The sequence below is a fragment of the Curtobacterium sp. MCPF17_011 genome, from assembly GCF_003234145.1.
In the GTDB taxonomy this organism is placed as follows: Bacteria; Actinomycetota; Actinomycetes; order Actinomycetales; family Microbacteriaceae; genus Curtobacterium.
Window position 1 is genome coordinate 1 of sequence record NZ_QKSK01000004.1, and the last position, 55,797, is coordinate 55,797.

At 71.1% G+C, this 55,797-nt stretch carries 58 protein-coding genes, 1 tRNA gene and 1 pseudogene (1 of these 60 only partly in view); 35 read left to right on the plus strand and 25 right to left on the minus strand.

Annotated features, from left to right (window positions below; all coding sequences use genetic code 11):
- The 10 genes and pseudogenes from DEJ25_RS16845 to treS form a co-directional block, all read right to left on the minus strand.
- A pseudogene (locus tag DEJ25_RS16845) lies at positions 1–319 on the minus strand (hypothetical protein); the annotation flags it as partial.
- A complete protein-coding gene (locus tag DEJ25_RS06000; protein WP_111044113.1) occupies positions 316–876 on the minus strand; it encodes a TerD family protein in 561 nt (186 codons plus the stop codon). The gene DEJ25_RS06000 and the pseudogene DEJ25_RS16845, both read right to left, overlap by 4 nt.
- Positions 873–1,445 carry a hypothetical protein gene (locus DEJ25_RS06005; protein ID WP_111044114.1) on the minus strand — a complete coding sequence of 191 codons (573 nt, stop codon included), beginning with the start codon at positions 1,443–1,445 and terminating at the stop codon, positions 873–875. The genes DEJ25_RS06000 and DEJ25_RS06005 overlap by 4 nt, the downstream gene beginning before the upstream one ends.
- Positions 1,446–1,463: 18 nt before the next feature.
- A complete protein-coding gene (locus DEJ25_RS06010) occupies positions 1,464–2,684 on the minus strand; it encodes a toxic anion resistance protein (protein ID WP_111044115.1) in 1,221 nt (406 codons plus the stop codon).
- A 65-nt stretch (positions 2,685–2,749) separates the two neighbouring features.
- A complete protein-coding gene (locus DEJ25_RS06015) occupies positions 2,750–3,328 on the minus strand; it encodes a TerD family protein (protein ID WP_111044116.1) in 579 nt (192 codons plus the stop codon).
- A gap of 43 nt (positions 3,329–3,371) precedes the next feature.
- Entirely contained in the window at positions 3,372–3,953 is a 582-nt protein-coding gene (locus DEJ25_RS06020; RefSeq protein WP_111044117.1) for a TerD family protein, read from the minus strand.
- Between the two features lie 29 nt (positions 3,954–3,982).
- Positions 3,983–4,570 (minus strand): TerD family protein, encoded by a 588-nt coding sequence (locus DEJ25_RS06025; RefSeq protein WP_110902255.1) that lies wholly within the window; start codon positions 4,568–4,570, stop codon positions 3,983–3,985.
- 40 nt (positions 4,571–4,610) lie between these two features.
- Complete coding sequence (locus DEJ25_RS06030) at positions 4,611–5,741, minus strand: DUF475 domain-containing protein (protein ID WP_110902256.1); 1,131 nt, start codon at positions 5,739–5,741, stop codon at positions 4,611–4,613.
- Positions 5,742–5,832: 91 nt separating this feature from the next.
- Positions 5,833–6,591, minus strand: a complete 759-nt coding sequence (locus DEJ25_RS06035; protein ID WP_375334541.1) for a 3'-5' exonuclease — start codon at positions 6,589–6,591, stop codon at positions 5,833–5,835.
- Between the two features lie 9 nt (positions 6,592–6,600).
- Positions 6,601–8,355: a maltose alpha-D-glucosyltransferase gene (treS, locus tag DEJ25_RS06040; protein WP_111044118.1), complete on the minus strand. Its 1,755-nt coding sequence runs from the start codon at positions 8,353–8,355 to the stop codon at positions 6,601–6,603.
- Between the two features lie 117 nt (positions 8,356–8,472).
- On the opposite strand from treS, the gene DEJ25_RS06045 reads away from it, so the two are divergent.
- Both DEJ25_RS06045 and DEJ25_RS06050 read left to right on the plus strand, forming a co-directional pair.
- Positions 8,473–9,387 (plus strand): alpha/beta fold hydrolase, encoded by a 915-nt coding sequence (locus DEJ25_RS06045; protein ID WP_111044119.1) that lies wholly within the window; start codon positions 8,473–8,475, stop codon positions 9,385–9,387.
- A complete protein-coding gene (locus DEJ25_RS06050) occupies positions 9,384–10,472 on the plus strand; it encodes a glycosyltransferase family 1 protein (protein ID WP_111044120.1) in 1,089 nt (362 codons plus the stop codon). The genes DEJ25_RS06045 and DEJ25_RS06050 overlap by 4 nt, the downstream gene beginning before the upstream one ends.
- Before the next feature lie 20 nt (positions 10,473–10,492).
- Here DEJ25_RS06050 and DEJ25_RS06055 read toward each other — a convergent pair whose 3' ends face one another.
- Positions 10,493–11,239 (minus strand): hypothetical protein, encoded by a 747-nt coding sequence (locus DEJ25_RS06055; protein ID WP_146240624.1) that lies wholly within the window; start codon positions 11,237–11,239, stop codon positions 10,493–10,495.
- 139 nt (positions 11,240–11,378) lie between these two features.
- Between DEJ25_RS06055 and DEJ25_RS06060 the strand changes: the two genes are divergently transcribed.
- The gene (locus tag DEJ25_RS06060; protein WP_146240625.1) at positions 11,379–11,594 is read left to right on the plus strand and encodes a hypothetical protein; all 216 of its coding nucleotides are present in this window, start codon (positions 11,379–11,381) and stop codon (positions 11,592–11,594) included.
- Positions 11,595–11,600: 6 nt separating this feature from the next.
- Here DEJ25_RS06060 and DEJ25_RS06065 read toward each other — a convergent pair whose 3' ends face one another.
- Complete coding sequence (locus DEJ25_RS06065; protein WP_111044123.1) at positions 11,601–12,239, minus strand: histidine phosphatase family protein; 639 nt, start codon at positions 12,237–12,239, stop codon at positions 11,601–11,603.
- Positions 12,236–13,132, minus strand: a complete 897-nt coding sequence (locus DEJ25_RS06070; RefSeq protein WP_111044274.1) for an NAD-dependent protein deacetylase — start codon at positions 13,130–13,132, stop codon at positions 12,236–12,238. Before DEJ25_RS06070 ends, DEJ25_RS06065 begins: the two co-directional genes overlap by 4 nt.
- A gap of 96 nt (positions 13,133–13,228) precedes the next feature.
- On the opposite strand from DEJ25_RS06070, the gene DEJ25_RS06075 reads away from it, so the two are divergent.
- Both DEJ25_RS06075 and DEJ25_RS06080 read left to right on the plus strand, forming a co-directional pair.
- The gene (locus tag DEJ25_RS06075) at positions 13,229–14,044 is read left to right on the plus strand and encodes an RNA methyltransferase (RefSeq protein WP_111044124.1); all 816 of its coding nucleotides are present in this window, start codon (positions 13,229–13,231) and stop codon (positions 14,042–14,044) included.
- 22 nt (positions 14,045–14,066) lie between these two features.
- Positions 14,067–14,429 (plus strand): hypothetical protein, encoded by a 363-nt coding sequence (locus DEJ25_RS06080; RefSeq protein ID WP_111044125.1) that lies wholly within the window; start codon positions 14,067–14,069, stop codon positions 14,427–14,429.
- 43 nt (positions 14,430–14,472) lie between these two features.
- Here DEJ25_RS06080 and DEJ25_RS16605 read toward each other — a convergent pair whose 3' ends face one another.
- Positions 14,473–14,985, minus strand: a complete 513-nt coding sequence (locus DEJ25_RS16605; protein WP_181427360.1) for a LysM peptidoglycan-binding domain-containing protein — start codon at positions 14,983–14,985, stop codon at positions 14,473–14,475.
- Between the two features lie 172 nt (positions 14,986–15,157).
- Here DEJ25_RS16605 and DEJ25_RS06090 point away from each other — a divergent pair, with 172 nt between their 5' ends.
- A complete protein-coding gene (locus DEJ25_RS06090) occupies positions 15,158–16,414 on the plus strand; it encodes a D-alanyl-D-alanine carboxypeptidase family protein (RefSeq protein WP_181427361.1) in 1,257 nt (418 codons plus the stop codon).
- A 43-nt stretch (positions 16,415–16,457) separates the two neighbouring features.
- On the opposite strand, the gene DEJ25_RS06095 is transcribed toward DEJ25_RS06090, so the two are convergent.
- Entirely contained in the window at positions 16,458–17,243 is a 786-nt protein-coding gene (locus tag DEJ25_RS06095) for an SGNH/GDSL hydrolase family protein (protein ID WP_111044128.1), read from the minus strand.
- 24 nt (positions 17,244–17,267) lie between these two features.
- Here DEJ25_RS06095 and DEJ25_RS06100 point away from each other — a divergent pair, with 24 nt between their 5' ends.
- From DEJ25_RS06100 to DEJ25_RS06130, 7 genes are all read left to right on the plus strand, one after another.
- On the plus strand, positions 17,268–18,434 hold the full coding sequence (locus tag DEJ25_RS06100) for an acyl-CoA dehydrogenase family protein (RefSeq protein ID WP_111044129.1): 1,167 nt from the start codon (positions 17,268–17,270) through the stop codon (positions 18,432–18,434).
- 78 nt (positions 18,435–18,512) lie between these two features.
- The gene (gene dinB, locus DEJ25_RS06105) at positions 18,513–19,757 is read left to right on the plus strand and encodes a DNA polymerase IV (RefSeq protein WP_111044130.1); all 1,245 of its coding nucleotides are present in this window, start codon (positions 18,513–18,515) and stop codon (positions 19,755–19,757) included.
- Between the two features lie 134 nt (positions 19,758–19,891).
- Positions 19,892–21,685: a DEAD/DEAH box helicase gene (locus DEJ25_RS06110; RefSeq protein ID WP_111044275.1), complete on the plus strand. Its 1,794-nt coding sequence runs from the start codon at positions 19,892–19,894 to the stop codon at positions 21,683–21,685.
- A 13-nt stretch (positions 21,686–21,698) separates the two neighbouring features.
- Positions 21,699–21,905: a hypothetical protein gene (locus tag DEJ25_RS06115; protein ID WP_110902270.1), complete on the plus strand. Its 207-nt coding sequence runs from the start codon at positions 21,699–21,701 to the stop codon at positions 21,903–21,905.
- A gap of 76 nt (positions 21,906–21,981) precedes the next feature.
- A complete protein-coding gene (locus DEJ25_RS06120; protein ID WP_111044131.1) occupies positions 21,982–23,310 on the plus strand; it encodes an NAD(P)/FAD-dependent oxidoreductase in 1,329 nt (442 codons plus the stop codon).
- Positions 23,311–23,491: 181 nt separating this feature from the next.
- Positions 23,492–24,631, plus strand: coding sequence for a zinc-dependent alcohol dehydrogenase (locus DEJ25_RS06125; protein ID WP_111044132.1), 1,140 nt, complete (start codon positions 23,492–23,494; stop codon positions 24,629–24,631).
- Between the two features lie 26 nt (positions 24,632–24,657).
- The gene (locus DEJ25_RS06130; protein WP_220033180.1) at positions 24,658–25,245 is read left to right on the plus strand and encodes a hypothetical protein; all 588 of its coding nucleotides are present in this window, start codon (positions 24,658–24,660) and stop codon (positions 25,243–25,245) included.
- Between the two features lie 204 nt (positions 25,246–25,449).
- On the opposite strand, the gene DEJ25_RS06135 is transcribed toward DEJ25_RS06130, so the two are convergent.
- A tRNA-Leu gene (locus DEJ25_RS06135) sits at positions 25,450–25,535 on the minus strand.
- A 165-nt stretch (positions 25,536–25,700) separates the two neighbouring features.
- Here DEJ25_RS06135 and DEJ25_RS06140 point away from each other — a divergent pair.
- From DEJ25_RS06140 to mshC, 3 genes are all read left to right on the plus strand, one after another.
- Positions 25,701–26,999 (plus strand): M20/M25/M40 family metallo-hydrolase, encoded by a 1,299-nt coding sequence (locus DEJ25_RS06140; protein ID WP_111044133.1) that lies wholly within the window; start codon positions 25,701–25,703, stop codon positions 26,997–26,999.
- Positions 27,000–27,063: 64 nt separating this feature from the next.
- Positions 27,064–27,891, plus strand: a complete 828-nt coding sequence (locus DEJ25_RS06145; RefSeq protein ID WP_110902274.1) for an undecaprenyl-diphosphate phosphatase — start codon at positions 27,064–27,066, stop codon at positions 27,889–27,891.
- Complete coding sequence (gene mshC, locus DEJ25_RS06150) at positions 27,888–29,129, plus strand: cysteine--1-D-myo-inosityl 2-amino-2-deoxy-alpha-D-glucopyranoside ligase (protein WP_111044134.1); 1,242 nt, start codon at positions 27,888–27,890, stop codon at positions 29,127–29,129. The genes DEJ25_RS06145 and mshC overlap by 4 nt, the downstream gene beginning before the upstream one ends.
- A gap of 257 nt (positions 29,130–29,386) precedes the next feature.
- Here the strand turns inward: mshC and DEJ25_RS06155 are convergent, their stop codons facing one another.
- Positions 29,387–30,319, minus strand: coding sequence for a proteasome assembly chaperone family protein (locus DEJ25_RS06155; RefSeq protein WP_111044135.1), 933 nt, complete (start codon positions 30,317–30,319; stop codon positions 29,387–29,389).
- A gap of 134 nt (positions 30,320–30,453) precedes the next feature.
- On the opposite strand from DEJ25_RS06155, the gene DEJ25_RS06160 reads away from it, so the two are divergent.
- The 9 genes from DEJ25_RS06160 (at position 30,454) to DEJ25_RS06200 (ending at position 40,765) form a co-directional block, all read left to right on the plus strand.
- Complete coding sequence (locus DEJ25_RS06160; protein ID WP_258366434.1) at positions 30,454–31,227, plus strand: HAD family phosphatase; 774 nt, start codon at positions 30,454–30,456, stop codon at positions 31,225–31,227.
- Positions 31,224–32,360, plus strand: coding sequence for a tRNA (adenine-N1)-methyltransferase (locus DEJ25_RS06165; protein WP_110902277.1), 1,137 nt, complete (start codon positions 31,224–31,226; stop codon positions 32,358–32,360). Before DEJ25_RS06160 ends, DEJ25_RS06165 begins: the two co-directional genes overlap by 4 nt.
- A 43-nt stretch (positions 32,361–32,403) precedes the next feature.
- Positions 32,404–33,327 carry an FKBP-type peptidyl-prolyl cis-trans isomerase gene (locus tag DEJ25_RS06170; protein ID WP_111044136.1) on the plus strand — a complete coding sequence of 308 codons (924 nt, stop codon included), beginning with the start codon at positions 32,404–32,406 and terminating at the stop codon, positions 33,325–33,327.
- A 30-nt stretch (positions 33,328–33,357) separates the two neighbouring features.
- Positions 33,358–34,440: a YafY family protein gene (locus DEJ25_RS06175; RefSeq protein WP_110902279.1), complete on the plus strand. Its 1,083-nt coding sequence runs from the start codon at positions 33,358–33,360 to the stop codon at positions 34,438–34,440.
- Positions 34,433–35,404: a YafY family protein gene (locus tag DEJ25_RS06180; RefSeq protein WP_110902280.1), complete on the plus strand. Its 972-nt coding sequence runs from the start codon at positions 34,433–34,435 to the stop codon at positions 35,402–35,404. Before DEJ25_RS06175 ends, DEJ25_RS06180 begins: the two co-directional genes overlap by 8 nt.
- 94 nt (positions 35,405–35,498) lie before the next feature.
- Entirely contained in the window at positions 35,499–36,251 is a 753-nt protein-coding gene (gene tatC / locus DEJ25_RS06185) for a twin-arginine translocase subunit TatC (RefSeq protein ID WP_110902281.1), read from the plus strand.
- Positions 36,248–38,686: an RNA helicase gene (locus tag DEJ25_RS06190; RefSeq protein WP_111044137.1), complete on the plus strand. Its 2,439-nt coding sequence runs from the start codon at positions 36,248–36,250 to the stop codon at positions 38,684–38,686. Before tatC ends, DEJ25_RS06190 begins: the two co-directional genes overlap by 4 nt.
- A 23-nt stretch (positions 38,687–38,709) precedes the next feature.
- Positions 38,710–40,293 carry an apolipoprotein N-acyltransferase gene (gene lnt, locus DEJ25_RS06195; protein ID WP_258366065.1) on the plus strand — a complete coding sequence of 528 codons (1,584 nt, stop codon included), beginning with the start codon at positions 38,710–38,712 and terminating at the stop codon, positions 40,291–40,293.
- 121 nt (positions 40,294–40,414) lie between these two features.
- Positions 40,415–40,765: an RNA polymerase-binding protein RbpA gene (locus tag DEJ25_RS06200; protein ID WP_110902283.1), complete on the plus strand. Its 351-nt coding sequence runs from the start codon at positions 40,415–40,417 to the stop codon at positions 40,763–40,765.
- 87 nt (positions 40,766–40,852) lie between these two features.
- Here the strand turns inward: DEJ25_RS06200 and DEJ25_RS06205 are convergent, their stop codons facing one another.
- Both DEJ25_RS06205 and DEJ25_RS06210 read right to left on the minus strand, forming a co-directional pair.
- Positions 40,853–42,013, minus strand: coding sequence for an SPFH domain-containing protein (locus DEJ25_RS06205; protein WP_111044138.1), 1,161 nt, complete (start codon positions 42,011–42,013; stop codon positions 40,853–40,855).
- Positions 42,010–42,483 (minus strand): NfeD family protein, encoded by a 474-nt coding sequence (locus tag DEJ25_RS06210; protein ID WP_258366064.1) that lies wholly within the window; start codon positions 42,481–42,483, stop codon positions 42,010–42,012. The genes DEJ25_RS06205 and DEJ25_RS06210 overlap by 4 nt, the downstream gene beginning before the upstream one ends.
- A gap of 175 nt (positions 42,484–42,658) precedes the next feature.
- On the opposite strand from DEJ25_RS06210, the gene DEJ25_RS06215 reads away from it, so the two are divergent.
- The 3 genes from DEJ25_RS06215 (at position 42,659) to DEJ25_RS16610 (ending at position 44,153) form a co-directional block, all read left to right on the plus strand.
- Positions 42,659–43,420: an SDR family oxidoreductase gene (locus tag DEJ25_RS06215; protein ID WP_110902285.1), complete on the plus strand. Its 762-nt coding sequence runs from the start codon at positions 42,659–42,661 to the stop codon at positions 43,418–43,420.
- A gap of 4 nt (positions 43,421–43,424) precedes the next feature.
- A complete protein-coding gene (locus DEJ25_RS06220) occupies positions 43,425–43,877 on the plus strand; it encodes an NUDIX hydrolase (RefSeq protein ID WP_111044139.1) in 453 nt (150 codons plus the stop codon).
- 114 nt (positions 43,878–43,991) lie between these two features.
- Positions 43,992–44,153 (plus strand): hypothetical protein, encoded by a 162-nt coding sequence (locus DEJ25_RS16610; protein WP_181421453.1) that lies wholly within the window; start codon positions 43,992–43,994, stop codon positions 44,151–44,153.
- A gap of 44 nt (positions 44,154–44,197) precedes the next feature.
- On the opposite strand, the gene DEJ25_RS06230 is transcribed toward DEJ25_RS16610, so the two are convergent.
- The gene (locus DEJ25_RS06230; RefSeq protein ID WP_111044140.1) at positions 44,198–44,668 is read right to left on the minus strand and encodes an arsenate reductase ArsC; all 471 of its coding nucleotides are present in this window, start codon (positions 44,666–44,668) and stop codon (positions 44,198–44,200) included.
- A 333-nt stretch (positions 44,669–45,001) separates the two neighbouring features.
- Between DEJ25_RS06230 and DEJ25_RS06235 the strand changes: the two genes are divergently transcribed.
- The gene (locus tag DEJ25_RS06235; RefSeq protein ID WP_258366100.1) at positions 45,002–45,244 is read left to right on the plus strand and encodes a pentapeptide repeat-containing protein; all 243 of its coding nucleotides are present in this window, start codon (positions 45,002–45,004) and stop codon (positions 45,242–45,244) included.
- Positions 45,245–45,374: 130 nt separating this feature from the next.
- Here the strand turns inward: DEJ25_RS06235 and DEJ25_RS06240 are convergent, their stop codons facing one another.
- Positions 45,375–46,055: an SDR family NAD(P)-dependent oxidoreductase gene (locus DEJ25_RS06240; protein WP_110902290.1), complete on the minus strand. Its 681-nt coding sequence runs from the start codon at positions 46,053–46,055 to the stop codon at positions 45,375–45,377.
- A gap of 118 nt (positions 46,056–46,173) precedes the next feature.
- Here DEJ25_RS06240 and DEJ25_RS06245 point away from each other — a divergent pair, with 118 nt between their 5' ends.
- Positions 46,174–46,998, plus strand: a complete 825-nt coding sequence (locus tag DEJ25_RS06245; protein ID WP_111044277.1) for a helix-turn-helix domain-containing protein — start codon at positions 46,174–46,176, stop codon at positions 46,996–46,998.
- A gap of 83 nt (positions 46,999–47,081) precedes the next feature.
- Here the strand turns inward: DEJ25_RS06245 and dhaM are convergent, their stop codons facing one another.
- From dhaM to dhaK, 3 genes are all read right to left on the minus strand, one after another.
- Positions 47,082–47,807 (minus strand): dihydroxyacetone kinase phosphoryl donor subunit DhaM, encoded by a 726-nt coding sequence (gene dhaM, locus DEJ25_RS06250; RefSeq protein WP_111044142.1) that lies wholly within the window; start codon positions 47,805–47,807, stop codon positions 47,082–47,084.
- On the minus strand, positions 47,804–48,430 hold the full coding sequence (gene dhaL / locus DEJ25_RS06255) for a dihydroxyacetone kinase subunit DhaL (protein ID WP_110902292.1): 627 nt from the start codon (positions 48,428–48,430) through the stop codon (positions 47,804–47,806). The genes dhaM and dhaL overlap by 4 nt, the downstream gene beginning before the upstream one ends.
- A 62-nt stretch (positions 48,431–48,492) precedes the next feature.
- Positions 48,493–49,494, minus strand: coding sequence for a dihydroxyacetone kinase subunit DhaK (gene dhaK, locus DEJ25_RS06260; RefSeq protein WP_111044143.1), 1,002 nt, complete (start codon positions 49,492–49,494; stop codon positions 48,493–48,495).
- Positions 49,495–49,913: 419 nt separating this feature from the next.
- Here dhaK and DEJ25_RS06265 point away from each other — a divergent pair, with 419 nt between their 5' ends.
- Positions 49,914–50,588 (plus strand): MIP/aquaporin family protein, encoded by a 675-nt coding sequence (locus DEJ25_RS06265; protein ID WP_375334544.1) that lies wholly within the window; start codon positions 49,914–49,916, stop codon positions 50,586–50,588.
- 173 nt (positions 50,589–50,761) lie between these two features.
- The gene (glpK, locus tag DEJ25_RS06270; protein WP_110902295.1) at positions 50,762–52,273 is read left to right on the plus strand and encodes a glycerol kinase GlpK; all 1,512 of its coding nucleotides are present in this window, start codon (positions 50,762–50,764) and stop codon (positions 52,271–52,273) included.
- A 154-nt stretch (positions 52,274–52,427) separates the two neighbouring features.
- Here glpK and trpD read toward each other — a convergent pair whose 3' ends face one another.
- Entirely contained in the window at positions 52,428–53,492 is a 1,065-nt protein-coding gene (trpD, locus tag DEJ25_RS06275) for an anthranilate phosphoribosyltransferase (protein ID WP_110902296.1), read from the minus strand.
- Positions 53,493–53,562: 70 nt separating this feature from the next.
- On the opposite strand from trpD, the gene DEJ25_RS06280 reads away from it, so the two are divergent.
- The 3 genes in view from DEJ25_RS06280 to DEJ25_RS06290 are tightly spaced (at most 33 nt apart) and all read left to right on the plus strand, a layout consistent with a single transcriptional unit that may run on beyond the window.
- Complete coding sequence (locus DEJ25_RS06280; RefSeq protein WP_110902297.1) at positions 53,563–54,201, plus strand: heme-copper oxidase subunit III; 639 nt, start codon at positions 53,563–53,565, stop codon at positions 54,199–54,201.
- Between the two features lie 20 nt (positions 54,202–54,221).
- Positions 54,222–55,037 carry a cytochrome c gene (locus DEJ25_RS06285; protein WP_110902298.1) on the plus strand — a complete coding sequence of 272 codons (816 nt, stop codon included), beginning with the start codon at positions 54,222–54,224 and terminating at the stop codon, positions 55,035–55,037.
- Between the two features lie 33 nt (positions 55,038–55,070).
- Positions 55,071–55,797, plus strand: partial view of a ubiquinol-cytochrome c reductase iron-sulfur subunit gene (locus DEJ25_RS06290; protein WP_110902299.1) — the 5' portion only. 341 nt of this gene lie beyond the right edge of the window; the window shows 727 of its 1,068 coding nt (coding positions 1–727); its start codon is at positions 55,071–55,073; its stop codon lies off the right edge, out of view.

Below are 55,797 nucleotides of genomic sequence, written 5' to 3' on the forward strand. Positions count from 1 at the left end.
CCGCGGGGGCTGCGTCGACCGACGGTGCGGTCGAGCTGCGCGGCGCCGGCGTCCGGACCGCCGGCGGTGCGGGCTGCCGCCCGGAGGACAGGCTCAGCCCGCCGCCGGAGCTGGCGGGCGCGGCCGGTGCCGATGCCACGGGCGGTGCAGCGGGCGGGGTCGGGCGGCGGAGCGGCACGCCGGGTGTTGCGGTGGTGCCGGACGTGGCGGTGGTGCCGGACGTGGCGTTGGTGCCCGACGTGGCGGCGCTCGGGCGGGCCTCCTGGCCGGGCGGGATCGGGCGGACGCGACGGCGGAGGAACGGGTGTCCCGTCGTCATCGCGCGCGGCCGATGCCGTGGTCGGTGCGGAGGCCGGTCAGACCCGTCGTGTAGCCCTGGCCGACGGCGCGGAACTTCCACTCCGACCGGTGGCGGTAGAGCTCGCCGAGGATCACCGCGTTGATCAGGTGGTTCCGCTCGGACGGCAGCGGGAACGCGACGAGTTCGCGACCGTCCGGAGCACAGACGCGGACCGACATCGACCGGATCGAGCCGAGGTCCTTCGGCGACCGCGGGTCAGGGTCGAGGTACACCGCGAAGACGATCTTGTCGACGGCGTTCGGGACCGAGGCGAAGTCGACGTCGATCTCCTCCTGGTCGGACTCGGCCAGGTACCGGACGGACGCGTCGGCGCTCTCGATCTGGTTGAAGAAGACGAGGTCCTCGTCGGAGAGGACGTGACCGTCAGGGCCGCACACTATCGCCACCGGGACGAGTTCGGCCGAGGGCCCGCGGCTGGCGATCTGGTCCCAGTGGATGCCGACGACGACCGCGGTGAGGCCGGGGTTCTCGGCCGTCAGCGCGGCGTTGGCGCCCGGGACGAGCTGCCCGGTCACGAGTCGGCTCCGCGGAGGCGCAGGCCGTCGTCGCCGTCACCCAGGCGGTCCCGCAGGAACCGGCCGTGCGAGGAGAGTTCGGCGATGGCACCGCTCCTGATCTGTTCGTGCATGTCCTCCACCGTCTCCGCGACGACGTCGAGTTGGCCGGCGAGGGTCGCCGTGGCGGCGCTCTCCGGCGTGCGGTCCGCTGCGGGCAGCGAGCGGTACGTCCGGACGGGCGTGGGCAGGTAGTCGTTCACGATGGCCTGGAAGAGGTACCGCTGCTCGGTCGAGGCGCCACGCGCGATGACGGTGCCGGCGGCCTCCCGGAGGAGGTCCTCGACGTGTCGGACGCGCGAGGACACGACGGTCGGCAGATCGGCTCCGGCCGCACGCACGATGGTCCGGAGGTCGTCGATCCCGGCCGCGGCTGCAGCGTCGTCGGCCGCGCCACCCGAACCGCGGACGTCGATCCGGGCCGCCGCAGCAGCTGCGGCCGACGCTGGCGTCTCGGCGTCCGGGTCGGGCACCCGCCGGTCCTGGTCGTCGTCGTCGCGGCCGAACAGCGCGCGCAGACGATCACGCACGACAGCCGACCGCAGGGGTCATCGCGTGACCGATCGAGGGTCGTCGTCGGTCTGGCGGGCGCGCTCCAGGTACGGCTTGGCGCGCTGGATGCCGGACTCGAGCGCCGACACCGTCGAGGACATGTTCTGTGCCGCCTGCGAGCGGAACGAGTCGATCGCGTCCATCGTCTGGAACACGTTGTCGAACGCCTTCTGCAGGGTCTCGACGCTGACACCGGAGTTCGTCGCCTGCTCGTGGATCCGCGTGGTCTGGTCACGCAGCATCTCGCTGGTCTGCAGGATCATCGCGTTCGTGGTGTTGTTCACCGCGTCGATCTGGTCGAGGACCATCTTCTGGTTCGCCAGGGCCTGGGCCACGACGACGGCCGTCCGGAGCGCCGCGATCGTCGTGGTGCGGGCGCGCTCCACACCCTTGATGAGCTCCGTGTTGTTCTTCCGGATCAGGTCCATCGCCAGGTAGCCCTGCACCGACACGGCGAGCTGGGTCAAGATGTCCTGGTGGCGCTGCCGCACCGGGAACAGCACGTCGGACTCGAGCTTCTGCGCCTCGTCGACGCGGCCGCCGTTCCGCAGGCTCTCGATCTTGGTGACCGTCGCCGCGTCCAGGGCCTTCGCGAACACCGCGTACTCGCTCAGCTGCTGCATGGTCTCCCACAGCTGGACCTTCTCGTCGGCGAGCGTCGCGTTGTCCTTGCGGAGCTCGTCCTGCCCGGCCATCAGGGACTTGATGATGTGGTCGAGCTGGGTCTGCGCGGACTCGTAGCGCTGGAAGTACTTCGCCAGCTTGTTGCCGCCCGGGATCATGCCGAGGATCTTCCGGCCGGTGCTGAGGTCGGCCGCGTTGGGCGTCAGGTCCTCGACCGTGGACCGCAGGTCGCCGAGCGTGGTGGCGACCTTGACCTGCGTGCCGTCCCCGGTCCGCTTGGCGCCGGCGACCGACGACTGGGAGCGCTCGAGCATGCGCGAGGAGAACCCGCCGGACCGTGCGATCTCGGATCCGGCGATCGCGTTGATGCCGTCGACCTTCTCGGTGAACGCGGGGGACCGCGGGTCGAGCCGTGCGACCTCGTCGACGAACTCCCGGGCCTGGGCCGCGATCTGCGCCTGCCGGTCCGCGTCCACCGGCACCATGCCCGGAGCGTCGTCCGGGGTGACGACCTCGGCAGCGTCGGCAGCACGCAGGACGAGGGCGTCCTGCGACGGGTCGGTGGGCTCCGGCGGAGCAAGCGGTCCGGGCATCGGTGGTCTCCTGTGACGAGGTGGAACTGCTGGGTGCTGCTGGGTGCTGCTGGTCGTGCGCTGGGTCAGCTGAGGTTGACGCCGAAGTCCGTCGCGACGCCGGCGAGACCGGTCTGGTAGCCCTGGCCGACCGCGCGGAACTTCCACTCGGCGCCGCTGCGGTAGATCTCCGAGAAGATCATCGCGGTCTCGGGGGCGGCGTCCTCCGAGAGGTCGAACCGGACGATCTCGGCGCCGTCCTGGTCGAGCACACGGGAGTACGCGCTGCGGACCTGGCCGAAGTTCTGCCGACGAGCCTCGCCCTGGTCGATCGAGACCACGACGACCACGCGGTCGACGTCGGCCGGAAGGCTCTGCAGGTCGATGGCGATCTGCTCGTCGTCACCGTCGCCCTGACCGGTGCGGTTGTCGCCCTTGTGCTCGACGGATCCGTCGGCGCTCTTGGGCTGGTTGTAGAAGATGAAGTCGGCGTCCGAGCGCACCTTGCCGTCGGGACCGACCAGGAGCGCCGATGCGTCGAGGTCGAACGCCTCGCCGGCCGTGGTGCGCGGGTCCCAGCCGAGGCCGACGGTGGCCACGGTGAGCCCGGGGCTCGTCTTCGTGAGGGAGAGGTTGCCGCCCTTGCTGAGGGAGAGTCCGGCCATGATCGGGTCCTTTCGGTTGTGGGGGAGGGAGGTCGTCTGACCGTCAGTCGAGGACGACGCCGTAGTCGGTCGCGACGCCGCGGAGGCCGGTCGCGTAGCCCTGGCCGACCGCGCGGAACTTCCACTCGCCGTCGTACCGGTAGATCTCGGCGAAGATCATGCCGGTCTCCGACGCGGCGTCCTCGGTGAGGTCGAAGCGGACGACCTCGTCGCCGGTCTCGTCGTTGACGACCCGGCAGAAGGCGCCGCGCACCTGCCCGAAGTTCTGGTGGCGGGCGTCGGCCTGGTCGATGGTGACGACGATGACCACCCGGGCGACGTCGGCGGAGACGAGGTCGAGGTCGATGAGGATCTGCTCGTCGTCGCCGTCACCCTCGCCGGTGCGGTTGTCACCCTGGTGGACGACCGAACCGTCGACGGACTGCAGCTGGTTGTAGAAGATGAAGTCGTCGTTCGAGCGGACCTTGCCGTTCGCACCGACCAGCAGGGCCGAGGCGTCGAGGTCGAACTGCTCGCCGGCCGTCGTCCGCGGATCCCAGCCGAGGCCGATCATGGCGCGTCGCAGCCCCGGGTCCGTCTTGGTCAGGGAGAGGTTGTTGCCCTTCGAGAGCGAGAGGGTCGCCATCGATCGTCCTTCCGTCTGGTGGGGTGCCGTCAGAGCGCGGCGGCCGCGGGACCGACCAGGTCCTGCACCGTCCGGCCGTCGGCACGTTCGCCGATCGCTGTGAAGGTCCATCCTGCTCCGGTGCGCGACACCTTCGCCATCACCATCGCGGTGTGCTGGCCGGAGTCGGTCAGCTGGTAGCGGGCTACCTCGGGCGCACCGGCGGTCGAGTCGTCGACCACCCGGCAGAACGCGTTCTGCACGTTGTCGAACGTCTGCCGGCTGTAGCTGCTGATGACGAAGACGATCTGCTGCACGGCGCCGTGCACCGCGCTGAGGTCGATGCGGATGACCTCGTCGTCGCCGTCGCCCTCACCGGTGAGGTTGTCACCGGTGTGCTGCGCCGAGCCGTCCTTGCTGCGGAGCTGGTTGAACCAGACGTAGTCGACGGGCTGGCCGTCGGCGCCGAAGAAGACCGCCGAGGCGTCGAGGTCGACGTCCGCGGACTTCTTGCCGCCGAACAGGCCGCGCTTCGTCGCCACGGCGTCCCACCCGAGACCGAGACGGACGCGCGTCAGTGCGCTGCCGTCGGTCTTCGTGAGCGAGAGCGCCTGGCCCTTCTGGAGGCTGAGACCCATTGCGGTGAACCCTTCGTCGGTGGTGCAGTCGTCGCGACCGTCAGGAGGCGACGGCTGCGTGGTCGTCTGCCGGCTCGTGGTCGCCGGCCTTGCGCTTGTTGCGGACCACCGAGGAGATGAACGCGGCGAGGATGAAGACGACGCCGATGAGGCCGGTGACGACCTCGTTCACCTCGGTGGTGATCGTGACGAGCAGGATCGCCGCGAGAGCACCGATCGCCCAGTGCGCCCCGTGGTCGAGGTACTCGAACTCGTCCAGCGTGCCCTGTCGGACCAGGAAGACGGTGAGAGAACGCACGAACAGGGCACCGATCAGGCCCAGACCGAGCGCGATGATGATCGGGTCGGCGGTGATCGCGAAGGCGCCGATGACCCCGTCGAACGAGAACGACGCGTCGATGACCTCGAGGTAGAGGAACAGCAGGAACGCGGCCTTGCCGGCGACGTTGCCGACGCGGCGCTTGTTGCTGATGCGGTTCGCCTCGGCGACCATCTCGCCGGTGCTCTCGAACGAGTTGCCGTCGTCCTCCGGGTCGTCGACGTCGAACAGCCCGCCGAGTCCGGTGACCAGGAAGTACGTGACGAGGCCGGCGATGCCCGCGATGAGGACCGTCGACTGGTGCTCGCCGGCGGTGGTGCCCGCGACGGCCAGCAGCACGAGGGCGACGATGACGTTGACCATCGGGAGCTTGCCGATGAAGAGCAACGGGCGCTCGAGCCAGCGCAGCCAGAGGATGTCGCGCTCCTCGAACATGAAGTCCAGGAAGATCATCAGCAGGAACATGCCGCCGAAGGCCGCGATCTGCGGGTGCGCTTCGTGGAGCAGGTACGCGTACGTGCCGGGCTCGTCGATCGGCCCCTTCTCGAGCGCGAGCTGCACGGCCTCGACCGGGTTCAGCGACGCCGTGACCCCGACGATGAGCAGCGGGAAGAGCACGCGCATGCCGAAGACGGCGATGACGATGCCCACCGTCAGGAACATCTTCTGCCAGAACGGGTTCATCCGCTCGAGGATGCGGGCGTTGACGACCGCGTTGTCGAAGCTGAGGCTGATCTCGAGCACGCCGAGGATCGCGGTGATGATGACCGCGCTCCATCCGCCGTAGACCAGCGCGATGGCCAGTGCGAGCACGGTGATGGCCAGGGACCACCCGAAGGTCTTCAGGAACACGTGCGCGGATCTCCCCTTGAGCGGTGCAGGCGGTGCCTGCAGTGCGGTCGTCGAGGGGACGGCGCGATCCGGCCCTCCCCCTCTCGGAATGCTACATGCTCGGGGCCGAGTGCCGTCGGGGCCAGCGGCCGTCGGCGGTGAACGAGGGGTCGCGCTTGCCCCGCATGTACTCCTGGAACGACGCAGCCTGCTCGGAGCACCACGTCACCTGCTTGCGGTGCAGTTCTTCGGCACTGATGCCGAGTTCGTCGGGGTACTTGGCGGCGATCGCCTGCGCGACCCGACCGGCGGCGATCGCGTCGGCACCGGCGTCGTGCGCGTCGTCGAGCTGCACGCCGTAGAGCTGCGACGCCACCTCGAGCGTCCGCTTGCCCTTCCGGTAGGTGTCGAGCGCCTTGTCCATCACCAACGGGTCGACCACGTTGCCGATCACGGGGGAGGCGATCCCGTGGCGCTTGGCCTCCCGGTCGAGCAGCGTCAGGTCGTAGGGGGCGTTGTAGATCACCAGCGGGATGCCGCGCGCGAACACGGCCTCGACCGCGGCGACGATCTCGGCCACGACCTCGCCGGCCGGGCGTCCGTCGGCACGGGCGCGTTCGGTCGTGATGCCGTGCACCGCCGCGGCCTGCTCGGGGATCTCGACGCCGGGGTCGGCGAGCCAGCTGCCCTCGACGATGGAGCGGCCGGTCATGTCGATGAGGCCGACGTGTGCGCTGACGATCCGCGCGGTCTCGACGTCGATCCCGGTCGTCTCGAGGTCGAACACCCCGAGCGCGTGCCACCACGGTCGGGTGGTCAGGTCCTGCGGGGGCCGGGTCGCCGGGTCGAGCGCGGCAGCGGGGGAGGTCACGCGGTCAGGCTAGCCAACGGCACCGACAGCCCCGCGAGGCGCGCTCGCGTTCTCCGCACCCCGACCGACGTGCAGCCAGTAGAACGCTTGCGTGCCGAGCGTCAGCGTCACGGTGCCCTCGGCGTCGAAGGACGGGAACGCGCCGCCACCGAAGAGGTCGACCAGCGGCCGGCCCGCGTACTCGGGCGCGGTGATCGTCACCGAGGTCGGGTTGTGCGCGAACGAGAACACGCAGAGCACGTCCTCGGCGCTCGGCCCGAACTGCTGGTCCGAGCCGGAGCCCGCCCAGGACCGGACGAACGCCAGCACGCTGTCGTTCGAGGTCTGCTGCACGGCGATCGACCCCATGCCGAACACCGGGTGCGCCTTCCGCACGTGGATGACGTTGCGGATCCAGTGCAGCAGGGAGCGCGACTGCGCCAGCTGGGCCTCGACGTTCACCTGGGCGTAGTTGAACACCAGGGACTGCACGACGGGCAGGAAGAGCTTGCCCGGGTCGGCGGACGAGAACCCGGCGTTGCGGTCCGGGGTCCACTGCATCGGCGTGCGGGACGAGTCGCGGTCCGGCAGCCAGATGTTGTCGCCCATCCCGATCTCGTCGCCGTAGTACAGGAACGGCGAGCCGGGGAGCGAGAACAACAGCGCGTGCACGAGCTCGAGTTCGGCGCGCGAGTTGTCCAGCAGCGGTGCGAGCCGTCGCCGGATGCCGATGTTCGACCGCATCCGCGGGTCGTAGCCGTACCAGCCGTACATCGCCTGCCGGTACTCCTCGCTCACCATCTCGAGGGTGAGTTCGTCGTGGTTGCGGAGGAACACACCCCAGGCCGCGGTCTCCGGCACGTCGAGCGTCTCGGAGAGGATCGCCTGGAGCTCCTTGGCGTGCTGGGCCCGCAACGAGTAGAAGATGCGCGGCATCACCGGGAAGTCGAAGGCCATGTGGCACTCGGGTTCCTCGTCGGTGCCGAGGAACGCAGCGGTCTCCCGGGGCCACTGGTTCGCCTCCGCGATGAGCACGCGACCCGGGTACTCGTCGTCGATCATCGTGCGGAGCTTCTTGATCCACTCGTGCGTCTCCGGCTCGCCCTCGCCGTTGCCCTCCTCCGACTGGAACAGGTACGGGATCGCATCCAGCCGCAGGCCGTCGACGCCGAGGTCCAGCCAGTGCCGGACGACGTCGTACACGGCCTCGACCACGGCCGGGTTCTCGTAGTTGAGGTCCGGCTGGTGGGAGAAGAACCGGTGGAAGAAGAACTGCCGTCGGACCGGGTCGAAGGTCCAGTTGGACTCTTCCGTGTCGACGAAGATGACGCGGATGTTGGAGTACTCCTCGTCGGTGTCCCGCCAGACGTAGAAGTCGCCGTAGGGGCCGTTCGGGTCCTCGCGCGACTGCTGGAACCACTCGTGCTGGTCGCTCGTGTGGTTGATGACCATGTCGATGACGATGCGCATGTTGCGCTCGTGCGCCTTCGTGACGAGTTCGCGGAACTCGTCGAGGGTGCCGAACTCGGGCAGGATCGCCTTGTAGTCGGAGATGTCGTAGCCACCGTCGCGCAGCGGTGAACGGAAGAACGGCGGCAGCCAGAGGGCGTCGACGCCGAGCCACTGCAGGTAGTCGAGCCGACTGATCAGGCCCTGCAGGTCTCCGGTGCCGTCGCCGTTGGAGTCGACGAACGAGCGGATCATGCACTCGTAGAAGACCGAACGCTTGTACCAGAGCGGGTCGAGGGTCAGTCCGGGCTGCTGGATCGGGGCTGTGAAGGACACCGTGCTCCTCGGAGGTCGTGGCGGCCTCCAGAGCAGGAGGGCCGCCCCGGACACGCTAGCCGGGGGACCCCCAGCGCGCACACCACGTCGCCGGGGACGTTCCCTAGACTGACGCGGATGGAACCGCCCGTGCTGTCCCCGTACCAGTCGCTGATGGCGGCCACCCCCGTCGTGCACCGCTCGGTCCTGGTGGCGGACCGGACCACGCACTTCTGGGAGTACGGCCCCGCCGACGCCGGGACCGCCCCGGCGACCGTCCTCGCGGTGCACGGGTTCCGCGGCGACCACCACGGACTCGAGTCGATCGCCGCGCACCTGGTGTCCGGACACCCGACCGGCGTCCGGGTGATCGTGCCGGACCTGCCCGGGTTCGGCGTGTCCGACCCGCTCCCGGCCTCCGACCTCGACGGCTACGTCCACTGGCTCGAGGGCTTCCGGACGGCACTCGGGCTCGACCGTGACACCGTCGTCCTCGGCCACTCCTTCGGGTCGATCGTCGTGTCTGCTGCGGTCGCCGCCGGGCTCGACACCCGGCTGCTCGTCCTGGTGAACCCGATCGCCGCGCCCGCGCTGCAGGGTCCCCGGGCGGTCGGCACCGGCATCGCCATCGCCTACTACCGTCTCGGCGCCTGGTTGCCACGCCCACTCGGACTCGGGCTCCTGCGGAACCGGGCGATCGTCCGGGCGATGAGCATCGCGATGCTGAAGTCGCGCCGGCCGTCCCTCCGGCGGTGGGTGCACGACCAGCACGACCGCTACTTCTCGGCCTTCGCGAACCGCACCAGCGTCATGGAGGCGTTCCGGACGTCCGTGACGCACGACGTCGCCCAGTTCGCCGACCGGATCCCGGTGCCGGTCCTGCTGGTCGCCGCCGAGCACGACGACATCACGGCCGTCCCGGAGCAGCGTGCCCTGGCGGAGCGACTCGCCGACGCGGAACTCGTCGTCGTCCCCGGCGTCGGTCACCTGGTGCACTACGAGACCCCGGCCGCGGCCGCGAGCGCGGTCCTCCGACGGATGCAGACCTCGTGACCCGCCTCCGGATCGGCATCGACTGCCGCTACGTCCGCATCGGCCGCCATGACGGGATCAGCCGTTTCACGGCGGGCGTCGCCGCCCACCTGCCGGACCGACACGACCACGTGCTGCTCGTGTCCGACGAGCGGCAGCTCGGATCACTCCCGTCACACCTGCCGTGGGAACTCGTCCCGGCGCCGACCGAGGCGGGGGAGCCGCTGGTGGCGCGGCGGGTCAACCGCCTGGGCCTCGACGCGGTGTTCTCGCCGATGCAGACGATGGGTTCCCGTGGCCGCCGGTACGCCCTGGTGCTCACGCTCCACGACCTCATCTACTACCGGAACCGCACGCCCCCGCGGGAGTTCTCGTGGCCGCTGCGCCTCGGCTGGCGTGCGTTCCACCTGGCCTGGTGGCCCCAGCGGATGCTGCTCAACGGCGCGGACGGGGTCGTGACGGTCTCCGAGACGACCGCTGGGCTGATCAGGGAGCACCGGCTGACCGATCGTCCCGTGACGGTCGCGTACAACGCCGCCGACCCGGCCGAGCCCCGGGACGCCGACGCTCCCCGGCAGAAGTCGCTCGTCTACATGGGCTCGTTCATGCCGTACAAGAACGTCGAGACGCTGGCGGCCGCCCTGCCCCTGCTCGGGCCGGACTGGACCCTGCACTGCATGTCGCGCGTGTCGGACGCCGACCGGGCACGCATCGGCCGTCTCGCGCCGGCCGGCGCCGTGGTATTCCACGACGGCGCGAGCGACGAGGAGTACCGGTCGGTGCTGCGGTCCGCCACCGCCCTGGCGACCGCCTCGTACGACGAGGGCTTCGGGATCCCGCTGGTGGAGTCGATGGGCGTCGGGACACCGGTCGTCGTCAGCGACATCCCGATCTTCCGGGAGATCGGGGGTGACGTCGCCGAGTACTTCGACCCCTCGTCGCCGTCTACCGTCGCGGCGGCAGTCCGCCGACTGGAGGCCCGCTGGTGCACCGCATCGCAGGCGTCGGTCGCGCAGGCGGCCCGGTTCCGCTGGCAGGACTCCGCCGAGCAGGTCGTCCGTGCGGTCGAGCGCGCCGTCTCGGACCGAGCGGCCCACAGCCGCTGACGGGGGTCGCCGTCCGGACCTCAGGGCTGGACGGTCCGGACCTGCACGCCCGGGAAGACGTCGTCGCCCACCTGCTCGGCGGCAGCCGCGACCGCGGCGAACCCGGCGCCCGCACCCGCTGACCGGACCGTCACCTGCTGCGCCGCAGGCCCGTCGGAGCGCCCGTCGGAGCCGGCTGCGAACGTGCAGCTGACGCCGACCACGCCACCGATCGCGTCGAGCCGTTCGGCCATCCGCAGTCGTCGCTGGCTGGCCTCCTCGGAGTCCGACACCCCGACCTGCTGCGACCCCAGGTCGACGTCGGCCCAGATGCGGACGCCGGAACCCGAGGCTTCGGCCGCAGCGGCGCTCACCGCGGAGACGAGTGCTCGGCGTTCGTCAGCGCCGAGCGCCGGATCGGCCCGCACGAGGGCGGTGATGTCGTAGCCCGCGAACGAGGTCTTCTCACTCCGGGCCCGCTCGATGCCCGTCACCCCGGGCAGCGCCGACGCTGCCGCCACGAACCGCGCTCGGTCGGCCTCGGGCTGCGGGAACACGCCCCCGACGCCGCGTTGCACGCCGGACAGGATCACGCCGAGCACCACGACGAGGACCACCGCGACGCCGATGACGCCGAGGACGATCGCCGTCCCGGCCCGGACCCGCTCGGGACGAGACCGGGCGCGGATCGACGCCGTGTCCGGTCCGAACGCGGTGTCGAGGTCGTCGTCGTCATCCCACGGATCGCGGCCGCGAGGACCGTCGGTGTGCCGTCCACCAGCGCTCACAGCGTCACCTCGCAGCGGGCGGACCGAGCGTCGGGCCGCGTCGTCCACCGGAGCGTAGTCCGCGCACCGGGCGTGTGCTCTCGGTCACGCTACGGTGGAGTTCGACGGGGGCACGGGCCTCCCGTCGGACGGGGGGACCATGCTCTTCACACTCATCGTTGTCGGCGTCGTCATCGTGGCGATCGCCGTCGGGATGGCGGTCACCGACCGCCGCCGAGCGCGTCTGCTGCGCGACCTGCCGGAGGCCGGTGTCCTGCACGGCAGCGGTCCGGGTGACCACGACCTGCGGGTGGCCGAGGCGCAGGCCGCCCGGACCGCGGGTGGGACCGGCTACACGGGCGGTTCGGGCACCTGACCCGGGTCAGTGCCGGCGTTCGAGCGGGTTCTGGTACTCGAAGGCGTAGCGACCCGGGGCGTCCGAGACGTCCTCGATCGGGTCGTCGGAGCGGACGAGTTCAGCACGGAAGCGCTCCGGGTCCCAGCGGAACGAGTGCACCGACCCGTTCCGGATCGGCACGGTCGACCGCTCGATGGTGCCCGGAGCGGCCGCGTCGACCACGGTCCGGATGACTGCGCCGTGGGTCGCGACGACGACCGAGCCGGCGTCGAAGCGGACGGCGATCTCGGCGAGCGTCTCGGTGACGCGGTCGAGCAGCGCGGCGCGGGATTCGCGCCCCGGCACCGCGTCGTGCGGCCAGCGGGCCTCGATCTCCGGGTGCGTGAGCCCCTCGGCGTCACCGTAGGAGCGTTCACGCAGCCCGTCGTACGTCGACGGCTCGGGGAGGCCGAGGCGCGTGGCGATGATCGTGCCGGTCTCGAGCGCCCGGGACAGCGGCGACGAGACGACGGCGTCGAACCGGCGGCGGGTGAGCAGCGTAGCGGTCTCGGCAGCCTGTCGGCGCCCGGTGTCGTTGAGCGGCACGTCCGTCGAACCCTGGATGCGTCGTTGCCGGTTCCAGTCGGTCTCGCCGTGGCGGACCAGGTAGAGGAGCGTCGTCACCCGTCGATCATCGCAGACGCGGACAGCCGCGCCGCCAGTTCGACGAGGGTCTCGGTCGTGCCGGCGTCGATCTTCACCGCGGCACGACGGTCGCTGCGGGTCACGCCGCGGTTCACGATCACGACCGGGTGCTTCCGCCGGGTCGCGTGGTCGAGCAGGCGGACGCCGGAGTTCACGGTCAGCGAGGAGCCGACGACGAGCAACGCGTCCGCCTCGGCCACGATCGACACGGCCTCGCGGAACTTCTCGGCGGGGACGAACTCGCCGAAGAACACCACGTCGGGCTTCAGGACGCCGCTGCACACGGTGCAGTCGGGCACCCGGAACCGCTGGACGTCGCTGATCTCCACGTCGCCGTCCGGCTGCAGCTGCACCGAACCCGGTTCGTCGATCCACGGGTTCTCGCGGTCCAGCACGGCGGCCAGGTCGGCGCGGGAGAACACCTGCCCGCAGGTCAGACAGACGGCGCGGTCCATCGAGCCGTGGATCTCGACGACCCGACGGGACCCGGCTCGCAGGTGCAGGCCGTCGACGTTCTGGGTGACGATGCCGCTGACGACCCCGGCGGACTCGAGGGCGGCCAGAGCCCGGTGTCCGTCGTTCGGCCGGGCAGCGGCGAACGTCCGCCACCCCAGGTGCGAGCCCGCCCAGTAGCGCTGGCGCTTCGCAGGGTCTGAGAGGAACTCCTGGAAGGTCATCGGCTTCCGGACGACACGTCCCGCGCCGCGGTAGTCGGGGATGCCGGAGTCGGTGCTGACACCGGCGCCCGTCAGGACGGCGATGCGCTTGCCGCGGAGGACCGCGACCGCCCGGTCGACGTCGGTGACGGTCTCGTCGGTCGCCGTGCCGTCCGTCGCCGTGCCGTCGGTCGCTGTGCCGTCGCTCGTCGCCATCGTGTCCACGGTACCCTCAACCGCCGAGCGTCCCCGGTCCTTCCCCGGGCCGACGTCCGCGACCCGACCACGATCCTCCCGACCGGAACGAGCACCGTGCACCCCGTCCGCATCGACTCCCTCGACGACCCGCGCCTGGACGACTTCGCCCGGCTCACCGACGTGGCACTCCGCCGCGTGACGGAGCCCGAGGGTGGGCTGTACATCGCCGAGTCGAACACCGTCATCGAGCGCGCCGTCCGTGCCGGGCACGTGCCGCGGAGTGTCCTGGTGCAGGAGAAGTGGTTGGACAGCGTGCTGCCGCTGGTCGCCGAGCACGACGGCCCGGTCTTCGTCGGATCGGACGCGCTGCTCGAGGAGCTCACCGGCTTCCGGATGCACCGCGGCGCGATCGCGGCGATGCACCGACCCGAGCTGCCCAGCGTCGCCGACGTCGTGCGCGACGCCCGGCTCGTCGTCGTCCTCGAGGACATCGTCGACCACACGAACGTCGGGGCCGTCTTCCGCAGCGTCGCCGGTCTCGGTGCCAACGCGGTCCTGGTGAGCCCACGCTGCGCCGACCCGCTCTACCGCCGGAGTGTCCGGGTGAGCATGGGCACCGTGCTGCAGGTCCCCTGGACGCGCATCGGGGAGTGGCCGGCCGCGGGGGAGGACCTCCGCGCGCAGGGCTTCCACGTCACCGCGATGGCCCTCACCGACCGCTCCGTCGACCTGGAGGAGTTCGTCGCCGACGTGCCGGAGCGGGTCGCCCTGGTCATGGGCACCGAGGGACAGGGCCTCACGCCGGCCGCGGTCGCGGCGGCCGACACCACGGTGCGGATCCCGATGCACCACGGCGTCGACTCACTCAACGTGGCCGCGGCGAGCGCCGTCGGCCTGTGGGCGGTCGCGCACGCGCAACGTGCACGCTGATCCCCTCCTTTAGGCTTGCCGGATGCTCTCCCGACGCGACGCCGCCGTCCGGCTCGACATCACCCTCGAGATGGCGACCCACCACGGGATCCCGTCGCGCCTCAGCGAGGCTGAACTGACAGCGATCGAGCAGGACCCGCCCGCCTGGCTGGTGCAGTCGCGGGCGAACCGCACGGGTGCGAAGAAGGTGTGGGTGCGCCTGGAGTGCGTCGTGTGCGGCTACTGGGAAGAGGCGCGGCCGAAGAAGTGGTGGCCCGACTGGGACCACCTGATGTGCGACTACCACGCGCCGTACCAGGCTCCTGAGCCGACCGCGGGCTTCGTGCGGCACGAGGTCGAGGGTGTCGGCAGCCGGTTCGTCGCGCTGGTCGACGAGAAGGCGTAGACGGCGAGCGCGCGTTCTCGGCGATCGTCCGTCGCCCTGGCGGTCAGCCGGGGTAGTTGCAGCGCCAGCCCGAGTGCTCGGCGTCTGCGTCCTGCTGGCTCACGCCGTCCTGTGTCATGCGGCGTTCGAGCGTGAGGACCTCCCCGGGCGTCAGCACACCGGTGTCCGACGCGGGGTACGTGAGGTCCGCGTTGCACAGTCCGAACCGCAGGGCGATCACGGAGACGACGTCGTCCGGCTGCACCGTGTAGGTGTAGACACCGGCAGCGGACCTGCTGGCCGGGCCGGTGGCGTGGGGACGTGTGCCGTGGTCGAGCGCGGGCCACGTCCGGATGGTGTCGGACGCCACGGCGGTCGGTGCGGCGGTCGCGTGTGCCGCGTCGGCCTGTGCCTGTGCGGCGGCGATGTCGGCGCGCGCCTGGGCGCTGAGGGTCGGCTCGGTCGTCGCCGGAGCCGGCGGCACACCCTGGTCCGCCATCGAACAGCCGGTGAGCGCGACGACCGCGGCCACCCCTGCGAGGACCGCCGTCAGGCTTCCCCGGTACCGACTCGTCATGCTGCTGCCCCCTCTGGCTGCCAGGCGCACCGCTGCGCCCGGCAGGAGTCTAGTCAGACTGACGCGCTCCTCCAGAGCAGGACGGCGCAGTGCCGGGAGGCCCACCCCGGCCCCGCGACGAGCCGCACCGGACCCAGGGACCCGCCCCGGGCCTCCAGTACGATCCGGTCTCGTGCCGAACGTCGTCCGCCGCCCCCGCTCCGCGATCCGGAGGCCCGTGACGGTTGCCGTCATCGCGGTGCTCCTGCTCGTCGTCGCCTTCCTGGTGGCCGCCGCAGTCGTGCCGTTCGCACCGGCGACGGCCAGCACGGCGACGTACCGGCCGCCGACCGCGAGCGCCGCGGACGTCCGGTTCCCGGACTACGGTGCGACGGCGGTCGAGGCTGACGGCTTCCCGGAGAGCCTGACCACCAGCGGGGACCGGAAGGCCCGCTCGATCGCGAGCATCTCGAAGGTCGTCACGGCTCTGGTCGTGCTCGAGGAGAAGCCGCTGCAGCCCGGTGACCAGGGCCCGGACGTGCGGTTCACGCCCCAGATGGAGGCGCTGTACGGCCAGTACGCGGCGCAGAACGGTGAGGTGGCGCCGCTCCCGACGAACCTGCGGCTGTCCGAGTACCGGGCGTTCCAGGTGATGCTGATGAAGTCGGCGAACAACTACGCCGGCTCGCTGGCGCTCTGGGCGTTCGGGTCGATGGACGGCTACCGGAAGGCCGCGGCGACCTGGCTCGACGGCCACGGCTTGGACGACACCACGATCGTGGAGCCAACCGGCCTGGACCCCCGGAACCAGAGCACCGCGACGGACCTGGTCGACCTCGGCAGGCTGGCGTTGGCGGACCCGCTCGTCAAGGAGGTCGTCGGGACCGCCACGGCGACGGTGCCGGGCGTCGGCGACATCGAGAACTCGAACAAGCTGCTCGGCATGGACGGCGTCGAGGGCATCAAGACCGGCACGCTCGACGAGGCCGGGGCGTGCCTGCTCTTCGCGGCGACGTACCAGCGCGGTGGCCGCACCGTGACGGTGATCGGGGCGATGCTCGGCGGGGTGGACCACGACTCGCTCGACGGCGACGTGCGGAAGCTGCTCCACTCGGTGGCGGACGACTTCCACACCATCACCCTGACGAACGCCGGGCAGACCTTCGGCACGTACCAGGCGCCCTGGCAGGAAGAGGTCGACGCGACGGCGAGCCGGGCCGCATCGCTCCTGGTCTGGGGACGGACCGACGTGACCGCGAAGACGACGCTGGAACCGCTGACGTTCGGGTCGGCGGGGGAGCGGGTCGGGTCGGTGCGGTTCGCGGTGTCGCACCACGACCCGGTGACGGTTCCGCTCGAGCTCGACCGGTCCATCGAGGACCCGGGAGTCTGGTGGCGGTGGTCGAACCCGTTCCGCGGTGTCGAGCTCGACCGTTCACTCGCCGGCTGACATGACCTGACCTGGCCTGGCCTGGCCTGGCCTGGGGCAGCGTTCAGTCGCGCGGTGCCACGGGCTGCAGCGAGGTCCGCTTGGCCGTGATGCCGTCGCCCGACGACGTCCCACGGACGCGTCGGACCACCCACGGCACGAGGTACTCCTTCGCCCAGCCGAGGTCCTCGACGCGGGCCTCCCGCCAGGGCCGAGCGGCGAGCGGCTCGGGGACCGCGGCGCCGAGTTCGTGGGCGACGCCGAGCGTGTCGAGCACGGCGGCGGCGACGGTGGCGTGTCCCAGCGGGGAGTGGTGCAGACGGTCGGCGGCCCACATCCGCGGGTCCCGCAGCACCCGGAGCGCCCAGAGGTTCGTGACGAGCGCCCCGTGCTGCAGCGCGATGGCCTGCAGGTGCTCGTTGTAGATGGCGGTCTTGCCGCGCACCATGCCGAGGACCGGCGTCATGCCGACGTCGGGGCCGGTGAACAGCACCACGGTCGCACCGTCACGACGGAGGGTCGCGATCATCCGGTCGTAGCGCTCCGCCAGGGCGTCCGGGTCGGAGCCCGGTCGGATGATGTCGTTGCCGCCCGCCGACACGGTGATCAGGTCCGGAGCGAGGGCGACGGCGGCCTCGGCCTGCTCGTCGACGATCTGCCCGAGCAGACGTCCACGAACGGCGAGGTTGGCGTAGCCGAAGTCCTCGTCGGTGCGGTCGGCCAGGGTCTCGGCCACGCGGTCGGCCCAGCCGCGGTGGCCGCCGACCGAGTGCGGGTCCGGGTCACCGATCCCCTCGGTGAAGGAGTCACCGATCGCGACGTACCGGGTCCAGGGATGCTCGTCTGACACGACAGGCGACCGTACTCTCGTCCCATGACCGAGTCCACTCCCGGCAAGCGACGTCCCTGGACCGTTCCGGACGACCTCCTGGCACGCATCGCCGCACGCGCCCCCGGCTACGACACCGACAACGCCTTCTGCGCGGAGGACCTGGCGGAGCTCCGGCAGGCGGGGTACCTCCGGATCGGGGTGCCGATCGGGGACGGAGGCTCGGGGCTGGGTCTCCGTGAGACCGCTGCGGTCCAGCGGACCCTCGCGACCGCGGCACCGGCGACGGCGCTCGGACTCGGCATGCACCAGGTGTGGGTGCAGGCGGCGCGCAGCGTGTCCGCACGGGGCGGGACGTTCCTCCAGACCGTCACGGACGCCGCGGCGGCGGACCGGCTGCTCGCCTTCGGGGTGAGCGAGCCGGGCAACGACGCCGTGCTCTTCGACTCGCTGACGACAGCCGAGCCGGACGGCGCTGGCGGGTACCGGTTCACCGGCACGAAGGTGTCGACGTCGCTCGCACCCGCGTGGGACCTGCTGAGCGTGTTCGGGAAGGACACCTCGGGCACCGGACCGCGGCTCGTGCACGGCTTCGCGGTCCGTGCCGACGACGGGGTCCGGCACCTGGACGACTGGGACACGCTCGGCATGCGGGCGACGCAGAGTCGGACGACGATCCTCGAGGGGCTGCACGTGCCGGCGGAGCGCATCGTCCGGGTGCTGCCGGTCGGGCCGGTCGCGGACCCGCTCGTCTTCGGGATCTTCGCCGCGTTCGAACTGCTCGTGGCGTCGGTGTACGTCGGGATCGCCTCGCGGGCCGTCACCCTGGCGGTCGAGCGGGTCGCCGAACGGGTCGCCATGGACGGAACGCGGCGCTCGGCCGACCCGGACGTCCGGCGCGCGGTCGCCGCGATGCGCAGTGCGACCGACGCCATCGCGCTGCAGGTCGACGCGCTCGCCCGGGACGCTGACGAGCTCGTCGAGCACGACCGGTGGTTCCCGCTGCTCGTCGGCACGAAGACCCGTGCGGTGGACACGGCGCAGTCCGTGGTGGACGAGGCGCTGCGGGTCGTCGGCGGATCGGCGTTCCGGGCGTCGGACGAACTCGCCCGCCTGGCCCGGGACGTCCGCGCCGGCCAGTACCACCCGTCGACGCGGGACTCGGCGATGCGGACGATCGCGGCGGCGGAGTTCGGGCCGCTGCCCGGCTGAGCCCGTCCCGGTCGCGCGGGGTCCGGTGTCGCGGGCGCCGTCGGTCCGGGTGTCGCCGGTCCGTGCGAGCATGACCCCGTGAGCAAGCAGGACGGACGGAACCGACTCGTCACCGACGCACCGGTCGACGACGCCACGGCGACGGTCCTGCACGTCGACATGGACGCCTTCTTCGCCTCCGTCGAACTCCTCGACCGCCCCGACCTGGTCGGCCTGCCGGTCATCGTCGGCCACGACTCGGACCGCTCGGTCGTCACCGCCGCCACCTACGAGGCCCGCAAGTACGGCATCAACTCCGCGATGCCGATGGCCGTCGCGAAACGCCGCTGCCCCGCGGCCGTCATCGTCGAACCGCACTTCGAGAAGTACAGCGCGCGCTCCGCCCAGGTCATGCGGATCTTCGACCGGTTCACGCCGCGGGTCGAGCGGCTCGGTATCGACGAGGCGTTCCTCGACGTGGCCGGTGCGCTCCGGCTCTACGGCACGCCGTGGCAGATCGGCACCGAGATCCGACGGACCGTGTTCGCCGAGACCGGGCTGCACTGCTCGGTCGGTGCCGCGTCCACGAAGTTCGTGGCGAAGCTGGCGTCCAGCCGCGCCAAGCCCGACGGGCTGCTCGTCGTCCCGCACGCGTACACGATCGAGTTCCTGCACCCGCAACCCGTCTCCGCGCTCTGGGGCGTCGGCGGCAAGACGCAGGAGACCCTCGAGCGCCGGGGGATCCGCACCGTCCGCGACCTCGCCACCACGCCGCTGCCGTCGCTCGTGGCCCTGCTCGGACCGTCCGGCGGGCAGCGGTTGCACGACCTCGCCTGGGGCCGCGACCCGCGCACCGTCGAGGCCGGGGTGGGCGAGAAGTCGATCGGGCACGAGGTCACCTTCGGCCGCGACCTCACCGAACGCGACGACGTCGCCCGCGAGCTGCTGCGCCTGGCCGAGAAGGTCGCGGTCCGGCTCCGCCGCGCCGAGGTGCAGGCGCGCACGGTCGCGCTCAAGGTCCGGTACACCGACTTCACCACGCTCACCCGGTCCCGCACGCTCGCCGAACCCAGCGACGTCGCCAAGCGGATCCACCGCGAAGCCGTCGAGCTGTACGACGTCCTGCACCGGCCGGGCAACCGCATCCGACTGATCGGCGTCCGCGGCGAGAACCTGGTGCCGGCAGCCGCGAGCAACGCCCTGTGGGACGACGACGCGCCGTGGCGTGAGACCGAGACCACCGTCGACGCCGTCACCGCACGCTTCGGCGCCGGCGTGCTGCGACCCGCCTCGCTCGTCCGCGCGACGCCCGAGCAGCGTGCCCCGCACGCCCGACAGGACTGAGCGTGCCGGTACACTCGGGTGGAGTGAGCGCAGCGGAGAACATCGAGCACCAGGAACCCGCCGAACTCCCGATCGACGGGCCGTCGGCGAACGGGACCGCCCCGACCCAGCCGGCTCCGACCGAACCGGCCGCCATCGCCGAGGTCGCGGGCAACGCGGCCGCCGAGCACCTCTCCCCGGCGTTCCCGGAACGAGCCGCATGGGGCACCGCCTCGAAGCTCCGTGCCTGGCAGGTCGAGGCGCTGACGAAGTACTTCGAGAAGGAGCCGCGCGACTTCCTCGCAGCGGCCACCCCGGGCGCGGGCAAGACGACCTTCGCGCTGCGGCTGGCGACCGAGCTGCTCGCCCGCGGCACCGTCGACCGGCTCGTCGTCGTCGCACCGACCGAGCACCTCAAGCGCCAGTGGGCCGACGCCGCCGACCGCGTCAACATCCGACTCAACCCGATGTTCAAGAACGGCGACGGCATGTTCGGTCGGCACTACCAGGGCGTCGCGATCACCTACGCCCAGGTCGGCATGAACCCCGAGGTGCACGAACGGATCACCGCCGGCGGCAAGACCCTGGTCGTCCTCGACGAGGTGCACCACGGCGGCGACGCCCTCACCTGGGGTGACGGCATCCGGCTGGCGTTCTCGAAGGCCACCCGGCGCCTCTCGCTCTCCGGCACCCCGTTCCGTTCCGACACGGCACCGATCCCGTTCGTGCAGTACGCCCCCGACGAGCAGGGCATCCGCACCTCGATCTCCGACTACAACTACGGCTACGGCCGCGCGCTCAAGGACGGCGTCGTCCGACCCGTGCTGTTCATGGCGTACGCCGGCCAGATGCGCTGGAAGACCCGGATGGGCGACGAGATGTCGGCGTCCCTCGGCGAAGCCGTCACGAAGGACATCACCGCGCAGGCGTGGCGGACCGCCCTGTCGCCCGAGGGCGAGTGGATGCCCGCCGTGCTCTCGGCCGCCGACAAACGCCTCACCGAGGTGCGCCGCGGTGTCCCCGACGCAGGTGGGCTGGTCATCGCGACCGACACGACCACCGCCCGGGCCTACGCGCGCATCCTGCAGCGGATCACCGGGGAACGCCCCACCGTCGTGCTCTCCGACGAGGCCGCCGGTTCCAGCCGCATCCAGTCCTTCGCCGAGGACACCTCGCGCTGGATGGTCGCCGTCCGCATGGTCTCCGAAGGCGTCGACGTCCCGCGCCTGTGCGTCGGCGTGTACGCGACGAGTGCGAGCACACCGCTGTTCTTCGCCCAGGTCATCGGCCGGTTCGTCCGCGCCCGTCGTCGTGGTGAGACCGCGTCGGTGTTCCTGCCGAGCGTGCCCGGCCTGATGGCCCTCGCCGCCACCCTCGAGCTGGAGCGGGACCACGCACTCGACCGTCCGAAGGACGCCGAGGACGGCATGTACAACCCAGAAGACGCCATGGTCGCCGAGGCCAACAAAGAGGACCGTGCCTCCGAGAGCCTGCTCGACATGCAGCCGTTCGAGGCGCTCGACTCGCAGGCGTCCTTCGACCGGGTGCTCTACGACGGCGGTGAGTTCGGCACCGGGGGCGAGGTCGGCTCGCTCGAGGAACTCGACTTCATCGGGATCCCGGGCCTGCTCGAACCCGACCAGGTGCGGGACCTGCTCCGTGCCCGTCAGGCCACGCAGGCGAAGCGGTCCAAGGGCCGCGTCGTGAAGGACGGGCTGCCGAAGGCGCCGGAGCCGGAGAACCGGCCGATGTACATGACCATCAAGGAGCAGCGCTCCGAACTCCAGCGCCTCGTCTCGATCTGGTCCCGACACGCGAACGAGCCGCACGGGTCGATCCACGCCGAACTCCGTCGGATCAGCGGGGGACCCGCCGTGGCGCAGGCGAGCATCGAGCAGATCCAGAAGCGCATCGACATCCTGCGGTCCCGCATCGGCGGTCGTCGGTGAAGACGGTCCGCGCGTGATCGAGCCCGTCGACGACGACCGCACCTGGTACGTCAAGCGCGACGCGGACTCCTCACCCGAGGCGATCATCGACCGGTTCGGCGGCGGCTACCGGCTCCGGCGGTTCTCGCTGCACGAGTCCCGCCGCACCCAGTACGGCGTCTACACCGGCCGGGAGATCGCCGAGACCGCCTGGTGGCGCCTCCGGGACGGCAGGAAGTGACCAGGATCCGGTACGGATCGCCCGGACAGGTGCGGCGCTGGTGACGGGGACGGGCAGGATCGGGTAGACCGGAGGAATGGCAGACTCCATCCCTCACGTCCTCGTCCTCGGCGGCGGCTCGGCCGGCTACACCGCCGTCAAGCAGCTGCAGAAGCACGCCGCCACGGTGCCGATGCGCATCACCCTCGTGGACCAGAACACGTACTACACGTACCTGCCGTTCCTGCCCGAGGTCGCCGGCGGTCACATCGCCCCCAAGGACGTCACCGTCGAACTCCGACGCGCGCTCCGCAAGACCCGGGTCATCCAGGGCAAGGTGACCGGCATCTCCTCGGCCGACAAGGCCGTCGCGGTCGCCACGGCCGGCGGCGACGACCGCACCCTCGGCTACGACCACCTCGTCGTCGCGCTCGGTTCGGTCACCCGCACCTTCCCGACCCCGGGCCTCGACGAGGTCGGCGTCGGCTTCAAGACCGTCGAGGAAGCCGCGTACGTGCGTGCGAAGCTCCTCGACAACATCGCGAAGGCCGCCGCCACCCGTGATGAGGACGAGCGTCGTCGTCTCCTCACCAGCATCTTCATCGGCGGTGGCTACACGGGCGTCGAGGCGATCGGTGAGCTGTTCGACGTCTCCCAGGCCGCGATCGCCACGTACCCGTCGCTCGCCGGCGAGCAGCCTCGCTGGGTGCTCATCGACGCCCTCGACCGGGTCGCACCCGAGGTCGGCCCCGAGCTGTCGAAGTGGACCCTCGAGTCCCTCCGTGCCCGCGGCATCGACGTCCGCCTCAAGACGACCATGCCGAGCTGCGAGGGCGGGATCGTCAAGCTCTCCGACGGCGACGAGTTCGCCACCGGTCTGCTCGTCTGGACGGCCGGCGTCAAGCCGAACCCGCTGCTCGACGCCACCGACCTGCCGCGCGGGCCGAAGGGGCACCTCGCGGCCAACGCGAAGCTCCAGGTCGAAGCCGAGGACACCCACGAGGTCGTCCCCGGTGTCTGGGGCCTCGGTGACGTCGCCCAGGTCCCCGACCTGACCGCCGAGAAGCAGCCGGCCTACTACCCGCCGAACGCCCAGAACGCCGTCCGTCAGGCCGTCGTCGTCGCCGACAACATCGTGGCGTCGATCACCGGCAAGCCGCTCGAGGAGTACCGCCACCCGTCGATCGGCACGGTCGCCTCGTACGGTGTCGCCAAGGGTGCGGCGAACATCAAGGGCATCAAGATGACGAACCTGCTGGCCTGGCTTGCGCACCGGGCGTACCACGTGTACGCGATGCCGACGCTGAACCGCAAGGCGCGCATCGTCATCGGCTGGGTCACCGGTGCGGTGTCCGGCCGGGACGCGACCTCCCTCATCAAGGAGACCGACCCGCGTCGCACCTTCGTCGACGCGGCGAAGAGCTAGCGCACGCGTCGCGACGCGACTGCCTGCCGACGGGAGGCCCGGTACCAGCTGGTACCGGGCCTCCCGTCGGTCTGCCACCGGTCCTGGTCTGCGCTGCTGTCGGCTGGGACAGGGAACGCGACCCTGGACCTCCTCCCAACCGCCGACCGTCAGCGTGGACGGCACGACCGAGAGGAGCGCCATGCGCGCCATGACCTACCGCGGCCCCTACCGGGTCCGCGTCGAGGACAAGCCGGACCCCCGCATCGAGCACCCGAACGACGCCGTGATCCGCGTCGAACGGGCGGCGATCTGCGGGTCGGACCTGCACCTGTACCACGGCATGATGCCCGACACCCGCGTCGGCCACACCTTCGGCCACGAGTTCATCGGGGTCGTCGAACAAGTCGGGTCGTCCGTGGAGACCCTGAACGTGGGAGACCGGGTGATGGTGCCGTTCCACATCTCCTGCGGCACCTGCTGGTTCTGCGCCCGCGGTCTCTTCACGAACTGCCACAACGTGAACCCGAACGCCACCGCGGTCGGCGGCATCTTCGGCTACTCACACACCACCGGCGGCTACGACGGCGGCCAGGCGGAACGCGTCCGGGTGCCGTTCGCCGACGTCGGCCCGCAGGTGATCCCGGACTGGCTCGACCCGGAGGACGCGCTGATGATGACGGACGCCCTGGGCACGGGGTACTTCGGAGCGCAGCTCGCCTCGATCCGGGAGGGAGACACCGTCGTGGTGCTCGGTGCCGGACCGGTCGGGCTGTACGCAGCGAAGTCGGCGTGGTTCATGGGTGCCGGACGGGTGATCGTCATCGACCAGCTCGAGTACCGCCTGGCCAAGGCGCGCGAGTTCGCCCAGGCCGAGACGATCAACTTCGCCGAGGTGGACGACGTCGTCGTCGAGATCAAGAAGCAGACGGACTTCCTCGGAGCGGACAGCGTCATCGACGCGGTCGGTGCCGAAGCGGACGGCAACTTCCTGATGCACGTCTCGAGCGCGAAGCTGAAGATGCAGGGCGGGTCGCCGGTCGCGCTGAACTGGGCGATCGACGGCGTCCGGAAGGGCGGCACCGTGTCGGCGATGGGCGCCTACGGGCCCATCCCGAACCTCGTGAAGTTCGGCGACGCGATGAACAAGGGCGTCACGATCCACATGAACCAGGCGCCGGTGAAGCGTCAGTGGCCGCGCTTGCTGGAGCACATCCAGGCCGGGCACCTCAAACCGAGCGACATCATCACGCACCGGATCCCGCTCGAGCACATCGGTGAGGCCTACCACCTGTTCTCGTCGAAGCTCGACGGGTGCATCAAGCCGGTGATCGTGCCGTGAGCGGGACCGGGAACGGAGAGCAGAGCATGAGCAACGCAGACGACCACATCGCCTACGTGGCGGACAAGCCCCGGGACCTGCCGTCCGCGGACGAGCTCCGGGCACGGATCCCGGGGTGGGGGAGCGACCTGGACCTGGCCGACCGGCCGAGCGTGCCGAAACTGTCCCGCGAGGCCGGCTCCGCCACCAACGCCCACTGGGAGCGTCCCGAGCAGCAGGCCGGAGCCGAGGGACGCGAGCGGTCGATCGAGCACGCCCACGTCACGCCCGTGTTCGGGACCGCGCAGCCGCTCGCCGGTCCCGCCGGGATCGTCAAGCGGTACGCGTACCGGCGGTTCAGCGAGGGGCGCCTGGCGCACTGGATGCTGCTCGTCGTCGGCGACCGGCTCGACGTGGCCACCCACCGCGTGACGGACGCGCTGCGTGGGCGGCCGGACCGGTTGATCCGCGAGACCGGCATCGCCGCGGAGCAGGCCGACAGTCCGATCGGTGCACGGCTCGGGTCGACCCGGAGCGACTGGCGGCACGGGGTGCTCGACCCGGTCGTCACCATGTGGCCCTACCTGCTCATCGGCGGCGTGGCCGTGTGGGTGGTGCGGCGCGCGCGGCGCTGACGAGCTGGTCCGTGAGGGAGCACGGGACGGACGGGAGGCGCACGACCAGGTGGTGACGGGCCTCCCGTCCGTGACCTGGCGGCCGGAGAACGCAGAAGCCCCGTCACGGGCGCACCAAAACGAACGGCCCTCCCGAAGGAGGGCCGTTCGCCGCTTGTCTCAACACAAGTGTTCGAGTACGTGCTCCGAAGAGCGGGTACTGCGTGTCCGAGAGGGGACTTGAACCCCTACGCCCTAATACGGGCACTAGCACCTCAAGCTAGCGCGTCTACCAATTCCGCCACCCGGACTGGGTGTGATGCGTTGCACATGATGCTCGCATCGGGCCGTTCAACCGGGTTTCCCCGGCGTTCCTGCCGAGAGAAGACACTAGCACGGGTGTGAACGCGCGCTGAACACGGTCGCGCATCCCGGGCGCGGCGCAGTCGGAGCGGCTTCGCCGGTAGCGTTGGACCATGACGTCCGAGCTGGAACGCACCGCGGCGATCGCGCGGGACCTGATCCGGATCGACACGACGAACTGGGGTGAGGGGAAGTCGCGCGGTGAGACCGAGGCGGCGCACTACGTCGAGTCCGCGCTGCAGGAGCTCGGGCTCGCGCCGCAGCTGTTCGAGTCCGAACCGGACCGCGTCAGCGTCGTCGCCCGCGTGCCCGGTCGTGACCGCAGCAAGCCGGCACTCGTCGTGCACGGACACCTCGACGTCGTCCCCGCCGACCCGGCGAACTGGTCCGTCGACCCGTTCGGCGGCGAGGTGCGCGACGGGTCCCTCTGGGGCCGCGGCGCCGTGGACATGAAGAACATGGACGCGATGATGCTCACCGCGCTGTCGGACGTCATCGAGCAGCGGGGCGCCCCGGAGCGCGACCTGGTGATCGCGTACTTCGCCGACGAGGAGGCGGGCGGCATCCTCGGCGCCCACCACGTGGTCGACACCCACCCCGAGGTCTTCGACGGCGCCACCGCGGCGATCAGCGAGGTCGGTGGCTACTCGATCACGGTCGGTGACCGGCGCGCGTACCTGCTGCAGACCGGCGAGAAGGCCCTGATGTGGGTGAAGCTCACCGCGCGGGGGACGGCGGCACACGGCTCGCACGTCATCAAGGACAACGCGGTCACCACGATCGCCGCCGCCGTCGCCCGGATCGGCAGCGAGGAGTGGCCGGTCCGGCTGTCCGACACGACCACCGCGATGGTCGCCGAGGTGGCCCGGTTCCTGGGCGTCGACCCGGTCGCCACCGGACCGGACGAGGTCGCGCTCGCCACCGGGTCGGCCGCCCGCTTCATCCACGCCGCCCTGCACACGACGACGAACCCGACCGTCCTGAGCGCCGGGTACAAGCACAACGTGATCCCCGACCAGGCCACCGCGCTCGTCGACATCCGCTGCCTGCCCGGTGACGAGGACGCGGTCCTGGCCCGGGTCCGCGAACTGGCCGGCGACGAGGTCGAGGTCACGATGACGCACCAGGACGTCGGGCTCGAGCAGGACTTCGGCGGCCCGCTCGTCGACGCCGTCCGGGACGTCCTCGAGCGTCACGACCCGGGTGCTCCGGTGCTGCCGTACCTGCTGTCCGGCGGTACCGACAACAAGGCGCTCTCGCGACTGGGCATCGCCGGGTACGGCTTCGTGCCGCTGCAGCTGCCGGCCGGCGTCGACTTCCCGGCGATGTTCCACGGCGTCGACGAGCGCGTTCCGCTCGAGTCGTTGGCGTTCGGCCGCCGCGTCCTCGGGGACCTGTTCGCGACCTACTGATACCGTGCATGGTCGTCGTCGGTGACGGCACAACCGAGTCCAGCACCGGCGAAAGGCCGCACACGTGCACATCTTCGAAGCGATCTTCCTCGGCTTCGTTCAGGGGCTGACGGAGTTCCTGCCGGTCTCCTCCAGCGCCCACCTGCGCATCGTCGGGTTGTTCCTGCCCGACGCACAGGACCCCGGCGCGGCCTTCACGGCGGTGACGCAGCTCGGCACCGAGACCGCCGTGCTCATCTACTTCTGGAAGGACATCGTCCGGATCGTCCGGAAGTGGTTCGGCGCCCTGGCCGGGAAGGTGCCACGGAACGACCCGGACGTCCGCGTCGGATGGCTCGTCATCATCGGCACGATCCCGATCGGCGTCATCGGGCTGCTCCTGCAGGACACCATCGAGACCACGTTCCGGTCGCTGTGGATCGTCGCCATCGTCCTCATCGTCTTCGGGGTCGTCCTGGGCGTGCTGGACCGCGTCGGCCGCAAGGTCCGTCCGATCGAGCAGATGACCTTCACCGGCGGCATCCTGATCGGCCTGGCACAGGTCCTGGCGCTCGTGCCGGGTGTCTCCCGCTCCGGAGCCACCGTGTCGATGGGGCTCGCCCTCGGGTACACGCGGCCGGCCGCGGCGCGGTTCGCGTTCCTCCTGGCGATCCCCGCGGTGTTCCTGTCGGGCCTGTACGAGGCAGCGACGAGCCTCGGTGACACCGGCGCACCGTTCGGCCTGGCGGACACGCTCATCGCGACCGTGGTGGCGTTCGTCGTCGGCTTCGTCGTGATCGCCGCCTTCATGAACTACATCAGCAAGCGGAGCTTCATGCCCTTCGTCGTCTACCGGATCCTGCTCGGCATCGTCCTCATCGTGCTGCTCTCGCTCGGGGTGGTGCAGGCATGAGGGCCTGGTCGGCACCGTCCGTCCCGGAGATCCCCGGCGCCGGTCCCCGCCCGGTCGTCCACGACACCGCCACCGGCAAGCCCGTCGACCCGACGCGCGGTGCCGACCGGGCGGCGCTGTACGTCTGTGGCATCACGCCCTACGACGCCACGCACCTGGGCCACGCCGCCACCTACCTGGCGTTCGACACGCTCGGCCGGGTCTGGCGCGACGCCGGCCTGCAGGTGCAGTACGCCCAGAACACCACCGACGTCGACGACCCGCTGCTGGAGCGCGCGACCCGCGACGGCGTCGACTGGCGGGAGCTCGCCGCGTCGCAGATCGACCTGTTCCGCCGCGACATGGAGGCCCTCCGCGTCCTGCCGCCGGACGACTACGTGGCCGTCACGGACGAGGTCGACCGCGTCGCCGAGGCCGTCGCCTACCTCGAGGAAACCGGCGCCGCCTACACCGTGCCCACGCCCGATTCCGACGGTGAGGACCTGTACTTCGACGTGAACCGGGCGAACGACGTGTGGGCGCTCGGTGACGAGAGCCGTCTGGACCGCGACACCATGCTCGCCCTCTCCGCCGAACGCGGCGGTGACCCCGACCGCCCCGGCAAGCGCGACCCCCTCGACCCGCTCCTGTGGCGTGCCGAGCGCCAGGGCGAGCCGAGCTGGGACACCGAGATCGGCCCCGGGCGTCCCGGCTGGCACATCGAGTGCAGCGTCATCGCGGGCGACCGGCTCGGCCTGCCGATCAGTGTGCAGGGCGGCGGCAGCGACCTGGTCTTCCCGCACCACGAGATGAGCGCCGGGCACGCCGCAGCCCTCGCCCAGCAGCCGCTCGCGAACGCGTTCGTGCACACCGGCATGGTCGCCTACCAGGGCACGAAGATCTCGAAGTCGCTCGGCAACCTGGTCACGGTCCGCGGTCTGCTGGACGCCGGCGCCGATCCGCGGGCGATCCGCTTGGCGCTGCTGTCGCACCGCTACTCCGACGACTGGGAGTGGTTCGACGGCGACCTCGAGGACGCCGAGCGCCGGCTGGCGTCCTGGGACGCCTGGGCCGCGGGCGGTCGCGGCGAGCAGGACGACGCCGACCAGGTGATCGGCCGCCTCCGCGCCCGCGTCGCGGACGACCTCGACACGCCGGGCGCCGTCGCGGTCGTCGACACCGCGATCGCGGCCGGCACGGCGGCGACGCCCGAGCTCGTCGACCTGGTCGACGCGCTCCTCGGCATCCGCATCGGCTGACGCGGCACCGCGCGGCGCCGCGCCGTGCCGTGCCGCGTGTTCGCACCCCCACCCGCTTCGCCGAGGTGCCGACACGCCGGTGTCCCGGGGCCCGAGGTGCCGGTGTCTAGGCACCTCGGCGACCGGCGACCGGCGACCGGCGGGCGGCGAGTCGCGCCGTCTCGGCGAGCGGGGTCGCGTTCCTGACGCACGCACCGGACGGACGGGAGGCCCGGGACCAGCTGGTCCCGGGCCTCCCGTCCGTCAGGGTCTCGCGCCTACTGCGGCGGCTGCGGCGGACGCCACGGCCCCTCGCCGGCCGCCCCGTTGCCGTCCTTGCCGTCCTTGTGCTCGCGACGCCGGAGGTACTGCTCGAACTCCTGCGCGATGGCGTCGCCCGAGGCCTCGGGGGAGTCGACGGTGTCACGCGCCTGCTCGAGCTGCCCGATGTACGACGCCATGTCCTCGTCGTCCGAGGCGAGGGCGTCGATGCCCTCCTCCCACTGCGCGGCGTCATCGAGCAGCGTGCCGCGGGGCACGGTGACGTCGGTGAGCTCCTCCATCTTGTCGAGGAGCGACAGCGTGGCCTTGGGGGAGGGTGCGTTGTGCACGTAGTGCGGGACCGACGCCCAGAGCGAGAGCGTCGTGAGCCCGGCCTTGTCCATCGAGTCGGCGAGGACCCCGAGGATGCCGGTGGGCCCCTCGTACGTCGACTTGTCCACGTCGAACGCGGCCCGGACGCCGGCGTTCTCGCTCGACACGAAGACCGAGATCGGACGGGTGTGCGGCACGTCGGCGAGCATCGCGCCGACGAACACGACGGCGTCGATGGAGTAGACGTCGGCCAGGTCGATGACCTCGGCGCAGAAGCCGCGCCACGTGCGCGACGGTTCCGGGCCGACGAGGACGAACACGTCGCGTTCGGTCGGCGCGCCGGTCGCCCCGATCACCGGGCGGCCCTCGGCGCTGGGGCCGTGCAGGACGATGCGGGGCCACTGCACTCCGCGTTCGCCGTCGTCGTCGAAACCGACCTCGGGCCGGTTGAACTGGTAGTCGACGTAACGCTCCCCGTCGATCTCGCGCAGTTCGTCGAGCTCGAGCGCGTCGACGATGCGCCGGGCGAGACCGCTCGCGGCCTCTCCCGCGTCGTTCCAGCCCTCGAACGCGACCACGAGGAGCCGTCCGTCGCTGAAGGGGGAGTGCTGTGGCACGGCAGGGCCTCCTGGTGGTGGAGTGGTCCGCCGCGCTCGCGCGCGTGCCGACCGGACACGATCAGGCATCCACGATAGTCCCGCTCTCCACAGGCCGCCGTCCACCGGCCGCGCCGCCGGTAGACTCGTCGCCCGTGACCGCGCAACCCCCCACCCCCGCCCAGCCCGCATCGGTGCTGCCCGCAGCCGTGCTGTGGGACATGGACGGCACGATCATCGACACCGAGCCGATCTGGCAGGAGTCGCAGGTCGTGCTCACCGCTCGCTACGGCGCCGAGTGGACCCACCAGGACGGTCTGTCGCTGGTCGGGAGCGGCCTGGAGCGGTCGGGGGAGATCCTCCGCGACAAGGGCGTCGACCTGGAGGTCGAGGAGATCGTCCAGTGGATGACCGACTTCGTGGTCGAGCGGCTGCACGGCGACGACCTGCCCTGGCGTCCCGGCGCCCGTGAACTCGTCGAGGAACTGCACGACCGCGGCATCCCGACGGCCCTCGTGACGATGTCCCGTCGCACGATGGCGCTCGTGACTGCCGAGGCGTTCGGTGCCCGCGGTTTCCGGGTCGTCGTGGCCGGTGACGACGTCGACCGTCCGAAGCCGCACCCGGACGCGTACCTGACCGCCGCCGCACAGCTCGGGGTCGAACCCACCGCCTGCGTCGCGATCGAGGACTCGGCCACGGGCGTCGCCTCCGCCCGGGCCTCGGGCGCCGTCACCGTGGCGGTGGAGCACATCGTCCCGATCGCCGAGGGCGCGAGCGACGTCCACCTCACCACGCTGAGCGGCGTCGACGTCGACCGCCTGCTCGAACTCACCGGCCCGGCGCTCAGCGCGCGGGCAGCCGAACGCCAGGGAGGCCCGACCTCCGTCCCGACGTCGGCCCCCGCCATCGAAGGGGACGCGCGATGAGCGACGACACCACCGTGCACGACGCCGCTGCTGCTCCGGATGTCGAGCTGCCGCACACCGCCGGCGGTGCCCCGCACACCCCGCCCCGCGGTCCGTTCCGCGCTGGCGACCGGGTGCAGCTGACCGGGCCGAAGGGCAAGCTCACGACGCTCTCGCTCGAGCCCGGCGTGGTCTACCACACGCACCGCGGCATGCTCGCGCACGACGACGTCATCGGCCAGCCGGACGGCTCGGTCATCCGGGCCAGCACGGGCGACGAGTACCTGGCCCTCCGCCCGCTCCTCAACGACTACGTCATGTCGATGCCGCGCGGTGCAGCGATCGTCTACCCGAAGGACGCGGCACAGATCGTCGCCTTCGCGGACGTCTTCCCCGGTGCCCGCGTGGTCGAGGCCGGCGTCGGGTCGGGCGCACTGTCGCTCTGGCTCCTCCGCGCCATCGGCCCGAGCGGCAGCCTGCAGTCCTTCGAGCGACGTGAGGAGTTCGCGGCGATCGCCCGTGGCAACGTGGGAACGTTCCTCGGAGCCGTCCCCGACAACTGGTCGGTCACCGTCGGCGACCTGGTCGAGGAACTGCCGCGGGCCGTCGAGCCGCAGAGCATCGACCGCGTCGTGCTCGACATGCTCGCGCCCTGGGAGTGCGTCGACGAGGCGGCCGACGCCCTCGCGCCCGGTGGTCTCATCGTCTGCTACGTCGCCACGGTGACGCAGCTCTCCCGCACGGCCGAGGCGCTCCGCGACACCGGACGCTTCACCGACCCGCAGTCGAGCGAGACCCTGGTGCGCACCTGGCACGTGGAGGGTCTCGCAGTCCGACCCGACCACCGCATGGTGGCGCACACCGGCTTCCTCATCACGGCCCGTCGACTGGCCGACGGTGTCGTCCTGCCGAACCTGAAGCGTCGAGCCGGCAAGGCGGAGTTCTCCGACGAGGACGTCGAGGCCTGGACCCCCGGCGCCGTCGGCGAACGCGCTGCAAGCGACAAGAAGCTCCGGAAGGTCGCCCGTCAGGCTGCGGCCCAGGCGCGGAAGGTCGCGGCTGCCGAAGCGGCGTCCGAGGCCGCCGTCGCGGCAGCGTCCGAGGCCACGGCAGCCGTCGTCGGGGCGTCCGGTCCCTCCGACGGCGACCGGTAGGCTTCCCCCCGTGCCCGTCCTGCATCGACCGGAAAGAGGATCCGTGCGCACCATCCCCGCACTCGTCGTCACCATCGGACTCCTCGCGTCGCTGACCGCGTGCGCCACGCCCGGTGCGGGATCGGCCAGCACGTGCGCCCCGTCCGGCGCCGCGTCCCAGGCCGTGTCGGCGAAGGGCGCCTTCGGTTCCGAGCCGAAGGTCACCGTGCCGGCCGGTCTGACCGTCCGCGGCACGCAGGTCTCCGTGCTCCGCCAGGGCGAGGGCCGCACGATCGGCGACGGCACCCCCGTGGTGCTCGAGTACACGCTCGTCGACGGTGCCACCGGGGCGGTGGCCCAGACCAGCGGCTACACCGGCAGCACCGCGCCGTTGACGGCGGGCTCCACCAACGGCGGCGCGCTCGGCGAGGCGCTCGAGTGCGCCCAGGTGGGCGACCGCCTGGCCGTGGCACTGCCGAAGTCCGCGCTCTCCGGCACCGCTGCGGACCGGGGTCGCTCGGGGTCGAAGGCCGAGGACGCCGCGGTCTTCGTCGTCGACGTCAAGCGGGCCTTCGACGCCCGCGCCACGGGCACGCCACAGCTCGCGGGCGACGGCATGCCTGCCGTCGTGCTCGCACCCGACGGCGCGCCCGGCATCACGATCCCGTCGTGGTCCGCCCCGAAGCAGGACGAGCAGCACCTGCTCCGCAAGGGCGACGGTGCGACCCTCACGGCGAAGGACACCGCCGTGGTGAAGTACACCGCCGTCACCTGGGGGAGCAGCACGGCCGACTCGACCGTCGCGGGCTCCAGCTGGACCGACGGCTCGGGCTCCCAGCCGCTGCCGCTGGCGAAGGGGCAGGTCGTCGACGGCATCCGGAACGCCCTGCTCGGCCGCCACGTGGGTGACCAGGTACTGGCGATCGTGCACGAGCAGGGTGCCGCGTACGCGTACGTCATCGACGTGCTCGGCGTGATGCCGCGCTGACCCGCACCACAGGCTGCGTAGGATCGGCACGTGCCCACCACTCGTGCTCCCCGTGTGCCCGCTGAGGAACGGCTGTTCAGCCTGGTCCTCGCGCTGCTGTCGACGGAGTCCGGGCTGACGAAGTCCGAGATCCTCGCGAACGTGCAGGGCTACCGGCAGCGGTACAGCGCCGGCGGGGACAACGCCTCGCTCGAGCGACAGTTCGAGCGCGACAAGGACGACGTCCGCGAGCTCGGCATCCCGCTCGAGACGATCGAGACCCCGGGCGCCGCCGGTAACAACCAGACGCTGCGCTACCGCATCCCGAAGGGCGAGTACGACCTGCCTCTGGACGTCCGGTTCACCCCGGACGAGTCCGCGCTGCTCTCCCTGGCCGCGATGGCCTGGCGCGAGGGCGCACTGTCCGCCGACTCCCGCCGCGGTCTGCTGAAGGTCCGTTCCGCCGGGTCCGACGACGACGGGTCGGAGCACGACGCCGGTGACGGCGCCTCTGCCATCGGTGCGTACGCTCCGCGGCTGCGCACCCGGGACGCTGCCTTCGAGCCGCTGCGTTCGGCCCTCGACCGGGCGGCGGCCGTCCGGTTCTCGTACATCACACCGGGGCACCACGAGGCGCAGGTGCGCGAACTCGCCCCGCTCGCGCTCGTGCAGCACGGCGGCCGGTGGATGCTCGCCGCGCACGAGTTCGCGACCCGCTCCGAGAAGAACTACCTGCTCGCCCGGATCGTCGGGCCGGTCACCCAGTACGAGGTCGGGCAGCACCCGGCGCCGGCCGACGCCGGGGAGCGGGCTCTGGCGGGCCTCGACCGCGTCTGGGCCGAGCGCACGGCGACCGTGCACGTCGTCCCGGGCTCCGATGCTGAGCGACGACTGACCCGACGCCGGGACACGACCTCGACCACCGAGGGTGAACTCGTGATCCACCACGTCGACCCGCAGATCCTGGCCGAGGAACTGGCGGCCTTCGGGCCCGAGGTCCGCGTCGTCGAACCCGAGGACCTGCGGCAGCGCGTGGTCGACCGGCTCCGCGTGCTCGTCGAGGACCACACCGGTGCACCGGACAGCGGCGTCGCGGGTGCGACCACGGGGAACGACGGAGCGACACATGGCTGACGCCCAACCGCTGCAGGCGCAGGACAAGCTGGCGTTCCTGCTGGCCCTCGTGCCGTACCTGATCGACCGCGAGCGCGTCTCCGTGTCCGAGGCGGCACGGCACTTCGGCGTCCCGGAGTCCCGGATCCGCCGTGCCGTCGAGCTCATCGCGGTCTCCGGTGTCCCCGGCGAGACCATGCAGTACCAGCACGGTGACCTGTTCGACATCGCGTGGGACGACTTCGACCAGAACGACATGATCGTCCTGACGAACCTGGTGGCGATCGACGACGCCCCGCGGTTGTCCGCCCGCGAGGCCTCGGCGCTCATCGCCGGGCTGCAGTACCTGTCGGCGCTGCCCGAGGCCGCGGACAAGGACGCGATCCGTGCCCTGATGGCGAAGCTGTCCCGTGGCGCCGGCGGTGTGGCGGGCAACGTCGCCGTCGGCCAGGACCTGCACGACGCCGCCCTCACGGTGATCAGGGAGGCCATGTCGGGCCGTCGCGGTCTGCAGTTCGAGTACGCCGGACCGCGGACGCAGGGCAGCACACGCCGGGTCGACCCGCTCCGGGTGGAGTCGATCGACGCGGACTGGTACCTGCGCGCCTGGGACCTCGACCGTGCCGCGATCCGGACCTTCCGACTGGACCGGATGTCCGGCGTGCGCGTCGACGGCCGTCCCGCGGAACGGACCATCGACGACGTGGTCCTGCCGGACACGCTGTTCCAGCAGAGCGCCCAGGACGTCATCGTGACGGTGGAGCTCGACGGGTCGTCGCTGCCGCTGGTGGCCGACTTCCTCGCGGACACCGCGGACGCGCCGGACGACGACGGACGGGTGCGCATCCGGCTCGCGGCCTCGGCCGGGTTCGACGGAGTGGTCCGTCTGGTCGCCGGCTTGCCGGGCCGTGCCGTGGTGCTCGACCCGCCGGCCGCCCGGCAGGCCGTCCACGACTTCGCCGCCGCCGCTCTCGACGTGCACTGAGAGACCGCTGCCGTAGGATCGGACCATGGCTTCGACGACCGCGAGCGGGCGAGAGAAGCGGCAAGGGCGCCGGCCGAAGGAGCCCGAAGGCCGCATGTCCCTCGGGCAGCACCTGATCGAGCTGCGCAACCGTCTCTTCAAGGCGGTCGTCGCGGTGCTGGTGGGCGCGATCGGCGGTTGGTTCCTCACCCCCTTCGTGCTCGATTCGCTCCGTGCCCCGGTGACGCAGCTCGCCCGGGTCGGTGGGCACACTGCCGAGCTGAACTTCCCGATGATCACCGGCGCCTTCGACCTCCGGCTGCAGATCGCGATCACGATCGGCGTCGTCATCGCGAGCCCGGTGTGGCTCTACCAGATCTGGGCGTTCATCGTCCCGGCCCTGGTCCGCCGCGAGAAGCAGTACGTGTGGGGCTTCCTCGGCACCGCGATCCCCCTGTTCTTCGCCGGTTGCGCGTTCGGCTGGTACGTCCTGCCGCACGTGGTCGGGATCCTCGGCAGCTTCGTCTCCGCACAGGACACCTCGATCGTCGATGCGAAGGCCTACTACGACTTCGTCATCAAGCTCATCGTCGCGGTCGGCATCGCCTTCGTGCTGCCGGTCTTCCTGGTGCTGCTGAACTTCGTCGGCGTCCTGTCGGCGGCGGCGATCGTCCGCTCGTGGCGGGTCGCGATCGTCCTCATCCTGATCTTCACCGCACTGGTGACCCCGTCGGCGGACATCCTGTCGATGTTCATCCTGGCGATCCCGATGGTCGTGCTCTACTTCGCGGCCTGCCTGGTCACGTGGATCCACGACCGCCGCGTGGCGAAGCGCCAGGCGAAGCTCGACGAGGAGTACGGCCTGTGACCGAGACCAGCCTCAGCCCCGCCGAGCGGTTCGCCGCCGCGAAGGTCCGCTCCCGGTCCCGGAACCTCGAGCTGTTCCGCACCGACCTGCGCTTCGACCTCGACCCGTTCCAGTTCGCGGCGTGCGACTCCGTCGACCAGGGCCGGAGCGTCCTGGTCGCAGCGCCGACCGGTGCCGGCAAGACGATCATCGCCGAGTTCGCCATCTGGTTGGCGATGCGGCAGCCGACGGCGAAGGTGTTCTACACGACGCCGATGAAGGCGTTGAGCAACCAGAAGTACGCCGAGCTCGTCCAGGCTTACGGGGAGACCGAGGTCGGTCTGCTCACCGGTGACACGAACGTCAACCCCCGGGCCCGCGTCGTCGTGATGACGACCGAGGTCCTGCGGAACATGATCTACGCGGACTCCGACCTGCTCGACGACCTTGCGTGGGTCGTGCTCGACGAGGTGCACTACCTGGCCGACCGGTTCCGCGGCGCGGTGTGGGAAGAGGTCATCCTGCACCTGCCGACCGAGGTCCGGCTGGTCTCGCTGTCTGCCACGGTCAGCAATGCCGAGGAGTTCGGTGACTGGCTGCAGACGGTCCGCGGCGACACCGACGTCATCGTCTCCGAGGACCGTCCGGTCCCGCTCGACCAGCACGTCCTCGTCGGCAACAAAATGGTCGACCTGTTCGACTCGTCGGGTGCCGCCACGACCAACCGGGTCAACCCGGAGCTGCTCCGTCTGGTGGGCAGCGCCTCCCGGGGGTCCGGTGGTCCGCGGGGTCGACGCGGTGGCCGCGGCGGGTTCCCGGAGCGTCGGGGTCCGCGTACTGAGAAGGCACACCGCGAACAGATCGCGAAGATGCTGGACGAGCGCATGCTGCTGCCGGCGATCTTCTTCGTCTTCAGCCGGAACGGCTGCGACCAGGGCGTCCGCCACGTCGTCCGCTCCGGGCTGTCCCTGACGACGGCCGACGAGCGCCGGGAGATCCGCGAGACGGCCGAGTACCACTGCCGCACCCTGCTCGACGAGGACCTGGCCGTGCTCGGGTACTGGGAGTGGCTGGAGGGCCTGGAGCGCGGTGTCGCCGCGCACCACGCCGGCCTGCTGCCCGCCTTCAAGGAGGTCGTGGAGGACCTCTTCCAACGCAAGCTGGTGAAGGTCGTCTTCGCCACCGAGACCCTCGCGCTCGGGGTCAACATGCCCGCGCGCACCGTCGTGCTGGAGAAGCTCGAGAAGTTCAACGGCGAGGCCCGGGTCCCGATCACGCCGGGGGAGTACACGCAGCTCACCGGTCGCGCGGGTCGCCGCGGCATCGACGTCGAGGGGCACTCGGTCGTGCAGTGGACGGACGGGCTCGAGCCGCAGGCCGTCGCGTCGCTGGCGAGCCGTCGCACCTACCCGCTGAACTCGTCGTTCAAGCCGACCTACAACATGGCCGTGAACCTGATCGAGCAGTTCGGTCGGGACCGCACCCGCGAGGTCCTCGAGACCTCGTTCGCACAGTTCCAGGCGGACCGTTCGGTCGTCGACCTGGCGCGCAAGGTGCGGTCGCAGCAGGAGTCCCTGGACGGCTACCAGGACGCCATGCAGTGCCACCTCGGTGACTTCACCGAGTACGCGGCGCTGCGTCGGCGACTCTCGGACCTCGAGCGCACCAACGTGCCCGGTGGTCGCGAGGCGTCGCACGGTGCCCGCCAGGAGCGTCAGGCAGCGATCAGCGAGGTCCGCCGCCAGCTCCAGCGGCACCCCTGTCACGCCTGCCCCGACCGGGAGGCGCATGCCCGCTGGGCCGAGCGCTGGTACAAGCTCAAGCGCACCAACGACAAGCTCGTGCAGCAGATCCGCTCCCGCACGGGTGCGGTCGCGACGACGTTCGACCGCGTCACCGACGTGCTCCTCGCCCTCGGTTACCTGGTGCAGGACGAGCAGGGCGACGTGACCGTGGCCGCCGGTGGCCGCCGACTGCAGCGCATCTACGGCGACCGGGACCTGTTGGTCGCCGAGTGCCTGGAGGCCGGGGTCTGGAAGGACCTCACCCCCGCGCAGCTCGCCGGCATGGCGGCGACGATCGTCTACCAGCCGCGTCGCGAGGACGCTCCGGGCACCGAGCACGCCGTCCCGCGTGGGGCGTTCCGGCCGGCGCTCGACGAGACGCTGACGATCTGGTCCCGCCTGGACGACGTCGAGCGGGACGCCCGGCTGGCCGGATCCGAGCCGCCGACCCCGGCGATCGCGCTCGGCATGTTCCGCTGGGCGTCGGGTTCGCCGCTCGACGACGTCCTGCGCTCGCTCGACCTGGCCGCAGGGGACTTCGTGCGTTGGTCGAAGCAGGTCATCGACCTCCTCGACCAGATCCGGAACGCCGGCGACCCGGACCTCGCGCAGACCGCCCGACGCGCCACCGACGCGGTCCGCCGCGGCATCGTCGCGTACGCGACGGTCTGACGGGAGGCCCAGTGTCGGTCCCCGTGACAGCCGTGCGCCCGGCACATGCGGACGTCCGCCGTGCGACCCGGACGACGACGCCCGTCGTCGCGGAGTCGACGTCGGTGTTCGCGGCGCTGCCGCTCGGCCAGGCGCTGCCGCTGTCGGTGATCGGGGGGCTCCTCTTCGCCCTGTCGTTCCCGTCGCCCGGCTGGTGGTTCCTGGCCTACCCGGCCGTGGCGTGCCTCCTGCTCGCGGCGATGGGACAGCGCGCTCGTCGGGCGGCCTGGCTCGGACTGCTCGCCGGAGCGACGTTCTGGGTGCCCGCGATCTCGTGGGCGGGCCGCTACCTCGGACCGGTGCCCTGGTTCGCGCTGGCGCTGCTCGAGGCGGCGCTCTTCGCCGTCGGCACGGTGGCGATCGCACTGGCCTACCGCTGGGTCGCGCGCGTGGTGCCCTCGACCGCCGGGCGGGTGTGGGGCCTCCCGGCAGTGGTGGCAGCGCTCTGGACCGGACGCGAGTGGTTCTCGGGCAGCTGGCCGTACGGCGGCTTCGCGTGGGGACGCGTCGGTCTGTCGCAGTCGCAGGGTCCGTTCACACACCTCGCCGCGTACGTCGGCGTGCTCGGACTGAGCTTCGTCGTCGTGTACTGCGTCGCCGTGGTGGTCTCGCTCGGACTGGTCGGCGGTGTCCGGCTGCCGATGCGGATCGCGACGGCGGGACTGCTCGTGGCCGCGGTGCTGGCCGTGCCCGCGTGGCCGACGGCCGTCGACGGGACAGTGCGCGTCGAGTCCGTGCAGGGCAACGGCCCCGCGGGGTACTTCGACCGCGCGCAGCCGGGTGACGTGTTGCGGTCACAGGTCGCCGCGACCGACGTCGACGCCCGGGGCGTGGACCTGGTCGTCTGGCCCGAGGCGGCCGCCGAGTACGACCCGCGCCGGGAACCGGTCATCGCCGGGGCCCTGGACGCGGTCGTGCAGAGCGTCGGCGCACCCCTCGTCGCCGGGGCCGTGACGCAGACGTCGTCGGGCGTGCTCCACAACACCTCGTTCGTCTGGGGCGCGGACGGCTGGCAGGCCTCCTACGACAAGAAGCGCCCGGTGCCGTTCGGCGAGTACGTGCCCGACCGTTGGTTCTACTCGAAGCTCGCGCCCTCGCTCATCGGCCTGCTGCAGCGCGACTACACACCCGGGACGAAGCCGAACGTGCTGCCGGTCGCCGGCATCCGTGCGGGTGTGATGATCTGCTTCGACGTCGTCGACGACGGACTGACCGCCGACCTGGCACGTGGGGGAGCGCAGGTCATCCTGGCGCAGACGAACAACGCGGACTTCGACGGGACCGACGAGAACCTGCAGCAGCTCGAGATCGCGCGGATGCGGGCCGTCGAGACCGGGCGCTCGCTCGTGAACACCTCGACCGTCGGGGCGTCGCAGGTGATCGACCCGGACGGGCGCACCATCGACCGGGTGCCCGCGTACACGGCGACCTCGATGGTGACCGACGTCCCGCTGGGCACCTCGACGACGCCCGCCACGGTCGCCTCCAGGGACGTCACGCTCGTGCTGTCACTCGGTGGACTGCTCGTGCTGCTGGCCTGCGCTCCCTGGCGACGCCGGCACCGCTGACGCCGTCCGACGGGTGCCCGTCGGATCCTGCGCACTGGGAAGCGACTGTGAATGCAGCGCCCTCGGAACGAATCCCGGGTGGTGTGGGTTGGACCGGGGGAACGAGCGAGAGGAGTCGGACATGGCTGATCGGAGTCTCCGAGGCATGCGGCTCGGGAGCCAGAGCCTCCAGAGCGAGGACGGTGTCGAGCTCTCCGAACGGAAGCGCGCCGTCTACCAGGCGGCATCGGGCGAGACCTTCGACGTGGTGTTCTCCGCCGACGCGGAGGTCCCGCCGGTGTGGTCGGACCCGCGAAGCGGCTGGGAAGGGCGTCTGCTCGGCGAGGACGGCAAGCCCGTCGACATCGCCGCAGAGGACGTCAAGGCACCGCGGACCCACTGGGACATGCTGCTCGAACGGCGCTCCCGCGAGGAGCTCGAGGAACTGCTGGAGGAACGTCTCCAGGTCCTCCGAGCCCGTCGCGGCGCCTAGACCAGAGCGGCGCAGCACCCGAACAAAGAACGGCCCGCCCCCCCCAGCAGGGGAGCGGGCCGTCGTCGTGTCCGGCGGCGGACGGGGTCAGTCGCGCGTCCGGTGGGTGCCGAACGCCGTGTCGGCGTCCTGGTCGGCGGCGGAGAGGCGCTCGTCCACGCTGCGGTCCGACTGGGCCAGGCGATCGTCGAGCTCCGACGGCGGCACGATGTCCGCGACCGAGGCGTCGGCCGCGGGGGAGCCGGAGCGTCCGGCGCCGTCCCGCGCCTGGGTGTTCGCGAGGCTCTCGTCGGCGAGCTTCGAGATGCGGGACAGGAAGTCCGATCCGGCAGCACCGGCAGCCGACCCGCCGGAACCCGTCCGCTGGGCGCTGAAGCCCTTGGCGATGCCGGACAGCGCCTCGGTGAACTCGCTCGGGATCATCCACAGCTTGTTCGAGTTGCCCTCGGCGATCTTCGGGAGCATCTGCAGGTACTGGTACGACAGCAGCTTCTCGTCCGGGTCGCCCTGGTGGATGGCGTCGAACACCGTGGCGATGGCCTGCGCTTCACCCTCGGCCCGGAGGACCTGGGCCTTCGCATCACCTTCGGCACCGAGGATCGCGGCCTGCCGCTGCCCCTCGGCCTCGAGGATCTGCGACTGCTTGGTGCCCTCGGCCTGCAGGATCGCCGCACGACGGTTCCGCTCGGCGCGCAGCTGCTGTTCCATGGCGTCGACGATCGACACGGGCGGCTCGATGGCCTTCAGCTCCACGCGGCCGACGCGGATGCCCCACTTGCCGGTCGCTTCGTCGAGCACGACGCGGAGCTGGCCGTTGATGTTGTCGCGGCTGGTCAGCGCCTCTTCGAGGTTCAGACCACCGACGACGTTGCGCAGGGTGGTCGTGGTGAGCTGCTCGACGGCACCGAGGTAGTTCGCGATCTCGTACGTCGCCGCCCGGGCGTCGGTCACCTGGAAGTAGACGACCGTGTCGATCGAGACGACCAGGTTGTCCTCGGTGATGACCGGCTGCGGCGGGAACGAGACGACCTGTTCACGCATGTCGATGAGCGGGCGGAGTCGGTCGATGAACGGCACCAGCAGGTTCAGCCCGGGCGTGAGGGTCTTGTGGTACTTCCCGAGCCGTTCCACGACACCGGCCGTGGCCTGGGGAACGATCCGGATGGCCTTCGCGAGGACCGTGATCACGAAGATCACGATGACCACGATCAGGACGATGAGCACGACCGTCCCGGTGGAGAGCGTCATTGGGCTGCCTTCTGTTCGATGCGGACGACGGCGGTGGAACCTTCGATGGACTCGACGACCACGCGCGTGCCGAGCGGTGGCGTGCGGTCGACGGCGCCGGGTGCGAAGCGGGCACTCCAGGTCTCACCGTTGGCCAGGCGGACCTGGCCGGGGGCGGACGGCGTGAACGCGAGGGCGACCGTGCCGGCCATGCCGACCAGGCCCTCGACGCCGGTGCGGTGCGGGTCGGCACCACGGTTCAGCGCCTGGAGCACGCGGGGGCGGACGACGGCGAGCAGCAGCAGCGCGAGCACCGCGGCGATGATGGCGCTGAGCCACCACGGGGCGCCGAGCAGTGCGGCGATCAACCCGCCGGCGGCACCGGCCGCGAGCATGAGGAAGATGAAGTCGAGCGTGAAGACCTCGACCACCCCCAACACGAGCACCAGGGCGATCCACACGATCACCTGGGTCCATTCCGAGACGTTCACGCGATCTCCCTCCCCTTGCATCGCGCACGGCATCCGCAGCATCGCGACGTCCGGTCCTGTTGCGTCCAACGTATCAGCCACCACTCACGGGCCGACGTGGCGCGGGCCCCTTGCTAGGCTCGATGCCGCCCGGGACGACCAGGACCGGCGCCGCCCGACGACAGGAGTCACCACTGTGAGCAGCCCCCTCGCCCCCGGATCCCTCGACGGCACGCGCGCCCTCGTCACCGGGTCCTCTCGCGGCATCGGTGCGGACACGGTCGGGTACCTGGCCGAGGCCGGTGCGAAGGTCGTCGTCAACTACCGCAACAAGGCCCGTCGCGCCGAGCAGATCGTCGAGAAGGTCGCCGCCGCCGGGGGATCGGCCCTGGCACTGCAGGCCGACCTCACGGATCACGACTCCGTTCAGGCCATGGTCGACGCGGTCGTCGCCGAGTGGGGTGGCATCGACCTGCTCGTGCTCAACGCCTCCGGTGGCATGGAGTCCGGCATGGGCGAGGACTACGCGCTCCGCCTGAACCGCGACGCCCAGGTCGACATGCTCCAGACGGCCGTGCCGCACATGCCGTCGGGCTCCCGCGTGGTCTTCGTCACGAGCCACCAGGCGCACTTCGTCGAGACCGCCGAGACCATGCCCGAGTACGTCCCGGTCGCGAAGAGCAAGCGCGCCGGCGAGCTCGCCCTCCGCGAGCTCCTGCCCCAGCTCGAGGCCGCGGGCATCGAGTTCGTCACCGTCTCCGGCGACATGATCGAGGGCACCATCACGGCGACCCTGCTGAACCGGTTGAACCCGGGCGCGATCGAGGGTCGTCGGGACGCGGTCGGCAAGCTCTACAGCGTCTCCGAGTTCGCCGCCGAGATCGCCCTCGCCGCGGTCGAACCGATCCCTGCCGACCACACGAAGCTCGTCGGCGACGTCAGCTCCTTCACGGCCTGACACCGTGACCGCCGCACCCGGCCTGCGCCGGACCTCCCGCATCCTGTTGCTCGACCCGGCGGGCCGCGTGTTCCTGATGGACACGAAGGCACCGTCGTCCGACGGCGCACACCGGTGGATCACGCCCGGTGGCGGCGTCGACCCGGGGGAGTCCCACCGGGACGCGGCGATCCGCGAGCTCCGCGAGGAGACCGGCATCGACATCACCGACCCGGGCGAGCCGGTGTGGTCGTGGGACTTCACGGTCGGCTGGGACCAGGCCGACCACGACCGCGGGCACGCCGAGTTCTACGTGGTGCGGACCCCGGGGTTCGAGCTGTCGGATACGGGATGGACCGATGACGAACGGGTGGACATCCTGGCGTCGCGCTGGTGGACCGCCGACGAACTCGACGCGACGGACGAGTCGTACGAGCCCGCCGAGCTGCCGGACCTGGTGCGTCGCCACCGCGACTGATCGTCACCCTGTGGTCGGACGGGAGGCCCGTGGCCAGGCCGCCACGGTCCTCCCGTCCGTCGACCGTCACGGTCCCTGCGAGCAGTGACCGGTCTCCGGCGTAGCGTCGCGGCCATGACGTACAGCCAGCCGGATCCGGCAGAAGAGACCACGCAGGCAGAGCCCGAGCAGCCCGACACGGAGCAGTCGACCGTCGGCGAGCAGGGCGGGGAGCAGGCAGCCCTCGAGATCGACAGCTCGGACGTCCCGACCACGTCCGACGACTCGTCGAACTGACGCGAGCGCGCTCGCACACCACGCCGGACGCCTGGTGACGGCACTCAGACGAGTGTCGACACCAGGCGTTCGACGTGTCCGCGGACGTCGTCGCGGATCGGACGGACGGCCTCGAGCGGCAGGCCGGCCGGGTCGGTGAGCTCCCAGTCCTCGTACCGCTTGCCGGGGAAGACGGGGCAGGCGTCGCCGCAGCCCATGGTCACGACGACGTCGGCGTGACGGACGGCCTCGGTGGTGAGGACCGTCGGGGTCCGGCCCACGATGTCGATCCCGACCTCGTGCATGGCGGCCACCGCGACCTCGTTCACCCGGTCGGCGGGCTCGGAGCCGGCGGAGAAGACGTCGATGCGGTCACCGGCGATCGCGCGGAGGAAGCCCGCTGCCATCTGCGACCGGCCGGCGTTGTGCACGCAGACGAACAGGACGGCGGGGCGGGGGCCGTGCTGGTCGGGCTGGTCGTGCTGGTCGTGTTGGTCGCGAGGGTCGTGCTCGTCACGTTCGGGCGCTTCGGTCATACGTCCATCGTGCCGGACAAGCGACCGGTGAGACGCACGTACTCCGGGTGCTCCGGGTCGGGGTCCGACCGGCTGAGCCCGACCGCCGCTACGCCCGGAGCGCCGGTTCGTTCCCGGGCACCACGAACAGGGCCAGTTCCGCCAGGGCGCCGCACAACCGAAGCCGGCCGGAACCGTCGGATGCCGCGGTTCCGGTGGGCTTCCGTTGTGCGCAGCCGATGTGAGCCGTCCCGCACAGCCGTTCGGGCACCTCGAGCAGTGCGCCGATAATGCATATTATGTCAACTAGAAGGAGCGGGTGGGGCGGAGCGCCGCGGTCGATCAGGAGTCGACCTGCGGCAGGCGGACCTGCGCGGCGCGAGCCTCCGCGGTGCGCTCCTCATCGGCGCCGACCTCACCGGCGCGGACCTGCGCCGGTGCGAGTGCATCGGTGCGGACCTCCGTGACACCGACCTCTCCGGAGCCGACCTCCGCGGAGCCGTGTACCTGACGCAGATGCAGGTGAACGCCGCCCGCGGCGACGCGCGCACCCGCCTGGACGACGGGTTCCAGCGGCCGTCCCACTGGCCGTGCTGATGCCCTGACCGACGCCCTGACGGACGGGAGGCCGTGGCGGTGTCGCCACGGGCCTCCCGTCCGTCAGTCGGCACGCCCGCCAGCCGGTCACGTCAGGACCGACCGGTCTCGTCAGCACCAGCAGGACACGTCAGTAGTCGACGCGCCCGTGCCGGTTGTGGAACTCCCCCGTCGGCCCGTCGGGGCCGAGGAGCGCGAGCATGACCGTGGCGTCGGTCCCCTCGGTCACCGTCTGGTGGCCGGAGTGCCCGTTGAAGTCCGTCGCGGTGTAGCCCGGGTCGCTGACGTTCACGCGGAACCCGGGCAGGTTCTTCGCGTACTGCACCGTGAGCGTGATCACCGCGGCCTTCGACGCCGCGTACGGGATGCTCGGCACGTGGAACTCGTCGTGGCCCGGCGTGCTGAGGAACCGCGGCCAGCCGACACCGGACGCGACGTTGACGATGACGGGGTTCTCCGAGGCGCGCAGCAGCGGCAGTGCCGCCTGCGTGACCCGGACGATGCCGGTGACGTTGGCGTCGAGGACGGACGCCATCGCCTCCGCCGTCAGGTCGTCCACGCCGAACGAGGTGCCCAGGACGCCGGCGTTGTTGACGAGCACGTCGAGCGCGGGGATCGAGGCGAGGGCATCATCGATGCTGGACTGGTCGGTGACGTCGAGGCGGACGACGGTGGCGCCGAGCTCACGCACGGCGTCGGCGTCCTCCGGGTTCCGGACGCCGGCGTAGACGGTGTGGCCGGCCTCGATGAGGCGGCGGGTGGTCTCGAGTCCGAGGCTGCGGTTCGCCCCGGTGATGAGTGTGGTGGTCATGGGGACCATCGTGCTCGCTCCGCGCGCCGTCCCCCAGGCCCCGCTCGACGTGCTGTCCCACGGACCCTGGGACTGGCAGTACCACGGTCCGCTGGCCGAAGCGCGCGAGGATGTGTGCATGAGCGAGTTCGCCGACGTCCTGCGGTCCTGGCGCGACCGGGTCACCCCAGCCGAGGTCGGCCTGCCCGCTGGCCCCGGACGACGCACCGCGGGCCTTCGACGTGAGGAACTGGCCGCCCTCGCCGGGGTCAGCGTCGACTACGTCGTGCGGCTCGAACAGGGCCGCGCGACGAACCCGTCACCGCAGCTGCTCGCCGCTCTGGCCACCGCGCTCCGCCTGACCGAGCAGGAGCGCGACCACCTGTTCCGCGTCGCCGGTGCCGCTCCCCCGACGCGCGGGCTCGTCCCCCGGCACATCACACCGGGAGTTCAGCGGATCGTCGACCGGTTGACGGACGTGCCACTCGCCGTCTTCACCGCCAGTCACGACCTGCTGTACCGCAACGACCTGTGGGCTGCCGCGACGGGGGACGGCGACCGGTGGCAGGGTCGTTCCGCGAACCTCGTCTGGCAGTTCTTCACCGACGGGCACGCCGGCGTGGAGTTCGACGACGAGCACGCCGAGGCGTTCGCGTCCGACCTCGCCGCCGACCTCCGCACTGCCTTCGGCCGCTACCCGGACGACCGGCGCCTCGCCGAGCTGGTGCGGGACCTGCGGTCGGCGAGTCCCGAGTTCGAACGGCGCTGGGGCGAGGCGCGGATCGCCGAGCACCGGACCAGCCGGAAGACCCTGCAGACCCCGGTCGGCCCGATCGAGGTCGACTGCGACACCCTCTCCGTGCCGGGCAGCGACCTGCGGATCGTCGTCTACACCGTGGTGCCCGGCAGTGACGACGCCTCGCGACTCGACCTGCTTCGGGTCACGGGCCTCCAGCGCGTCTGACCTCCCGCGGAACGCAACGTCGGCGGCCCCGCGCGAGCAGTACCGCTGCGAGGATCCGCCGACGGTGCGTGTTGCGGGAGGGACTACTCGCCGAAGCCGGAACGGACCAGGTCCGCCAGGGCGTCGACCGCGTCGCGGGCGTCGGGGCCGGACGCCTCGATCGTCACCGTCGCGCCCTTCGGCAGCGCGAGCGCCATGATCGCGAGCAGGCTCTTCGCGTCGACCCCGTTCACCCGGACCGAGGCGTCGTGCTTCGCGGCCGTCTTCACGAACTCCGCAGCGGGACGGGCGTGCAGGCCCGACGCGTTGACGAGCTCGACGGTGGCGGTCACGTTGGTCCCGTCGGCCGCACCGGCGTCGGAGACGGGCGGCGTGCCTCCCGGGAGGCCCGTCGCCGCGTCGTCCGCACCGGCGCCGGTCCCGATCGTGGTCCCGGATGCGCTCGCAGCGGCCGCGAGGACCGCGTCGACGTCGCCCCCGGTCTGGGCGGCGACGGCCGCCGCGACGGTCCCCTCGACGAGCGGGGCGTCCGAGACGTGCACGCGGGCACGCAGCTCGTCGTCCAGGAAGTCGAGCGCCGTGTCCGTCGTCAGGTAGGCCGACCCGAGGTCGCACAGCACGACGACGCCGTCGGTCCCGGCGAGCTGTTCGATGCCGGCGGTGATCGCCTCGAACGAGGTGCCGATGCCGCCCTCCTCGGTCCCCCCGGCCGCGAGGAGTTGCACGTCGCCGGCCATCTGTCGTGCGATGTCCACCGTGCCCTGCGCGACGGCGGCGCTGTGCGAGACGACCAGGATGCCGACGCTCATGCCGCGTCCACGGCGGCACGGAGGACGTAGGCGCTCGACTGGGCGCCGGGGTCACGGTGCCCGACCGCGCGGTCGCCGAGGTAGCTCGCGCGGCCCTTCCGGGCGACCAGCTCGTCGGTCGATTCGGCACCGTTCGCTGCGGCGTCGGCCGCGGCCGCGAGCACCCGTTGCGGGGTCTCCCCCGCGGCGGCGGCTGCGGCTGCGGCGTCGACGGCCGGCGTCCACGCGTCGATCATCGTCTTGTCGCCGACCTCGGCCTTGCCGCGGGAGACGACGCCGTCGCGGGCGGCGGTCAGGACGGCGACCAGCGTGTCGGCGTCGAGCTCGGTGGCGTCGCCTGCTGCCTGGGCCGCCTTGAGGTACGCCGTACCGAACAGCGGACCGGCCGCGCCGCCCACGGTGGAGATGAGCTTCGTCGCGACGAGCTTGAACACCGCACCCGGGGTCTCGAGATCCGCGTCGTCGAGCGCGACGACCACCGCGCGGAACCCCCGGTCGAGGTTCTCACCGTGGTCGCCGTCGCCGATCTCGCGGTCGAGCGTGATCAGCTCCGCCCGGTGCTCGTCGATGGTGGCGGCGGTGCGGCGGACCCAGTCGATGGCCCAGGCGGTGTCGAGCGACAAGGTGTGTCCCTTCGTGCGGCCGACCGGGGGGTCGGCGTCGTGAGCGGAGTCGTCGTGCGGTGTCAGCGTCCCCAGCGGAGCGACGGCGTCTCCACCGGCGCGTCCCAGAGTGCCGTGAGGTCGTCGTCGAGCACCGTGACGGTGAGCGAGAACCCCTGCATCTCGAGGGAGGTGACGTAGTTGCCGACCAGGCTACGCGCGACGGTGTAGCCGCGGTCCGAGAGGACCTCGGCGGCCCGTCGGTAGGCGATGTAGAGCTCGGACTGCGGCGTCCCGCCCATACCGTTGACGAGCAGGAGCAGTTGCGCCCCGGCCGGTGCGTGCAGGTCGGTCAGGATCGGCTCGAGCACCCGGTCGACCAGTTCGTCGGCCGGTGCCATCGGGATCCGCTCCCGACCGGGCTCGCCGTGGATGCCGATGCCCAGCTCGGCTTCGTCGTCGGCCAGCGTGAAGGACGGCTCCCCGGCGTGCGGGACGGTGCCAGAGGCCAGCGCGAGCCCCATGGACCGCGTCACCTCGTTGACGTGGCGGGCCACGGCCGCGACGGCGTCCAGGTCGTCGCCACGTTCGGCGGCGGCACCCGCACACTTCTCCACCACGACGGTGCCGGCGACCCCGCGACGACCGGCGGTGAAGAGCGAGTCCTGCACGGCGACGTCGTCGTCCACCACGACGCTCTCGACCCGGACGTCGTCCATCGCGGCGAGTTCGGCGGCGGTCTCGAAGTTCAGGACGTCCCCGGTGTAGTTCTTCACGATGTGGAGGACGCCCGCTCCCCCGTCGACGGCCTTGGTGGCGGCCACGATCGGGTCGGGCGTCGGGCTGGTGAACACGGGGCCCGGGACGGCGGCGTCGAGCATGCCGTACCCGACGAAGCCGGCGTGCAGGGGCTCGTGTCCGCTGCCGCCACCACTCACGATGCCGACCTTGCCCGACACCGGGGCGTCACGGCGGTACAGGTGGACCGGGTCCTCGACGAGCACGACGTGCTCGGCGTGGGCGAGGGCGAACCCCCGGACGGTCTCGATGACGACGTCCTGCGGGTCGTTGATGAGCTTCTTCATGCTGCGCCTCCGGGAGTGTGACGAGGTCGTGCCACGGGTACGACACGGATGTCCGGCACGGGTCCATCGCCTGCACACCGCCGACGTCGTCCGGAGTTCGGCTCACTGTACCGCCGTGAGGTGTCCTCACCAGGGGCAGTTGCGGGCACGTGTGCCGCCGTTGTGCACGTTCGTGCACCGGCCCTACCCTCCGACCCGGTCGCCGCGACTCTCGGCATCCAGGACCCGTGCACGTCCGTTCACTTTCGCGGGATTGCGGTTCGAGTCCATCGCCCTCCGGAAATTCCCAGCACTATGCTCGGGCTCAATCACTCGACGGGGAGTGCCGGTGCTCAGCCGGGGCCCCCGACCACAGCAAATCGGAGGTACCGGTGGACGACATCGGCGTCAAATTCCTGTCTGAGCTCGTCGGCACGGCGATGCTCATCATCCTGGGTGGCGGCGTGGTCGCCGCGGTCTCGCTCACGAAGTCCAAGGGCTTCGGCGCAGGCTTCCTCATGGTCACGATCGGTTGGGGCTTCGCGGTCTTCGCCGGCGTCACCGTGTCGTACAAGTCCGGTGGACAGCTGAACCCGGCGGTCAGCCTCGCGCAGGCCATCATCGGCAACATCTCGGTCGGCGAGATGTTCCTCTTCTGGCTCGCGCAGCTCATCGGCGCGATCATCGGTGCCGTCATCGTCTGGCTCGCCTACAAGCAGCACTTCGACGAGGAGCCCGACGCCGCGGCGAAGCTCGGCGTCTTCTCCACCGGCCCCGCGATCCGCAACTACGGGTGGAACCTGGTGACCGAGATCATCGGCACCTTCGTCCTCGTGTTCGTGGTCCTCGCCTTCACGAACGGCAAGACCCCGTCCGAACTCGGCGCCATCCCGGTCGCGTTCCTCGTGATCGCGATCGGTGTCTCGCTCGGTGGCCCCACCGGCTACGCGATCAACCCGGCACGTGACCTCGGCCCGCGCATCGCGCACGCCCTCCTGCCGATCAAGGGCAAGGGCACCAGCGACTGGTCCTACGCCTGGGTCCCGGTCGTCGGCCCGCTCGTCGGTGGCGCACTCGCCGCGATCCTCTCCGGCGCGCTGCTCCCGATGGCGTAGTCACCGGACCACCAGCACCTCTGCACCACCGACGCGGCCGCCACGCTGCACCTCCCTCGTGGCGGCCGCGTCCCACCCACCCGCGCGGCCGCCCCGCGCTGCACCACCCGAACCCCCGCGGCCGGGTCGACCCGTCCCGACCGCAGCACCGAACACCGTCGTAAGGAGCACCAATGGCTGACTACATCGTCGCCATCGACCAGGGCACGACCAGCACGCGAGCGATCGTCTTCGACCACTCCGGGTCGATCGTCTCCGTCGGTCAGAAGGAACACGAGCAGATCTTCCCGCGCGCCGGTTGGGTCGAGCACGACCCGGCCGAGATCTGGGACAACACCCGTGAGGTCATCGGCCAGGCCCTGTCCCGTGCCGACATCACCCGCCACGACGTCGCAGCGGTCGGCATCACGAACCAGCGCGAGACCGCGGTCGTGTGGGACCGCACCACCGGCAAGGCGGTCTACAACGCCATCGTCTGGCAGGACACCCGCACCCAGTCCATCGTCGACAAGCTCGCCGACGGTGACACCGACCGCTACAAGGCCATCGTCGGCCTGCCCCTGGCGACGTACTTCTCCGGCACGAAGATCGCCTGGATCCTCGAGAACGTCGAGGGTGCCCGTGCGAAGGCCGAGGCCGGCGACCTGCTCTTCGGCACCACCGACACCTGGGTCCTCTGGAACCTGACCGGTGGCACGGACGGCGGCGTCCACAAGACCGACGTCACGAACGCCTCGCGCACCCTGTTCATGGACCTCGAGACGCTGCAGTGGCGCGACGACATCCTCGCTGACTTCGGTGTGCCCAAGTCGATGCTCCCGGAGATCGTCAGCTCCTCCGAGGTCTACGGCCACGTCGAGTCCTCGAGCCTCCTCCGCGAGGTCCCGATCGCCGGCATCCTGGGTGACCAGCAGGCGGCGACCTTCGGCCAGGCGGCGTTCGACCAGGGCGAGTCGAAGAACACCTACGGCACCGGTAACTTCCTCATCTTCAACACGGGCACGGACATCGTCCGCTCGGAGAACGGGCTGCTCACCACCGTCGGGTACAAGCTCGGCGACCAGGAGACGCACTACGCGCTCGAGGGTTCCATCGCCGTCACCGGCTCGCTCATCCAGTGGCTCCGCGACAACCTCGGCATCATCGGCAGCGCGCCCGAGGTCGAGACCCTCGCCACCACGGTCGAGGACAACGGCGGCGTCTACTTCGTCCCGGCCTTCTCGGGGCTCTTCGCGCCGTACTGGCGTCCGGACGCCCGCGGGGCGCTCGTCGGCCTCACCCGGTACGTCAACAAGGGGCACATCGCCCGTGCGGCCCTCGAGGCGACGGCACTCCAGACCCGCGAGGTCCTGGACGCCGTCAACGCCGACTCCGGCGTCGAGCTCACGGAGCTCAAGGTCGACGGCGGCATGACCGCCAACGACGCGCTCATGCAGTTCCAGGCCGACATCCTCGACGTCCCCGTGGTCCGCCCGGTGGTCGCCGAGACCACGGCGCTCGGTGCCGCCTACGCCGCCGGCCTGGCCGTCGGGTTCTGGGCCAACCTCGACGAGCTCCGCGCCAACTGGCAGGAGGACAAGCGCTGGGAGCCCCAGCTCGACGCCGCCGAGCGTGAGCGCACCCTCCGCCTCTGGAAGAAGGCCGTCACGAAGACCTTCGACTGGGTCGACGAGGACGTCCGCTGACGCGGGTCGCCTGACCGCTCCAGACGGGAGGCCGTACCGGTTCCGCAGAACCGGTACGGGCCTCCCGTCGTTGCGTGTGCGTGCGTGTGCGCCTCCTGCCGAGGCGCCTCGGCGTCTCGGGTACTCGGCGGCGTCCCGCGTCGGCGCCGGCGTCTCAGGCCGGGCCGGAGGCGGGGGCCACGCCGACCCACTCGTCCAGTTTGCGCGTGGCGGCGCCGGAGTCGATCGAACCCGACGCGACGACCAGCTGCTCGCGGAAGCGCTGCAGGATCGGACGGTCGGCCTCGGTCGGGTCCTGCGCGAGACGGAAGGACACCAGGCCGGCCGCCGCGTTCAGCAGGACGATGTCGCGCACCGGTCCGGTCTCGCCGGCCAGCACCGTCCGGACGATCGCCGCGTTCTCCGCCGGCTCGCCGCCGAGCAGGTCCTCGATCCGGGCGCGGGCGATGCCCAGGTCGCGCGGGTCCAGGTCGTGCTCGGTGATCCGCCCGCCGGACACCTCCCAGATGTGGCTGTGGCCGGTGGTGGTGAGTTCGTCGAGTCCGTCGTCGCCGCGGAACACGAGCGCGGTCGCACCCCGGGTCTGGAACACGCCGGTGATGATCGGCACGAGTTCGAGCTGCGCCACGCCCACGGCGTTCGCCTCGCAGCGCGCCGGGTTGACCAGCGGGCCGAGGAAGTTGAACACCGTCGGTACGCCGATCTCGCGGCGTACCGGGCCTGCGTGGGCGAATCCGGGGTGGAACGCGCTGGCGAACGCGAAGGTCAGACCGACACGCCGGAACGTCTCGGCGACACGCGCGGCGTCCATCGTGAGGTCGAGGCCGAGGGCGGCGAGCACGTCACTCGACCCGGACTTGGACGAGCTCGCCCGGTTGCCGTGCTTGACGACGGGCACACCCGCCGCGGCGATGACGATCGCGGCCATGGTCGAGATGTTGACGGTGCCGACGACGTCCCCGCCCGTCCCGACGATGTCGAGGGCCATCGGGTCGACGTCGAGCGGCACGGCGGCGTCGAGGATCGCGTCCCGGAAACCGACGACCTCGTCGACCGTCTCGCCCTTCGCGCGGAGGGCCACGGCGAAGGCGGCGATCTGGGCGGAGGTCGCCTTGCCCTGCACGATCTGCTCCATGGCCCATGTGGACTGCCTGATCGAGAGGTCCTCGCGCGCCATGAGCGCGCTGATCACCGAGGGCCAGGAGAGTGCGTCAGACATGGCTCGATCGTACTGATTCTGGAGGACCCGCCAGTTGCCTGCGAAAACACTGTCGGGGGTTTCCGCCATAATGGAAGACGTGACAAGCACCCCTCTCTCCAGATCCGTCAGCGGTCCGGTCCTGAACAGGCCGAACCCCGTTGCCGTGGGGACGATCGTGTGGCTGGGCAGCGAGGTCATGTTCTTCGCCGGCCTGTTCGCGATCTACTTCACGCTGCGAAGCACCTCCCCCGAGCTCTGGGCAACCGAGAGCGCCAAGCTCGAGGTGCCGTTCGCATCGGTGAACACCATCGTCCTGGTGCTGTCGAGCTTCGCCTGCCAGTTCGCGGTCTTCGCCGCCGAGCGGTTCCAGGTGCACCGGACCAGCTGGAACCCCAAGGACTGGGGCATGACGGAGTGGTTCTTCGTCACCTACTGCATGGGCGCGATCTTCGTCTGTGGGCAGATCTTCGAGTACGCCAACCTCTGGCACGAGGGCATGACGCTCTCCTCGAGCGCCTACGGCTCCGCGTTCTACATGACCACCGGCTTCCACGGTCTGCACGTGACCGGCGGTCTCATCGCCTTCCTCCTCACGCTCGGGCGTGGGTTCGCCGCGAAGAACTTCGGGCACAAGGAAGCCACCACCGCGATCGTGGTGTCGTACTACTGGCACTTCGTCGACGTCGTGTGGATCGGTCTCTTCGCCGTCATCTACCTCCTCAAGTGAGAATCAGGCAGCCCCACAGCATGTTCAACACATCGAAGAAGAACAAGAAGGGCCGTCGCTCCCCCCTGGCGACCGTGTCCCTGCTCGCCGTCGCCCTCATGACGACCGGTGGTGCGTACGCACTGTTCAGCACGTCGGCCAACGCCGACGACAGCACTAACACCACGCTGGCCGCATCCAGCCAGTCCCAGGTCAACGAGGGTCAGAAGCTCTTCGCGTCGAACTGCGCCACGTGCCACGGGCTGTCGGCACAGGGCACCAGCGAAGGCCCGTCCCTCATCGGTGTCGGCTCGGCAGCGGTCGACTTCCAGGTCGGGACCGGCCGCATGCCGCTCGCCGCCCAGGGCCCGCAGGGTGAAGAGAAGCCCGAGCAGTTCACGGACCAGCAGGTCGACGCCATGGCGGCCTACGTCGCCTCCCTCGGCCCGGGCCCGTCGGTCCCGTCGTCGAAGCTCACCGACGGCGCAGAGGGTGACGCTGCCGAAGGTGCCGAGCTCTTCCGCATCAACTGCGCGATGTGCCACAACGTCGCCGGTGCCGGTGGCGCGCTGACCGAGGGCAAGTACGCACCGAACCTGCGCGACGTGTCCGGCAAACACATCTACGAGGCGATGCTCACCGGCCCGCAGAACATGCCGGTGTTCAACGACCTGAACCTGACCCCGGACCAGAAGGCCGACGTCATCACGTACCTGAAGTACGTGCAGGACAACAAGTCTCCCGGCGGTTTCGCCCTGGGAGACCTCGGCCCGGTCGCCGAGGGTCTGTTCATCTGGATCTTCGGACTCGGCGCGGTCGTCGCGATGACCGTCTGGCTGACCGCGAAGACCAACTGATCGTCCGTGTCGCACGACACTGAAGGGAACACCATGGCAGAGCACGACGACGAGGCACTGAACTCGTCCTCGGCTGTCGAGAGGCACGACGCGAACCAGCCGGTCGGGACCGCGGTCCTGCCGCACGACCCGTTCGAGAACCCGGGTGAGCCGCCGCACCGTGGCCGCCGTACGGACGTCGACCCGAAGAAGCAGCGTCTGGCCGAGCGCCAGGTCGCCACGTTCTTCTACGTGTCGATCGTCGCGAGCGTCCTTTCGATCGCGGCGTACATCGCCTTCCCGATCGACTCCGACGACTTCGGCTCGGTCCGCACCGCGAACCTCTTCCTCGGGCTCGCCATCACGCTCGCCCTGCTCGCGCTGGGCATCGGTGCCGTCTACTGGTCGAAGACGCTCGTCTCCGACCGCGAGATCACCGAGATGCGCCACACCACGCGCGGCTCCGACGCGACCCGCGCCAAGGCGGTCGAAGCGTTCCAGCTCGCCGACAAGGAGTCCGGGTTCAGCCGTCGCAAGCTGATCCGGAACTCACTCATCGGTGCCCTGGTGGCCTTCCCCCTGCCCGGCATCGTCCTGGTGCGCGACCTCGCGCCGAAGGAAGACCCGAACGAGCTGCTCCGTCACACCTTCTGGAAGTCGGGCCTCCGCCTCACCAAGGACCCGACGGGTCTGCCGATCAAGGCGTCCGATGTCACCATCGGTTCGGTCTTCCACGTCATCCCCGAGGGCATGCTCGACTCCGAGCACATGCTCGAAGAGA

Excerpts from the sequence above, each read along its gene's own strand:
- DEJ25_RS06010 (WP_111044115.1), bottom strand. The coding sequence starts at position 2,684 with ATGCCCGGACCGCTTGCTCCGCCGGAGCCCACCGACCCGTCGCAGGAC.
- DEJ25_RS06015 (WP_111044116.1), bottom strand. The coding sequence starts at position 3,328 with ATGGCCGGACTCTCCCTCAGCAAGGGCGGCAACCTCTCCCTCACGAAG.
- DEJ25_RS06020 (WP_111044117.1), bottom strand. The coding sequence starts at position 3,953 with ATGGCGACCCTCTCGCTCTCGAAGGGCAACAACCTCTCCCTGACCAAG.
- DEJ25_RS06025 (WP_110902255.1), bottom strand. The coding sequence starts at position 4,570 with ATGGGTCTCAGCCTCCAGAAGGGCCAGGCGCTCTCGCTCACGAAGACC.
- DEJ25_RS06045 (WP_111044119.1), top strand. The coding sequence starts at position 8,473 with ATGGAACCGCCCGTGCTGTCCCCGTACCAGTCGCTGATGGCGGCCACC.
- DEJ25_RS06060 (WP_146240625.1), top strand. The coding sequence starts at position 11,379 with ATGCTCTTCACACTCATCGTTGTCGGCGTCGTCATCGTGGCGATCGCC.
- DEJ25_RS06070 (WP_111044274.1), bottom strand. The coding sequence starts at position 13,132 with ATGGCGACGAGCGACGGCACAGCGACCGACGGCACGGCGACGGACGGC.
- DEJ25_RS06080 (WP_111044125.1), top strand. The coding sequence starts at position 14,067 with ATGCTCTCCCGACGCGACGCCGCCGTCCGGCTCGACATCACCCTCGAG.
- DEJ25_RS16605 (WP_181427360.1), bottom strand. The coding sequence starts at position 14,985 with ATGACGAGTCGGTACCGGGGAAGCCTGACGGCGGTCCTCGCAGGGGTG.
- DEJ25_RS06100 (WP_111044129.1), top strand. The coding sequence starts at position 17,268 with ATGACCGAGTCCACTCCCGGCAAGCGACGTCCCTGGACCGTTCCGGAC.
- DEJ25_RS06120 (WP_111044131.1), top strand. The coding sequence starts at position 21,982 with ATGGCAGACTCCATCCCTCACGTCCTCGTCCTCGGCGGCGGCTCGGCC.
- DEJ25_RS06125 (WP_111044132.1), top strand. The coding sequence starts at position 23,492 with ATGCGCGCCATGACCTACCGCGGCCCCTACCGGGTCCGCGTCGAGGAC.
- DEJ25_RS06130 (WP_220033180.1), top strand. The coding sequence starts at position 24,658 with ATGAGCAACGCAGACGACCACATCGCCTACGTGGCGGACAAGCCCCGG.
- DEJ25_RS06140 (WP_111044133.1), top strand. The coding sequence starts at position 25,701 with ATGACGTCCGAGCTGGAACGCACCGCGGCGATCGCGCGGGACCTGATC.
- mshC (WP_111044134.1), top strand. The coding sequence starts at position 27,888 with ATGAGGGCCTGGTCGGCACCGTCCGTCCCGGAGATCCCCGGCGCCGGT.
- DEJ25_RS06165 (WP_110902277.1), top strand. The coding sequence starts at position 31,224 with ATGAGCGACGACACCACCGTGCACGACGCCGCTGCTGCTCCGGATGTC.
- DEJ25_RS06180 (WP_110902280.1), top strand. The coding sequence starts at position 34,433 with ATGGCTGACGCCCAACCGCTGCAGGCGCAGGACAAGCTGGCGTTCCTG.
- tatC (WP_110902281.1), top strand. The coding sequence starts at position 35,499 with ATGTCCCTCGGGCAGCACCTGATCGAGCTGCGCAACCGTCTCTTCAAG.
- DEJ25_RS06200 (WP_110902283.1), top strand. The coding sequence starts at position 40,415 with ATGGCTGATCGGAGTCTCCGAGGCATGCGGCTCGGGAGCCAGAGCCTC.
- DEJ25_RS06205 (WP_111044138.1), bottom strand. The coding sequence starts at position 42,013 with ATGACGCTCTCCACCGGGACGGTCGTGCTCATCGTCCTGATCGTGGTC.
- DEJ25_RS16610 (WP_181421453.1), top strand. The coding sequence starts at position 43,992 with ATGACGTACAGCCAGCCGGATCCGGCAGAAGAGACCACGCAGGCAGAG.
- DEJ25_RS06230 (WP_111044140.1), bottom strand. The coding sequence starts at position 44,668 with ATGACCGAAGCGCCCGAACGTGACGAGCACGACCCTCGCGACCAACAC.
- DEJ25_RS06240 (WP_110902290.1), bottom strand. The coding sequence starts at position 46,055 with ATGACCACCACACTCATCACCGGGGCGAACCGCAGCCTCGGACTCGAG.
- DEJ25_RS06245 (WP_111044277.1), top strand. The coding sequence starts at position 46,174 with ATGAGCGAGTTCGCCGACGTCCTGCGGTCCTGGCGCGACCGGGTCACC.
- dhaM (WP_111044142.1), bottom strand. The coding sequence starts at position 47,807 with ATGAGCGTCGGCATCCTGGTCGTCTCGCACAGCGCCGCCGTCGCGCAG.
- dhaK (WP_111044143.1), bottom strand. The coding sequence starts at position 49,494 with ATGAAGAAGCTCATCAACGACCCGCAGGACGTCGTCATCGAGACCGTC.
- DEJ25_RS06265 (WP_375334544.1), top strand. The coding sequence starts at position 49,914 with ATGCTCATCATCCTGGGTGGCGGCGTGGTCGCCGCGGTCTCGCTCACG.
- glpK (WP_110902295.1), top strand. The coding sequence starts at position 50,762 with ATGGCTGACTACATCGTCGCCATCGACCAGGGCACGACCAGCACGCGA.
- trpD (WP_110902296.1), bottom strand. The coding sequence starts at position 53,492 with ATGTCTGACGCACTCTCCTGGCCCTCGGTGATCAGCGCGCTCATGGCG.
- DEJ25_RS06280 (WP_110902297.1), top strand. The coding sequence starts at position 53,563 with ATGGAAGACGTGACAAGCACCCCTCTCTCCAGATCCGTCAGCGGTCCG.
- DEJ25_RS06285 (WP_110902298.1), top strand. The coding sequence starts at position 54,222 with ATGTTCAACACATCGAAGAAGAACAAGAAGGGCCGTCGCTCCCCCCTG.